At 65.6% G+C, this 56,934-nt stretch carries 53 protein-coding genes and 1 pseudogene (1 of these 54 only partly in view); 25 read left to right on the forward strand and 29 right to left on the reverse strand.

The window, feature by feature from the left end; all coding sequences use genetic code 11:
• From EDE08_RS27200 to EDE08_RS27230, 7 genes and pseudogenes are all read left to right on the forward strand, one after another.
• A protein-coding gene (locus tag EDE08_RS27200) for an amino acid ABC transporter ATP-binding protein (RefSeq protein WP_131871813.1) crosses the window boundary here: on the forward strand, positions 1-573 show its 3' portion. 234 nt of this gene lie to the left of the window's left edge; the window shows 573 of its 807 coding nt (coding positions 235-807); the start codon falls outside the window, past its left edge; it ends in the stop codon at positions 571-573.
• A complete protein-coding gene (locus tag EDE08_RS27205) occupies positions 573-1,328 on the forward strand; it encodes an SDR family NAD(P)-dependent oxidoreductase (protein ID WP_131871814.1) in 756 nt (251 codons plus the stop codon). Before EDE08_RS27200 ends, EDE08_RS27205 begins: the two co-directional genes overlap by 1 nt.
• Entirely contained in the window at positions 1,325-2,452 is a 1,128-nt protein-coding gene (locus EDE08_RS27210; RefSeq protein WP_131871815.1) for a muconate cycloisomerase family protein, read from the forward strand. The genes EDE08_RS27205 and EDE08_RS27210 overlap by 4 nt, the downstream gene beginning before the upstream one ends.
• 291 nt (positions 2,453-2,743) lie before the next feature.
• Entirely contained in the window at positions 2,744-3,163 is a 420-nt protein-coding gene (locus EDE08_RS27215) for an HIT domain-containing protein (protein ID WP_131871816.1), read from the forward strand.
• An 11-nt stretch (positions 3,164-3,174) separates the two neighbouring features.
• Positions 3,175-4,119 carry an NAD(+) diphosphatase gene (nudC, locus tag EDE08_RS27220; RefSeq protein ID WP_131871817.1) on the forward strand — a complete coding sequence of 315 codons (945 nt, stop codon included), beginning with the start codon at positions 3,175-3,177 and terminating at the stop codon, positions 4,117-4,119.
• 37 nt (positions 4,120-4,156) lie between these two features.
• Positions 4,157-4,320, forward strand: a pseudogene (locus EDE08_RS39170) (sugar kinase); the annotation flags it as partial.
• A gap of 97 nt (positions 4,321-4,417) precedes the next feature.
• Complete coding sequence (locus tag EDE08_RS27230) at positions 4,418-4,927, forward strand: Lrp/AsnC family transcriptional regulator (protein WP_131871818.1); 510 nt, start codon at positions 4,418-4,420, stop codon at positions 4,925-4,927.
• A 167-nt stretch (positions 4,928-5,094) separates the two neighbouring features.
• On the opposite strand, the gene EDE08_RS27235 is transcribed toward EDE08_RS27230, so the two are convergent.
• Entirely contained in the window at positions 5,095-6,444 is a 1,350-nt protein-coding gene (locus tag EDE08_RS27235; RefSeq protein ID WP_131871819.1) for a sensor histidine kinase, read from the reverse strand.
• Entirely contained in the window at positions 6,444-7,166 is a 723-nt protein-coding gene (locus EDE08_RS27240) for a response regulator (RefSeq protein WP_131871820.1), read from the reverse strand. The genes EDE08_RS27235 and EDE08_RS27240 overlap by 1 nt, the downstream gene beginning before the upstream one ends.
• Positions 7,167-7,351: 185 nt before the next feature.
• Here EDE08_RS27240 and EDE08_RS27245 point away from each other — a divergent pair, with 185 nt between their 5' ends.
• The 3 genes from EDE08_RS27245 (at position 7,352) to EDE08_RS27255 (ending at position 8,808) form a co-directional block, all read left to right on the forward strand.
• Positions 7,352-7,573 (forward strand): hypothetical protein, encoded by a 222-nt coding sequence (locus tag EDE08_RS27245; protein ID WP_131871821.1) that lies wholly within the window; start codon positions 7,352-7,354, stop codon positions 7,571-7,573.
• 74 nt (positions 7,574-7,647) lie between these two features.
• Positions 7,648-7,959: a cysteine rich repeat-containing protein gene (locus EDE08_RS27250; protein ID WP_245524900.1), complete on the forward strand. Its 312-nt coding sequence runs from the start codon at positions 7,648-7,650 to the stop codon at positions 7,957-7,959.
• 9 nt (positions 7,960-7,968) lie between these two features.
• Positions 7,969-8,808: a sterol desaturase family protein gene (locus EDE08_RS27255; protein WP_131871822.1), complete on the forward strand. Its 840-nt coding sequence runs from the start codon at positions 7,969-7,971 to the stop codon at positions 8,806-8,808.
• Between the two features lie 210 nt (positions 8,809-9,018).
• On the opposite strand, the gene EDE08_RS27260 is transcribed toward EDE08_RS27255, so the two are convergent.
• From EDE08_RS27260 to EDE08_RS27275, 4 genes are all read right to left on the reverse strand, one after another.
• Positions 9,019-10,518, reverse strand: a complete 1,500-nt coding sequence (locus EDE08_RS27260; protein WP_131871823.1) for a phosphomannomutase/phosphoglucomutase — start codon at positions 10,516-10,518, stop codon at positions 9,019-9,021.
• Between the two features lie 192 nt (positions 10,519-10,710).
• Positions 10,711-11,223: a TIGR02281 family clan AA aspartic protease gene (locus EDE08_RS27265; RefSeq protein ID WP_082822055.1), complete on the reverse strand. Its 513-nt coding sequence runs from the start codon at positions 11,221-11,223 to the stop codon at positions 10,711-10,713.
• Between the two features lie 127 nt (positions 11,224-11,350).
• Positions 11,351-13,825, reverse strand: a complete 2,475-nt coding sequence (gene hrpB, locus EDE08_RS27270) for an ATP-dependent helicase HrpB (protein ID WP_165936208.1) — start codon at positions 13,823-13,825, stop codon at positions 11,351-11,353.
• Between the two features lie 128 nt (positions 13,826-13,953).
• The gene (locus EDE08_RS27275) at positions 13,954-15,270 is read right to left on the reverse strand and encodes a UDP-glucose dehydrogenase family protein (protein ID WP_131871825.1); all 1,317 of its coding nucleotides are present in this window, start codon (positions 15,268-15,270) and stop codon (positions 13,954-13,956) included.
• A 193-nt stretch (positions 15,271-15,463) separates the two neighbouring features.
• On the opposite strand from EDE08_RS27275, the gene EDE08_RS27280 reads away from it, so the two are divergent.
• Positions 15,464-16,531 (forward strand): acyltransferase family protein, encoded by a 1,068-nt coding sequence (locus EDE08_RS27280; RefSeq protein WP_131871826.1) that lies wholly within the window; start codon positions 15,464-15,466, stop codon positions 16,529-16,531.
• Positions 16,532-16,536: 5 nt separating this feature from the next.
• On the opposite strand, the gene EDE08_RS27285 is transcribed toward EDE08_RS27280, so the two are convergent.
• Complete coding sequence (locus EDE08_RS27285; RefSeq protein WP_131871827.1) at positions 16,537-17,508, reverse strand: quinone oxidoreductase family protein; 972 nt, start codon at positions 17,506-17,508, stop codon at positions 16,537-16,539.
• 96 nt (positions 17,509-17,604) lie between these two features.
• On the opposite strand from EDE08_RS27285, the gene EDE08_RS27290 reads away from it, so the two are divergent.
• From EDE08_RS27290 to EDE08_RS27300, 3 genes are all read left to right on the forward strand, one after another.
• Complete coding sequence (locus tag EDE08_RS27290; protein ID WP_131871828.1) at positions 17,605-18,447, forward strand: LysR family transcriptional regulator; 843 nt, start codon at positions 17,605-17,607, stop codon at positions 18,445-18,447.
• 119 nt (positions 18,448-18,566) lie between these two features.
• A complete protein-coding gene (gene polA / locus EDE08_RS27295; RefSeq protein WP_131871829.1) occupies positions 18,567-21,614 on the forward strand; it encodes a DNA polymerase I in 3,048 nt (1,015 codons plus the stop codon).
• 253 nt (positions 21,615-21,867) lie between these two features.
• Positions 21,868-22,503 carry a LysE family translocator gene (locus EDE08_RS27300; RefSeq protein ID WP_131871830.1) on the forward strand — a complete coding sequence of 212 codons (636 nt, stop codon included), beginning with the start codon at positions 21,868-21,870 and terminating at the stop codon, positions 22,501-22,503.
• A 151-nt stretch (positions 22,504-22,654) separates the two neighbouring features.
• Here EDE08_RS27300 and EDE08_RS27305 read toward each other — a convergent pair whose 3' ends face one another.
• The gene (locus EDE08_RS27305; protein ID WP_131871831.1) at positions 22,655-23,281 is read right to left on the reverse strand and encodes a glutathione S-transferase family protein; all 627 of its coding nucleotides are present in this window, start codon (positions 23,279-23,281) and stop codon (positions 22,655-22,657) included.
• A gap of 183 nt (positions 23,282-23,464) precedes the next feature.
• On the opposite strand from EDE08_RS27305, the gene pyrE reads away from it, so the two are divergent.
• Together pyrE and EDE08_RS27315 are read left to right on the forward strand one after the other, a co-directional pair.
• On the forward strand, positions 23,465-24,028 hold the full coding sequence (gene pyrE, locus EDE08_RS27310) for an orotate phosphoribosyltransferase (protein ID WP_028176382.1): 564 nt from the start codon (positions 23,465-23,467) through the stop codon (positions 24,026-24,028).
• 247 nt (positions 24,029-24,275) lie between these two features.
• The gene (locus EDE08_RS27315) at positions 24,276-25,031 is read left to right on the forward strand and encodes a DUF2865 domain-containing protein (RefSeq protein WP_165936209.1); all 756 of its coding nucleotides are present in this window, start codon (positions 24,276-24,278) and stop codon (positions 25,029-25,031) included.
• Between the two features lie 102 nt (positions 25,032-25,133).
• On the opposite strand, the gene EDE08_RS27320 is transcribed toward EDE08_RS27315, so the two are convergent.
• From EDE08_RS27320 to EDE08_RS27355, 7 genes are all read right to left on the reverse strand, one after another.
• Positions 25,134-25,565 (reverse strand): hypothetical protein, encoded by a 432-nt coding sequence (locus tag EDE08_RS27320; protein WP_131871832.1) that lies wholly within the window; start codon positions 25,563-25,565, stop codon positions 25,134-25,136.
• A 117-nt stretch (positions 25,566-25,682) separates the two neighbouring features.
• Positions 25,683-26,381 carry a ligase-associated DNA damage response endonuclease PdeM gene (pdeM, locus tag EDE08_RS27325; RefSeq protein ID WP_061879719.1) on the reverse strand — a complete coding sequence of 233 codons (699 nt, stop codon included), beginning with the start codon at positions 26,379-26,381 and terminating at the stop codon, positions 25,683-25,685.
• Positions 26,382-26,500: 119 nt separating this feature from the next.
• Entirely contained in the window at positions 26,501-29,089 is a 2,589-nt protein-coding gene (locus tag EDE08_RS27335) for a ligase-associated DNA damage response DEXH box helicase (protein ID WP_131871834.1), read from the reverse strand.
• 255 nt (positions 29,090-29,344) lie between these two features.
• Positions 29,345-29,710 (reverse strand): nuclear transport factor 2 family protein, encoded by a 366-nt coding sequence (locus EDE08_RS27340; RefSeq protein ID WP_131871835.1) that lies wholly within the window; start codon positions 29,708-29,710, stop codon positions 29,345-29,347.
• Between the two features lie 151 nt (positions 29,711-29,861).
• Entirely contained in the window at positions 29,862-30,212 is a 351-nt protein-coding gene (locus tag EDE08_RS27345; protein ID WP_027575148.1) for a RidA family protein, read from the reverse strand.
• Positions 30,213-30,337: 125 nt separating this feature from the next.
• Entirely contained in the window at positions 30,338-31,255 is a 918-nt protein-coding gene (locus EDE08_RS27350) for a CE1 family esterase (RefSeq protein ID WP_131871836.1), read from the reverse strand.
• Positions 31,256-31,258: 3 nt separating this feature from the next.
• Positions 31,259-32,917 carry an FAD-binding dehydrogenase gene (locus EDE08_RS27355; protein ID WP_131871837.1) on the reverse strand — a complete coding sequence of 553 codons (1,659 nt, stop codon included), beginning with the start codon at positions 32,915-32,917 and terminating at the stop codon, positions 31,259-31,261.
• Between the two features lie 263 nt (positions 32,918-33,180).
• Here EDE08_RS27355 and EDE08_RS27360 point away from each other — a divergent pair, with 263 nt between their 5' ends.
• From EDE08_RS27360 to EDE08_RS27390, 5 genes are all read left to right on the forward strand, one after another.
• Positions 33,181-33,702 (forward strand): Clp protease/crotonase-like domain-containing protein, encoded by a 522-nt coding sequence (locus EDE08_RS27360; protein WP_131871838.1) that lies wholly within the window; start codon positions 33,181-33,183, stop codon positions 33,700-33,702.
• Positions 33,703-33,812: 110 nt separating this feature from the next.
• Positions 33,813-34,007, forward strand: a complete 195-nt coding sequence (locus EDE08_RS27365; protein ID WP_131871839.1) for a hypothetical protein — start codon at positions 33,813-33,815, stop codon at positions 34,005-34,007.
• Between the two features lie 24 nt (positions 34,008-34,031).
• The gene (locus EDE08_RS27370) at positions 34,032-34,622 is read left to right on the forward strand and encodes an SCO family protein (RefSeq protein ID WP_131871840.1); all 591 of its coding nucleotides are present in this window, start codon (positions 34,032-34,034) and stop codon (positions 34,620-34,622) included.
• 216 nt (positions 34,623-34,838) lie between these two features.
• Positions 34,839-35,774 (forward strand): transporter substrate-binding domain-containing protein, encoded by a 936-nt coding sequence (locus tag EDE08_RS27380; protein ID WP_131871842.1) that lies wholly within the window; start codon positions 34,839-34,841, stop codon positions 35,772-35,774.
• Between the two features lie 229 nt (positions 35,775-36,003).
• Positions 36,004-37,644: a lysine--tRNA ligase gene (locus tag EDE08_RS27390; protein WP_131871843.1), complete on the forward strand. Its 1,641-nt coding sequence runs from the start codon at positions 36,004-36,006 to the stop codon at positions 37,642-37,644.
• A gap of 176 nt (positions 37,645-37,820) precedes the next feature.
• Here EDE08_RS27390 and EDE08_RS27395 read toward each other — a convergent pair whose 3' ends face one another.
• Entirely contained in the window at positions 37,821-38,573 is a 753-nt protein-coding gene (locus tag EDE08_RS27395) for a carbonic anhydrase (RefSeq protein ID WP_131871844.1), read from the reverse strand.
• Between the two features lie 138 nt (positions 38,574-38,711).
• Positions 38,712-39,368: a S24 family peptidase gene (locus tag EDE08_RS27400; protein WP_131871845.1), complete on the reverse strand. Its 657-nt coding sequence runs from the start codon at positions 39,366-39,368 to the stop codon at positions 38,712-38,714.
• A gap of 273 nt (positions 39,369-39,641) precedes the next feature.
• Between EDE08_RS27400 and EDE08_RS27405 the strand changes: the two genes are divergently transcribed.
• Entirely contained in the window at positions 39,642-39,986 is a 345-nt protein-coding gene (locus tag EDE08_RS27405; RefSeq protein ID WP_061879635.1) for a DUF952 domain-containing protein, read from the forward strand.
• Complete coding sequence (locus tag EDE08_RS27410) at positions 39,983-41,080, forward strand: quinone-dependent dihydroorotate dehydrogenase (RefSeq protein ID WP_131871846.1); 1,098 nt, start codon at positions 39,983-39,985, stop codon at positions 41,078-41,080. The genes EDE08_RS27405 and EDE08_RS27410 overlap by 4 nt, the downstream gene beginning before the upstream one ends.
• Positions 41,081-41,165: 85 nt before the next feature.
• Here the strand turns inward: EDE08_RS27410 and EDE08_RS27415 are convergent, their stop codons facing one another.
• The 5 genes from EDE08_RS27415 to EDE08_RS27440 all read right to left on the reverse strand — a co-directional run bounded on the left by EDE08_RS27415 (position 41,166) and on the right by EDE08_RS27440 (position 46,810).
• The gene (locus EDE08_RS27415; protein WP_131871847.1) at positions 41,166-42,545 is read right to left on the reverse strand and encodes an MATE family efflux transporter; all 1,380 of its coding nucleotides are present in this window, start codon (positions 42,543-42,545) and stop codon (positions 41,166-41,168) included.
• A 1-nt stretch (position 42,546) separates the two neighbouring features.
• Positions 42,547-43,281, reverse strand: a complete 735-nt coding sequence (locus tag EDE08_RS27420; RefSeq protein WP_131871848.1) for an MBL fold metallo-hydrolase — start codon at positions 43,279-43,281, stop codon at positions 42,547-42,549.
• Positions 43,282-43,302: 21 nt separating this feature from the next.
• Complete coding sequence (locus tag EDE08_RS27425) at positions 43,303-43,608, reverse strand: DUF6460 domain-containing protein (RefSeq protein ID WP_131871849.1); 306 nt, start codon at positions 43,606-43,608, stop codon at positions 43,303-43,305.
• A 290-nt stretch (positions 43,609-43,898) separates the two neighbouring features.
• Positions 43,899-45,776, reverse strand: a complete 1,878-nt coding sequence (locus tag EDE08_RS27435) for an ATP-dependent DNA ligase (RefSeq protein WP_131871850.1) — start codon at positions 45,774-45,776, stop codon at positions 43,899-43,901.
• On the reverse strand, positions 45,773-46,810 hold the full coding sequence (locus tag EDE08_RS27440) for a ligase-associated DNA damage response exonuclease (RefSeq protein WP_131871885.1): 1,038 nt from the start codon (positions 46,808-46,810) through the stop codon (positions 45,773-45,775). Before EDE08_RS27440 ends, EDE08_RS27435 begins: the two co-directional genes overlap by 4 nt.
• Positions 46,811-46,869: 59 nt before the next feature.
• On the opposite strand from EDE08_RS27440, the gene EDE08_RS27445 reads away from it, so the two are divergent.
• Both EDE08_RS27445 and EDE08_RS27450 read left to right on the forward strand, forming a co-directional pair.
• A complete protein-coding gene (locus EDE08_RS27445; protein ID WP_131871851.1) occupies positions 46,870-47,796 on the forward strand; it encodes a class I SAM-dependent DNA methyltransferase in 927 nt (308 codons plus the stop codon).
• A gap of 115 nt (positions 47,797-47,911) precedes the next feature.
• Positions 47,912-49,141, forward strand: a complete 1,230-nt coding sequence (locus EDE08_RS27450; RefSeq protein WP_131871852.1) for an ABC transporter substrate-binding protein — start codon at positions 47,912-47,914, stop codon at positions 49,139-49,141.
• Positions 49,142-49,319: 178 nt separating this feature from the next.
• Here EDE08_RS27450 and EDE08_RS27455 read toward each other — a convergent pair whose 3' ends face one another.
• The 7 genes from EDE08_RS27455 to xylB all read right to left on the reverse strand — a co-directional run bounded on the left by EDE08_RS27455 (position 49,320) and on the right by xylB (position 56,906).
• On the reverse strand, positions 49,320-50,171 hold the full coding sequence (locus EDE08_RS27455; RefSeq protein WP_131871853.1) for an amidohydrolase family protein: 852 nt from the start codon (positions 50,169-50,171) through the stop codon (positions 49,320-49,322).
• Positions 50,172-50,175: 4 nt separating this feature from the next.
• A complete protein-coding gene (locus EDE08_RS27460) occupies positions 50,176-51,153 on the reverse strand; it encodes an aldo/keto reductase (protein WP_131871854.1) in 978 nt (325 codons plus the stop codon).
• A 99-nt stretch (positions 51,154-51,252) separates the two neighbouring features.
• Positions 51,253-52,185: a sugar-binding protein gene (locus EDE08_RS27465; RefSeq protein WP_165936211.1), complete on the reverse strand. Its 933-nt coding sequence runs from the start codon at positions 52,183-52,185 to the stop codon at positions 51,253-51,255.
• Positions 52,186-52,279: 94 nt separating this feature from the next.
• Positions 52,280-53,362 (reverse strand): ABC transporter permease, encoded by a 1,083-nt coding sequence (locus tag EDE08_RS27470; RefSeq protein WP_165936220.1) that lies wholly within the window; start codon positions 53,360-53,362, stop codon positions 52,280-52,282.
• Positions 53,362-54,120: an ATP-binding cassette domain-containing protein gene (locus tag EDE08_RS27475; protein ID WP_131871857.1), complete on the reverse strand. Its 759-nt coding sequence runs from the start codon at positions 54,118-54,120 to the stop codon at positions 53,362-53,364. Before EDE08_RS27475 ends, EDE08_RS27470 begins: the two co-directional genes overlap by 1 nt.
• Before the next feature lie 12 nt (positions 54,121-54,132).
• Positions 54,133-55,452: a xylose isomerase gene (xylA, locus tag EDE08_RS27480; protein ID WP_131871858.1), complete on the reverse strand. Its 1,320-nt coding sequence runs from the start codon at positions 55,450-55,452 to the stop codon at positions 54,133-54,135.
• Entirely contained in the window at positions 55,449-56,906 is a 1,458-nt protein-coding gene (gene xylB, locus EDE08_RS27485; protein ID WP_131871859.1) for a xylulokinase, read from the reverse strand. Before xylB ends, xylA begins: the two co-directional genes overlap by 4 nt.
• Between the last annotated feature and the right edge of the window lie 28 nt (positions 56,907-56,934).

Raw genomic sequence — 56,934 nt, forward strand, 5'->3', positions numbered from 1 at the left:
GGTACGAGGCTTCCTGACACGAAGACTCTGGCAAAATTTCGCACCACCACCGGAATGGTGTTCCAGCATTTCAACCTGTTCCCGCACATGACGACGCTGCAGAACGTGATGGAGGGGCCGGTCACGGTACGGCGCATGGCCAAGGCCGACGCCGAGAAGCTCGCGCGGGCGCAGCTGGCCAAGGTCGGCCTTGCCGAAAAGGCCGATCAATATCCGGCGACGCTCTCCGGCGGCCAGAAGCAGCGCGTCGCCATCGCGCGGGCGCTCGCCATGGAGCCTGATGTCATGCTGTTCGACGAGGCGACCTCGGCGCTCGACCCTGAATTGGTCGGCGAGGTGCTCAACGTGATCCAGCAACTGGCGTCGGAGGGCATGACCATGGTGATCGTGACCCACGAGATCGCCTTTGCCCGCGAGGTCGCCGACCGCCTGATCTTCATGCGCGACGGCGTCGTGGTCGAAGAGGGCCCGGCGCGGCAGGTGATCGACAATCCCAGGGAAGCCGCCACGCGCGCTTTCCTCAGCCATTTCCACCGCACCGGCGCGCTGCCGCCGGCCAACGCGACATCGTGATGCCTGATATCAACCGCGTCTATCTCGTCACCGGTGCCGCCAGTGGCATCGGCCGCGCCACGGCAAAACTTCTCGCCGCGCCCGGTACCGGGCTTGTGCTGCACACGCGCTCCAACGCAGAAGGCCTGGACGCCACCGCGGCGGAAGCCGGAGCGAACGGCGCTGTGGTCGTCAAATGTCTCGGCGATCTCGCCGAGGAAGCGGCCGTCACCGACGCCATCGCCGCCGCGCAAACAGCCTTCGGCCGCCTCGACGGATTGGTCCTCGTCGGTGGCCATGCCCGCCGCGGCAGCGCGATCGGCACGCCGGCGGACCAGTTTCGCCAAGCAATGGATGAATCGGCGCTGGCGTTCACGCGGATGGTCGAGGCCGCGCTTCAGCTGCTGCGCGCGGGACGTGACGCGCGGATCGTTGCAGTCTCCTCCTTCGTGGCACATGCGATCCGACCCGAATTCGCGCCGTTTGCGGCCACCGCTGCGAGCCGAGCCGCGCTGGAGGCGCTGGTGCGCCTCACCGCGATCGAGCTTGCGAAAGACGGCATCACCGTCAACGCGGTCGCGCCGGGCCTGATCGTCAAGGACAAGCCCAGCGAGAGCCGTCTTTCACCCGAGCAGATCGCTGCCACCGAGGCGTTGATTCCGATGCGCCGGCGCGGGCAGCCGGAAGAAGTGGCCGAGATCATCGCGTTCCTTGCATCCCCCAAAGCATCCTACGTCACCGGCCAGATCTGGCACGTCAATGGAGGCCTGACATGACCGAAGCGACCGTCGAACGCCTCAGGCTGTTCCTGATCGAAAGTCCAATCAAGATGACGCGCCTGCAGGGCGTCGGCAACGTCAAGGGCACGGTCAAGCGCGTGCTGATCGAGCTGACGTCGAACGAAGGCGTGATCGGCTGGGGCGAAGCGGCGCCGTGGGAGGTCTTCACGGGAACGCCGGAGGCGGCGTTCTCTGCGCTCGACATCTATCTGCGGCCGATCCTGCTCGGCAAGCCGGTCCGCCGCATCCGCGCGCTGATGGCCGAGCTCGACCGCGCACTGGTCGGATATGCCGAGGCCAAGGTCGGAATCGAGATGGCGTTGCTCGACATCGTCGGCAAGTCGTCAGGACTTTCGGTTGCCGACCTGCTCGGCGGCCGGGTGCGCGACACGATCCCGCTGTCCTTCTCGATCGCCGATCCGGATTTTGCCGCCGATCTCGACCGCATGCGAAAGATGGTTCCGGACGGCAATGTCATCTACAAGGTCAAGACCGGCGTGAAGCCGCATCGCGAGGATCTCCACCATCTGGAGGCGATCCGCAATGAGTTCGGCGACAAGGTCGACCTGCGCGTCGACTACAACCAGGCGCTGGCGCCGTTCGGCGCGATCAAAATATTGCGCGACATCGAGCGGTTCGCACCGACCTTCATCGAGCAGCCGGTGCCACGCAAATATCTGGACGTGATGGCGCAGCTCACCGCGGCGCTGGAAACGCCCGTGCTCGCCGACGAAAGCTGCTTCGACCGCCGCGACATGATGGAGGTGGTACGCCGCGAGGCGGCCGATGCGGTCTCGATCAAGCTGATGAAGGCGGGCGGCCTGTTCGAAGCACAGGCGATCATGGCCATTGCCGACATCGCCGGCCTGCCCGGCTATGGTGGCACGCTGTGGGAGGGCGGCATCGGGCTTGCCGCCGGCACGCAGCTGATCGCGGCGACGCCCGGCATCTCGCTCGGCTGCGAATTCTACATGCCGCATCACGTGCTGACCGAGGACGTGCTGGAAGAGCGCGTTGCGAATCGCAACGGCCAAGTCGTGGTGCCGGATGGGCCGGGCCTCGGCATCCGCGTCAGCGAAGCCTCGGTCCGCGCCAATGCAAAGGTGCTGGCGGAGGCGTAAGTCAGCCGTCAGCGCCACCACAAACTTGGTCGTCGTCCCGGGCAAGCGTCAGCGCAGACCCGGGACCCATAACCACAGGATCGAGTTTGGCGAAGACTCGGAGTTGCCGGCGCGCGCAACAACCACACCCTGTGGTTATGGGTCCCGGATCTGCGCGCGCCGAGGGCGCGCTTGTCCAGGACGACGATCGAGTATGCATAAGCAGCGGAGCCCTAACCTTCCCCTTGCTAACTCCCTATCGTATGCTCGCGACCAACAAGCCCGCTCCCATCGGGCCATCCGGAAACGCATATGCCCGAACCCGCCTGGTCGCTGCACTCCCGCCTGAAAGAGGACACCATCGACATCGGCGATCTGCCGCTGTCGAAAGTGCTGGTCATCAAGGACGCGCACTACCCATGGCTCCTGCTGGTGCCGCGCCGGGTGGACGCGGTCGAGATCATCGATCTCGACGAGGTGCAGCAGGCGCAGCTGATGACCGAGATCTCCCGTGTCTCGCGCGCGCTGAAGGAGATCACCAGATGCGACAAGCTCAACATCGCCGCGCTCGGCAACCTCGTGCCGCAGCTTCACGTCCACATCATCGCGCGCCGGACCAGTGACGCGGCCTGGCCACGGCCCGTGTGGGGCGTGATGCAGCCGCTGGCGCACGACGCCACCGAGGTGCAGAATTTCATCAGCGCGCTCCGCCGCAAGATCTGGTTGGGTTGAAAGAACGAGAAATGTCAGCATTCGACGCGTTTCCGCTGGGACAGCCGGCCTTTGTCACCAACATCCTCGACCGCGCCGCGCATCTGCGCCGCGACGACGAGAAGCTGTTCGCGCTGGAGCAGAAGCCGTCATCGCGCGCCTATGTGGTCTATCGCGACTCGCTGCTGGTGAAGCGCGAGGGCGAGACGGTGCGCGCGCTGCTCGGAATCGACGAGGCGCTGAAATGCGGCGCCAATCCCGGTACGATCTTCTTGGGCCTGCGCGATGGCGCTGCCGTGTTCGGGATGGGACTCTCGCAGGCCGCCGCCGAGAAGCTGGTCGGCCGGGAGGACTACACCATAACCGAGTTGCGCGGCATGGCGATGCAGGGGGCGCTTCCGCCACAGGAGCTGTCGGCGATCGCGATGGCGAAGTCGATGGTGAGCTGGCATCAGCGCCACGGCTATTGCGCCAATTGCGGCACGCGGAGCGCGATGAAGGAAGGCGGCTGGAAGCGCGACTGCCCGGCCTGCAAGGCCGAGCACTTTCCGCGCACCGACCCGGTCGTGATCATGCTGGTCGCCTCCGGCGACAAGTGCCTGCTCGGCCGCCAGAAGCAGTTTCCGCCCGGCATGTATTCCTGCCTCGCCGGCTTCGTCGAGGCGGCCGAGACCATCGAGGACGCGGTGCGCCGCGAAATCCTGGAAGAATCGGGCATTCGCTGCACCGACGTGCAATATTACATGACCCAGCCCTGGCCCTATCCGTCATCGCTGATGATCGGCTGCAGCGCACGGGCGCTGAACGAGGACATCGTCGTCGATCGCATGGAGCTGGAAGACGCGCGCTGGTTCAAGCGCGAGGAGGCGGCCCTGATGCTGACGCGGACGCATCCCGACGGGCTCGCCGGCCCGCATCCCTTCGCGATCGCTCATCATCTGCTCGGCCGCTGGGTACACGACAAGAGCAGCACCTGAGCTGGGACCATCGATAGCCGGCATCGCGCCGCGCATCCTTCTCCATGGCGCCTTCACGCTCCGGCTTGCCGAGGGCGAGGGGACGCGCGAGGTGGTGCAATTCGCTGCGGCCGCCGCAGCACTGAAATGCACCCGGCACGACGGCGCCTTGCCGCCCCACAACGCATTGAAGTTGAGGACTTTTTACGGCACCGCCCTTAGAGCAGCTCCACGGCTCCGCGAAGATTATAGGCTTGCCGTGGAAAGATTTTCTCTATATCAGGGAAATCAACCCATTAAATGAAACAAAGTTCTTCAAATGACTGATGTCGCCGCTCAGGTTCCCGAGACCAGCCGCCGCCTCGATGCCATCGACCGCAAGATCCTGATGGTTCTTCAGGAGGATGCCTCCCTCTCGGTGGCCGAGATCGGCGACCGCGTCGGCCTGTCCTCGACCCCCTGCTGGAAGCGCATCCAGCGCCTGGAGGCCGACGGCGTGATCATCAAGCGCGTGGCGCTGGTCGACCAGAACAAGATCGGGCTCGGCATTTCCGTGTTCGTGTCGGTCGAGAGCGCCGATCACTCGGACGCCTGGCTCAAGCGGTTCGCCGAAGCCGTCAGCGCCATGCCGGAGGTGATGGAATTCTATCGCATGGCCGGCGACGTCGACTACATGCTCCGCGTCGTGGTCGCGGACATGCAGGCCTATGACGTGTTCTACAAGAAGCTGATCAGCGCCGTGCCGCTGAAAAACGTCACCTCGCGCTTCGCGATGGAGAAGATCAAGTCGGTGACCGCGTTGCCGATTCCCGCGGTGGTAACGGCCTGACGCCGATTCTCATTTTGACGCGTTTTCTTCACGCGAACCGGGTATCCACTTCGCTCGAAAACGCTTTAAAGCGCGATGAGATCGGGATGGCCTCATCATCGCGCTTTAGGTTGTTGTTTGGGCATGATCTTCTCGGAAAACCGCTTCACACTTTTCCGGATCATGCTTTAGACCGGCTGAAACACCGGAAGGGTGACGCTGACCCGCGTGCCCCCGCCCGGGGCCGCGCCGATCTCGATCGTCCCGCCATGGGCCTCGACCAGGCTGCGGACAACGGCGAGACCAAGACCGGCGCCGCCGGTTGCGCGATTACGCGACTTCTCCAGCCGGTGGAACGGCTCGAGCACGGTCTGACGCTGATCGGCGGGAATCCCGGGTCCCTCGTCGCCGATCGACACGACGACGGCACCGTCCTTCAGGGCCGTGCGCACATGCGCGGCATGGCCATAGGCGAGTGCGTTGTCGATGATGTTGGCGAAGACCCGCCGCAGGGCGAGCCGATCGCCGAGGACGACGACGTCGCGCGCACGCTCGTCCGTGACCAGATCGACCGCCGCGCCCTGAGCATGCCGGTCGTTCACCTCGACGGCCACCAGAGCGGCGAGCTCGACCATCTCCTGTGACAGACCGCCCGCACCCGCCCGCGTCGACAGCAGCGCGTCATCGAGCAGGCGGATCATGTCGTCGATATCGGCGACCGCCCGCTGCCGCTCGGCATCGTCCGGAATGTGCTCGACGCGCAGCCGCAACCGTGTCGCAAAAGTCCTGACATCGTGGGCGATGCCGCCAACCAGCGTCATGCGCGCACGCAGCATCTCGGCAAGCCGCCCCTGCAAGCGGTTGAACGCGGCGATGACGGCGCGGATCTCCGGCGCGCTGCGCCTTGCATCCGGCAGCGGCGGCGGATCGGCCGACAGGTCGACACGATCGACGGCGGCGGCGAGCCGCGCCAGCGGCCGCGTCTCGCGCTGCATGACCAAAAGCGCCAGCAGCGCCACGATCGAGCCGAACAGGCCCGCGCCAAAACCCACGGGCAGCCCGAACTGGGTCACCGGCAGGCGGGTATAGGCGTCGATGACCAGCAGATCGCCGCTGCGCAGGCCGATTCGGAATTCGATCGCATTGGCCATCAGCCGCGCGAGGCGGGGAAACAATCGACTGGCGCGGTGATCGGGCGGCGACACAATCTCCACGGGGCGGCCCGCAAGGCCGGCCGCATAAGTCTCGCGCAATTGTCGCTGCCGCTCCGGCGTCTCGCCGTCGACCGGCGCCCCCGACGGCACGATCCGCGCCATGAATTGCGGCGACGACACTGCGTCGAGGACGGCCTGCCGTGCGTCGCCGACCGTGCCCTCGAGCAACGTTGCAAGCGCATCGAGGCGCGCAGGCGATGGCCGCGTGAGCTCGTTCTCCTGCAGCGTCGTGCGGTAGAAGATCCCCATGAGCACGGTAACCACCACGATGAAGCCGACCAGTCCGATCAGCGCCAGCCGCGCGGCAAGCGTCACGCGCAGCATCACGACACCTGCTTGACGGTCGCGGTGAACAGATAGCCGCCGTTGCGCACCGTCGTGATCAGGTTGGAGCCGGGACTTGCACCGTCGAGCTTGCGGCGCAGCCGCGAGATCAGCATGTCGACGGTGCGGTCGAACGGCTCGGCCGAACGTCCGCGGGTCCAGTCGAGGATCTGGTCGCGCGTGAGCACCCTTCGCGGCCGCTGCACGAAGCAACCGAGCAGGTCGAACTCGGCGCTGGTCAATTGCAGCTCCGGCGTCTCGGCCCCGGTCGTCTCGACACTGCGCGCATCGAGATCGATCACGAAGCGGTCGAACGCGAAGCGCCGGACCAGCGGCTTGGGCGGAGTCCCGCTGGCACGGCGCAGGATGGCGCGAACCCGCGCCAGCAGCTCGCGCGGACCGAACGGCTTCGTCAGGTAATCGTCGGCGCCCATCTCGAGGCCGACCACGCGATCGATCTCGTCGCTCTTGGCGGTCAGCATCAGGATCGGGATGGCATCGTCGGCGCGCAGGCGGCGGCAGATCGACAGCCCGTCCTCGCCCGGCAGCATCAGATCGAGGATGACGAGGTCGGGCCGCAGGCGCTGGAGCATCGAATCCATCGCCTTGCCGTCGGCGACACAGGCGACCTCGAACCCCTCGCGCCGCATGAAGTCGGCAACGAGGCGGCTGATTTCGGGATCGTCCTCCACCATGAGAATCGTGGCTGCTTGCGCGTTCATGGCTGCATTGTGGGCAACGGCTCGCGTCAGGCAAGGGCGCGGGCGCCGTTGTTACATAGTGTTACACGGGTCGGACAAAGCCATAACAATCGTTTCGTTCCGGCAATGCGCCGCAGACGCGGCACGACCAGTCTCCTCCGCACGGCTCCCGCTCACGGCAGCCCCCCAAGAAGGAGACGACGACCATGACCAAGCTTTTCCTCACCTCCCTCGTCATCGGCACTCTGTCGGTTGCCGCGGCGGCCGACGCCAATGCCTGGACGCGGTCGGCAACGGCGAGCGGGCCGCGCGGCACCTCCAGCGTCACCGCGACCGGCGGCTGCGCCAACGGAAGCTGCACGCGCAACGTCACCCGTACCGGCCCGGCTGGCAACACCTACACCCGCTCCGGCACGATCTCGCGCTGAGCGGGCCGGACCGTCGCCGCACCCGGCCCCGGGCGGCGACGGTCCATCACTTCAGACCAGAAAGGAACAGCATCGTGTCATCGATTTTGCGTGCCCTGCCGCGAACTGCGGCCATCGTCGCGCTCGGCGTTTCGACGTCCGCATTCGCCCAGAGCCAGTTGCAAACCCAGATCACGCCGCAGATGCGCAGCGAGGCACGAGCGACCATGCAGGCCTGCCGCGCCGATTATGAAAGCCTTTGCAGCAACGTCGCGCCGGGTGGTGGACGCATCCTCGCCTGCCTGCAATCTCACGCCGGCCAGCTCACCTCGGTCTGCGCACGAGCCCTGCCCCGTGCGCAGGCACTGAGGGACAGCGCCGTCACCACCGGCGCCGCCCCGAAATAGGAGGACACCGTGGCTTATGCTTCTCTCCTGCTCGACCCAGCGCTCCGGTACATGGTGCTGGCGACGGCGATCGGCCTGATGCTGCTCGAATACGGCATCGGTCGGCTTGCCCATCGCGAGACCCACGACTGGCGCGAGAGCGCTGCCTCTTTCGGCGTGGCCCTCGGACAGAACCTGCTGCGCGCGGTCGAGGCAGGCATGCTGGCGATACCGTTCGCGTTCCTGTACGAGCACCGCCTGTTCGACTTCGCACAGACCGGTCCGCTCGCGCTCGCAGGATTATTCCTGGGCAGCGAGTTCCTGTATTATTGGCAGCATCGCGCCTCGCATCGGATTCGCTGGATGTGGGCGACGCATGCAGTGCATCACTCGACGACGCGACTGAATTTGACTGCGGCGATCCGGCTCGGCTGGACCGGAAACGTCTCGGGCAACTTCCTGTTCTTCCTGCCACTGGCGCTGATCGGATTTCATCCGTTCGCGATCGTGGCAATGCTCGGCATCAACCTGCTCTATCAGTTCTTCATCCACAGCCAGTTCGGGCCGAAGCTCGGCGTCCTGGAATGGGTGCTCAACACGCCGAGCCACCATCGCGTGCACCATGCCTGCAATGAGCCGTGCCTCGACAAGAACTACGGCGGCATCCTGATCGTGTTCGACCGCCTGTTCGGGACCTTTGCCGAACATCCCTCCGACCAGCCGCTCCGGTTCGGCATCGTCGGCGGCGTGCAATCCTTCAACCCGATCCGGATTGCGCTCGGCGAATGGATCGCGATGCTGGGCGACGCTTGGAAGGCACGGGGTGCAGGCGCGAAGCTCCGCGCCCTGTTCGGCCCGCCCGGAGGCTGAGCGCACCGCGGCGATGGCCCTAACCTCGCCCCGCTTGCGGGGAGAGGTCGGATTGCTATGGCGCGCAATTGCGCGCCTGAGCAATCCGGGTGAGGGGGTACAGGTCCCACGGCGATCTCACGTGTGGAGAGAGGCCCCTCACCCCAACCCTCTCCCCGTAAGAACGGGGCGAGGGAGCGCACCGCCGATGACGCAGCGGATCGCCTCAAATCAAATCTTCTGATTGTACTCGCCGACCTCGGGATGCGTGCGCAGCACGCTGTTCACCATCTCGAACATGTCGTGCATGCGCTGCTCGGAGACCGGGCTCTCGACCACGACGACGAGCTCGGGCTTGTTGGAAGAGGCGCGCACCAGGCCCCAGCTGCCGTCCTCGACCGTGACGCGGACGCCGTTGACGGTGACGAGATCGCGGATCGGCTGGCCGCCGATCCTGGCGCCCTTCGCCTGCAAGCCCTCGAAGTGCTTCACGACCTTGTCGATGACGCCGTATTTGACCTCGTCGGCGCAGTGCGGCGACATGGTCGGCGACGACCAGGTCTTCGGCAGCGCGTTCTTCAGGTCGGCCATCGACTTGCCGGGCGCGCGGTCGAGCATGTCGCAGATCGCGATCGCCGAGACCAGGCCGTCGTCATAGCCGCGGCCATACGGCTTGTTGAAGAAGAAATGGCCGGACTTCTCGAAGCCCGCCAGCGCGCCCGTCTCGTTGGTGCGGCGCTTCATGTAGGAATGACCGGTCTTCCAATAGGCGGTCTTCGCGCCCTGCTTCTGCAGCACGGGGTCGGTGACGAAGAGGCCGGTCGATTTCACGTCGACAATGAACTGCGCGTCCTTGTGGATTGCCGACATGTCGCGCGCCAGCATGACGCCGACCTTGTCGGCGAAGATCTCCTCGCCGGTGTCGTCCACGACGCCGCAGCGGTCGCCGTCACCGTCGAAGCCGAGGCCGACATCGGCCTTGTGATGCAGCACCGCGTCGCGGATCGCGTGCAGCATCTCCATGTCCTCGGGGTTCGGGTTGTATTTCGGGAAGGTGTGATCGAGCTCGGTATCGAGCGGGATCACCTCGCAGCCGATCGCTTCCAGCACCTGCGGCGCGAACGCGCCGGCGGTGCCGTTGCCGCAGGCCGCGACGACCTTGAGCTTGCGCTTGAGCTTCGGACGATTGGTGAGGTCGGCGATGTAGCGCGCCGGATAGTTCTCGTGGAACTGGTAGGAGCCGCCCGCCTTGTTCTTGAACTCCGCGTTGAGAACGATCTCCTTCAGCCGCGTCATCTCGTCGGGGCCGAAGGTCAGCGGGCGGTTGGCGCCCATCTTGACGCCGGTCCAGCCATTGTCGTTGTGCGAGGCTGTGACCATGGCGACGCAGGGCACATCCAGGTCGAACTGCGCGAAATAGGCCATCGGCGTCACCGCGAGGCCGATATCGTGCACCTTGCATCCCGCGGCCATCAGGCCGGAGATCAGCGCGTATTTGATCGAGGCCGAATAGCCGCGGAAATCATGACCGGTGACGATCTCTTGCCTGACGCCGAGCTCGGCGATCAGCGCACCCAGCCCCATGCCGAGCGCCTGCACACCCATCAGGTTGATTTCCTTCTGAAACAACCAGCGCGCGTCGTACTCGCGAAAGCCCGTGGGCTTCACCATCGGCTCGGATTCGAAGGCGTAAGTGTTGGGCAACAAGACGGATTTCGGCTTCGGGAACATTGAGACGGTCTCGTGAAAAAGGGGCGGGATTTGCTGCAGCCTAAGCGAGTGCCCGGCCGCAGCGGAAGGCGGGATTGAAGGCTTATGGCCGATAATTGCGGCAGATTGGTAACGAAGAGACGTTACCGCGAGGGCGGCCAGAGCAAAGATATCTTCTCGAAATGGACGGTCGCGCGATCGTGCGGGCTGGCTCTACTGCTCCAGCACCATCTGGCCGTTGGAATATTCGAAGCGCTTCAGGCGCGACAGGAAGGAGAGACCAAGCAGGTTCTCCGACAAGGCCGCATCGGGCAGCACCATGGCATCGACGTCGCGCACGATGAGTCCGCCGACCTCTAACATGGCGATACGGGTGCGCGCGGCCTTGATGGTGCCGTTGGCCGTGGAGACGGTGGCGGTGTACTCGCCGCGCGAGGGACGCAGGCCGAAGCGGGCGGCCGAGGTCTCGTTCAGCGCAACGACGGAGGCGCCGGTATCGATCATGAAGCCGATGCGCTGGCCGTCGATGCGGCCCTCGGTCTGGAAATGACCGCGGCCGTCGCGCGAAATGCTGAGGCTGCGGCCGCCGGCCGGAGCGGTGGAGGCAACGGCCACCGTCGTGCGCGGGACCGAGGTGGCGGAGGCGGAGCTCATCTTGTCCGCCATCTGGGCCATGAAGGTGCCGAGGCCGATCATCACGGCCGCGAAGATCATAATGTTACGCATCACACCACTTCCGAGCCGGAAAGCTCGATTTCATCACGCAGCGTGCCCGGCGGCGAGCGAAGCCGCGGTCAGAGAGCTGCTATTTTGACGAAAAGCATGAGCGGATGGTTAATGCGCGATCGAACTTTCACGTCCCGCGCGGCTTTGCCCGCCGGGTCGGCAGCGCATTGGCAGGATCGTCCGGCCAGGGGTGGCGCGGGTAACGGCCGCGCAGGTCGGAGCGGACCGCGGCGTAGCTGCCGCGCCAGAAGCCTGGGAGATCGCGCGTCACCTGCACCGGGCGCTGTGCCGGCGATAGCAGCTCCAGCACCAGCGGTACCTTGCCGGCCGCGATCGAGGGATGGGTGTTGAGGCCGAACAGTTCCTGGAGCCGTACCGCGATGGTCGGCCCCTGCTCGGCCTCGTAATCGATCGCGAGCGCGCTTCCGGTCGGCGCTTCGAAATGGGTCGGCGCCTCGCGATCGAGCCGCGCGCGCATGTCCCAAGGCAGCAGCGCCATCAACGCGTCGGAGAGATCGCCCGCTGAGATGTCCTTGAGCGCGATCTTGTCGTAGAGCGCCGGCACCAGCCAATCCTCGCGCCGCGCGATCAATCCGTCATCGGAGAGATCGGGCCAGGCCTCGCCCTCGGCCTTGCGCAGGAACATCACGCGGTCGCGCCATTGTTTTGCGGTCTTCGACCAGGGCAGCCGGTCGAGGCCGGCGGCGATCAGCCCATCGGCAAGGATGCGCGCGGTGCCCTCCGAGGGCGACACGGCAAGTGTCGCCTCGGACAGCGTGATGGCATGCAGCACGCGTCTGCGCCGCGCGCGCAGCGCCATCGCGCCGCGATCGAACGAGATCTCATCGGCGGTCTCGATATGCTCGGCGAAATGTTGCTCGATCTCGTCCTCCGTGATCTGCGCGGCGAGCAGGATGCGTCCGCTCGCCGCCGTCCCCGTCATCTCGCCGATCGCGATGTAGGGCGCGCGGGCGAGCGAGGAGGTCTGCTCGACCGAAGCGCCGCGGCCGTTGGCGAGCACGAAACTGCCATTGCCGCGGTTGCGCGCGACGCGGTCCGGAAAGGCATAGGCGAGCATCAGGCCGGTCGAGATATCTCCCTGCGGCCCGGCTTTCTCCGACGCCGCGACCTGCGAGGCCCAGCGCCGCGCCAGATCGCGCGCGCTCGTCGCTCGCGGCGAGCGGTCACGACGGAACTGGTCGCGCCGGTGCTCGAGATCGACGCTGTCGCCCCCTAACCCGCGCTCGGTGATGATGGCGGCGATCTCGGCGGCGGCCTCGCCGCCGCCTGCACGATGCGAATCCACGATCATGCGCGCCAGCCGCGGCGGCAGCGCCAGCGAACGCAGGCTCTTGCCCTCCGCGGTGATCCGACCATCGCCGTCGAGCGCGTTGAGCTCAGTCAGCAGGCTCTTTGCCTCCTTCCAGGCGGGTTGCGGCGGCGGATCGAGGAACGACAGCGCTGCGGGATCGCTGACGCCCCATTGCGCGAGATCGAGCACCAGCGAGGACAGATCGGCGCTGAGGATTTCCGGCTGGGTGTAGGCTGCGAGCGAGGCGGTCTGCGGCTCGTCCCAGAGCCGGTAGCAGACACCGGGCTCGGTGCGGCCGGCGCGGCCGCGGCGCTGGTCCACCGCCGCGCGCGAGGCACGTACGGTCTCGAGCCGGGTCAAGCCGATGTCGGGCTCGTAACGCGGCACGCGGGCGAGACCGGAATCGACCACGATGCGCACGCCTTCGATCGTGAGCGAGGTCTCGGCGATCGACGTCGCCAGCACCACCTTGCGCGAGCCCCTGGGCGCCGGCGCGATGGCGCGGTCCTGCACGGCGGCATCGAGCGCGCCGAACAGCGGCACGATCTCGATGGAGGCGTCGTGCACGCGCTCGCCGAGAAAGTTCTGGGTGCGGCGGATCTCGGCGGCGCCCGGCAGGAACGCCAGCACCGAGCCGCTGTCGGCACGCAGCGCGGACGCAATCGCATCCGCCATCTGGCGCTCGATCTGCGCATCTGCCTTGCGGCCGAGATAGCGCGTCTCGACCGGAAAGGCGCGGCCCTCGCTTTCGACGACGGGCGCATCGCCGAGCAATTTGGCCACGCGCGCGCCGTCGAGCGTGGCCGACATCACGAGGATGCGGAGATCCTCGCGCAGGCCGGTTTGCGCATCACGCGCCAGCGCGAGGCCGAGATCGGCGTCGAGCGAGCGCTCGTGAAATTCGTCGAACAGGATCGCGGCAACGCCCGACAGTTCGGGGTCGTCGAGGATCTGGCGGGTGAAGATGCCTTCGGTCACCACCTCGATGCGCGTGGCGCGCGAGATCTTCGAGCCGAAGCGGACGCGATAGCCGACGGTCTCGCCGGCCCGCTCGCCGAGCGATTTGGCCATGCGATCGGCACTGGCCCGCGCCGCGATGCGCCGCGGCTCCAGCACGATGATCTTCTTGTCTTTCGTCCAGGGCGCATCGAGCAGCGCCAGCGGCACGCGCGTGGTCTTGCCGGCTCCGGGCGGCGCCACCAGCACGGCGGCGTTGTTGGCCTCCAGCGTGCGCGACAGATCGTCGAGCACGGCATCGATCGGGAGGGGTGTGTCGAAGCTGCGGGGCAAGGTCTATCCACTCGTCATGCCCGGCCTTCGTGCCGGGCATCCACGTTCTTTCAGGCGAGAGTGAACAAGACGTGGATGGCCGGGACAAGCCCGGCCATGACGGCTTCTTTCAACGAGAAATGCAGCTATCAGCCCTGCACAGGGGGCCGGCCGACGCTCTCGTAGGTGAAGCCGGCGGCTTCCATGTCTTCGGGGCGATAGATGTTGCGGAGATCGATGAGGACGGGCTGCGCCATGGTCTGCTTCAACCGATCGAGATCGAGCGCGCGGAACTGCACCCATTCGGTGACGATGACGAGCGCGTCCGCACCTTCCGCGCAGGAATAAGCGTCCTCGCAATAGGTGATGCTGGGCAGCTCGCTTTTTGCCTGCTCCATGCCGACGGGATCGAACGCCTTGACGGTCGCGCCCATGTCGATCAGGCCTGTCACCAGCGGGATCGACGGCGCGTCGCGCATGTCGTCGGTATCGGGCTTGAAGGTGAGGCCGAGCACGGCGATGGTCTTGCCGCGCAGCGAGCCGCCGAGCGCCTGGCTCACTTTCCGCGCCATCGCACGCTTGCGGTTCTCGTTGACCGCCAGCACGGATTCGACGATGCGCAAGGACACGTCATAGTCCTGCGCGATCTTGATCAAGGCCTTGGTGTCCTTCGGGAAGCACGAGCCGCCGAAGCCTGGGCCTGCATGCAGGAATTTTGTGCCGATGCGGTTGTCCAGGCCGATGCCGCGCGCGACCTCCTGGACGTTGGCGCCGGCTTTTTCCGAGAGATCGGCGATCTCGTTGATGAAGGTGATCTTGGTCGCCAGGAACGCGTTGGCGGCGTATTTGATCATCTCGGCGGTGCGGCGCTCGGTGAACATCAGCGGCGCCTGGTTCAGCGACAGCGGACGGTAGATGTCGCCCATCACCTTGCGGCCGCGCTCGTCCGAGGTGCCGACCACGATGCGGTCGGGGAACTTGAAATCGCGGATCGCCGCGCCCTCGCGCAGGAACTCGGGGTTCGAGGCGACGACGACGTCGGCCGCAGGGTTCGTCTCGCGGATGATGCGCTCGACCTCGTCGCCGGTGCCGACCGGCACGGTCGACTTGGTCACCACGACGGTGAAGTCGGTGAGCGCTTGCGCGATCTCGCGGGCGGCGGCGTAGACGTAGGACAGATCGGCGTGGCCATCGCCGCGGCGCGAGGGCGTGCCAACCGCGATGAACACGGCATCAGCATCCGCGACCGGCTTGGTGAGATCGGTGGTGAAGTCCAGCCGCTTGGCCTTGACGTTGGTCGCGACCAGTTCGTCGAGGCCGGGCTCGTAGATCGGGATCTCGCCGCGATGGAGCGCCGCGATCTTCTTCTCGTCCTTGTCGACGCAGGTGACGTCGTGGCCGAAATCCGCAAAGCAGGCTCCGGACACCAATCCCACATAACCCGTGCCGATCATCGCGATGCGCATGAAAAATCCTGTCCCAGCTTGGTTAACGGAAGCCCAATTCGCGGCGGTTTAGCATTTTCCCGAGGTCATGGAACAGTCCGGATGCAAAAACCGGCCCGCGATTTGAAAGGGTAAAGAAGTCGGAAACCACTGGGCTCCAAACTGCCCCGCACCCATACAGGGACGGGCGGAACACGCCTCGAAAGGGGACATCATGGCACGATCAGGCACAATCGCGGCGGCCGGGCTTTCTGAGGCCCCTTCTGCCGTGCGTGTCGACTGGGTCGACTACGCCAAGGGCATCTGCATCGTCATGGTCGTGATGATGCATTCGGTGCTGGGGGTCGAGCTCGCCGCCGGGCAGACCGGTTTCATGCATGTTGCCGTGGCCTTCGCAAAGCCGTTCCGGATGCCGGATTTCTTCCTGATTTCGGGCCTGTTCCTGTCTGTCGTGATCGATCGGGACTGGCGAACCTATCTCGACCGCAAGGTGGTGCATTTCGCTTATTTTTATGTCGTCTGGGTGACAATCCAGTTCGGCTTCAAGGCGCCCGCCTTCGCGGCGGAGACCAGCTGGCGCGAAGTCGGCTTCTTGTACCTCGAATCCTTCATCGAGCCGTTCGGCACGCTGTGGTTCATCTATCTGCTGCCGATCTTCTTCGTCGTCACAAAACTGACACGCAAGCTTCCGCCGCTCGCGATCTGGCTTCTCGCCGCCGCGCTGGAGACCGCACGGATCACGACCGGCTGGACCGTCATCGACGAATTCTGCTCGCGCTTCGTCTATTTCTATTCGGGCTACCTGTTCGCGCCTTACGTGTTCGCCGTTTCGGATCGTGCACGAAAGCATCCCGCGCTCGCGCTCGGAGCGCTCGCGGCCTGGGCATTGATCAATGCCGGCCTGGTCGCGCATGGAGCCAGCGAATGGAAGATCGTCTCGCTCGTGCTCGGCTTTGCCGGCGCCTGCGCCATCATCACGACGGGCACGCTGCTCGCGCGCGCGCAGTGGCTCAATTTCCTCCGCTTCTGCGGCGAGCATTCGATCGTGATCTACCTCGCCTTCTTCCTGCCGATGGCGGCGACGCGGACGCTGCTGCTGCGCACGGGCGTCATCCCCGACATCGGCACCGTGTCGCTGATCGTCACCATCGCCGGCGTGCTCGGCGCGCTGGCGATCTGGCAGGTGGCGCTGCGGCTCAATGCGCGCTTCCTGTTCGAGCGGCCGGATGCGTTCTGGATCGCGCCGAGGAAGGCGGCAGCCACGCTACAGCCCGCGGAATAGGCCACTCAGGGACGCAGATACAAAGCTCCCGTCGTCAGACCGGCCTCGAGTTCGGCCTGAGCCAACGCTGCATCCCGCAGACTGTAGGCTTTCCCGCTCACCTGCAGCACGCCATCGGCCATCGCAGCCAGCACACGCTCGGCGGAACGGCGATACGCATCGACATCGTTCATGTGGGCCATGACACTCGGCCGCGCCAGCATCAAGCTGCGTCGCGGCCCGAGATCGTGGACATCGACCAGCGGGATCGGCCCGGCCGACTGGCCAATGCTCGCGACCACGCCGAATGGCCGCACGCAAGCGAGCGTCTTCTGCAACGTCGTCCCCCCAACACCGTCATAGGCGACATCGACGCCGCGCCCTGCAGTGAGATCGGCAACGGCTGCGGCGAAATCGGCGTCGCGCCCGACGATCACGTGAGACGCACCAGCAGCACGAGCCGCCTCGACCTTCGCCGGTGAACCCACGGTCCCGATCACGACCGCCCCGAACGCGCTGGCCCAGCGCGTCAGCAACTGCCCCAGCCCTCCGGCTGCGCTATGCACGAGAATCGTCGTCCCACGGACGACAGGGAAAACGCGGCTGAGCAGCATGTCAGCCGTGACACCCTTGACGAACGCCGTCGCGACCGTCTCGTCCGGCAAGCCCGCCGGAAGCTTCACGCCGCGCCAGGCCGGCAGATTGCGCTCGGACGCGTAAGCGCCGATGGGCGCACCCGCATAGGCGACACGGTCGCCGACCTCGAGGCAGGTCACCTCCGCACCCAGCGCCGCAACGACCCCGACCGCCTCGACGCCCGGAATTCGCTCGGACGGAAGGGCGTACAGACCCATGCGCTGATAGATGTCGATGGAATTGACGCCGATCGCGGTCTGCCGCAGCCGGATTTCGCCGCGGCCTGGCGGCGGCAGATCGGCGCTCAAGAGTTCGAGTTGGTCTACGCCGCCGGGCGCCTTCAACCTCACGATCACGGCCATGTCGCATTCTCCTGTCGTTGACAGAAGAACTATGGAATGACTTGGAAATCTGCGAAACTGCTCAAAAGTGAGATCTAGTTGTGAGAATTCGCACAGATGGACTGGACGGACCTGCAGCATTTCCTGGCGCTCGCGCGTGAGGGCACCCTGTCCGCCGCAGCAAGGAGCCTCGGCGTCGACCACGTCACCGTGGCCCGCCGTGTCGCCGCCCTGGAAGCGGCCATGTCGCTCAAGCTCGTGGACCGGCGACCACGCAGCTACGAACTCACCGAGGACGGCAAGCGCATCGCCAAGATCGGCGCGCCGATGGCAGAGACGGCGTTTGCACTGGAGCGCGCCGCGCAAGCCTCGAAATCGGAAGTTAGCGGCGAGATCACTATCAGCGCGCCGCCGTCGCTGGCCAACCTCCTGATCGCGCCAAAACTGGTTCTGCTGCGGCAACAGCATCCCGGCATCACGATCAAGCTGATCGGCGAGAAACGCACGGCCTCGCTCAATCGCCGCGAAGCCGACCTGGCGCTTCGCCTGTCGCGCCCGACCGAGCCGGGGCTGATCGCCCGCAAGATCGGCTATTTCGAGTTCGCTCTCTACGGCTCGCCCGGCTATCTGCAGGCGACAGCCCCGCATGCCTTCGCGTTCGTCGCTTATGATTCCAGCATGGACGAGGTACCCCAGCAGCGATGGCTGATGCGCTTCGCCGGCACGCGCGAGATCGTGCTTCGCACCAACGACCTTGAGAACCAGGCGGCAGCCGCCAGGACCGGAATTGGGCTGGCGGCCCTCCCAAAATTCCTGGGCGAGGCCGACCCGCGGCTGCAGCGCCTTGACATCGGTGGCCGTCCGGTCGGGCGCGAGGTCTGGCTGGTGCTGCATCGCGACCTGCGCCGCACACCGGCGGTGCGCGCGGTGGCGAGCTTTCTCGAAGATTGCCTGGCCTGATCCCACGCCTTTGCGAGGCCATGAATTGCCTTTGCGAGGCCATGAATTGCCTGTGCGAGTCGGCAAAATTGCCGTCTGTCGAGGCTGTCTTTTACCGCAAAAATTCATACATTGCGGCCATGCCAAAAACCTCCCCGAAGAATTCCGCCAAAGCCGATACCGAACAAGCTGCGACAGCTGCTGCCAAACCGGTTGCTGCGAAGGCGGCCGGCAAGGGCGATCATGTGTTCCTGGTCGACGGTTCCTCCTACATCTTCCGCGCCTATCACGCGCTGCCACCATTGAACCGCAAGTCCGACGGGCTGCAGGTCAATGCCGTGCTCGGCTTCTGCAACATGCTGTGGAAGCTCCTGCGCGAGATGCCGGAGGACAACCGCCCGACGCATCTGGCGATCATCTTCGACACGTCGGAGATCACCTTCCGCAACAAGATCTATCCGGACTACAAGGCGCACCGGCCGCCCGCCCCCGACGATCTCATTCCGCAATTCGCGCTGATCCGCGAGGCCGTGCGTGCCTTTGACCTTCCGTGCCTGGAACAGACCGGCTTCGAGGCCGACGATCTCATTGCGACCTATGTGCGGCAGGCCTGCGAGCGCGGCGCCAGCGCCACCATAGTGTCGTCCGACAAGGACCTGATGCAGCTCGTGACCGACTGCGTCACCATGTACGACACCATGAAGGATCGCCGCATCGGCATCCCGGAGGTGATCGAGAAGTTCGGCGTGCCGCCGAACAAGGTGGTCGAGGTGCAGGCTTTGGCCGGCGATTCCACCGACAACGTGCCCGGCGTGCCCGGCATCGGCATCAAGACCGCCGCACAGCTGATCACCGAATATGGCGATCTCGACCAATTGTTGTTCCGCGCCGGCGAGATCAAGCAGCCCAAGCGGCGCGAGGCGCTGCTCGAGAACGCCGAGAAGGCGCGCATCTCGCGGCAGCTCGTGCTGCTCGACGACAAGGTCGACCTGGATGTGCCGCTGGACGACCTCGCCGTCCACGAGCCGGACGCGCGCAAACTGATCGCCTTCCTGAAGGCGATGGAGTTCACGACGCTGACGCGGCGCGTCGCCGAATATTCGCAGATCGATCCCGCCAATGTCGATGCCGACCCGGGCTATGCCAGCGGCGCCAGCGTATTCACGACGTTGCCGCCCTCGGACGTCGTGCCCACACCGGGAACCGGCGCGCCGGCGCAAGCCGCGCCGGGCAAACCCAACAAGTCGGCCGGCAAGGAGGACAAGGCTGCGAGCCCGAAGGGTGCGCCTATCTCGCTCGTCGCCGCGCGCGAAGAGGCGCTGCGCAAGCTTCCGGTCGATCGCAGCAAATACCAGACGATCAAGACGCTCAAAGAGCTCAACGCCTTCATCGCGCGGATCCATGATGCCGGCCATGTCGCGATCGAGACGAGAGCAAACTCGATCGATCCGATGCAGGCCGATCTCTGCGGCATCGCGCTGGCACTGGCGCCGAACGAGGCCTGCTACGTGCCGCTGGCGCACAAGCAGTCCGGCGGCGGCGCCGGCCTGTTCGACGCGGGCCTCGCGCCGGATCAGGTCAAGCATGCGGAAGCGATCGAGGCGCTACGGCCGGTGCTGGAATCGTCAGGCATCCTCAAGATCGGCTTCGACGTCAAATTCACCGCCGTGATGCTGGCGCAGCACGGCATCACCCTGCGCAACATCGACGATGCGCTCCTGATCTCCTACGTGCTCGACGCCGGCCGCGGCTCGCAGGCGCTGGAATCGTTGTCCGAGCGCTGGTTCGGCCATGCCATGCTGAAGGAAAGCGAGCTGCTCGGCAGCGGCAAGGGCAAGATCACCTTCGACCAAGTGCCGATCGACAAGGCCGCGCCACTGTCGGCCGAAGGCGCCGACGTCGCGCTGCGCGTCTGGCGCGTGCTGAAGCCGCGCCTGGTCGCCGAGCACATGAGCGCCGTCTACGAGACCCTGGAGCGGCCGCTGGTCTCCGTGCTCGCCCGCATGGAGCGGCGCGGCATCTCGATCGACCGCCAGGTCCTGTCACGGCTCTCCGGCGACTTTGCCCAGACCGCGGCGCGCGTCGAGGCAGAAATCCAGGAGATCGCCGGCGAGCCGGTCAATGTCGGCAGCCCCAAGCAGATCGGCGACATCCTGTTCGGCAAGATGGGACTGCCCGGCGGCACCAAGACGAAGACCGGCGCGTGGTCGACCACCGCGCAGGTGCTGGACGAGCTCGCCGAGCAGGGTCACGACTTCCCGAAGAAGATCCTGGAGTGGCGCCAGGTCTCCAAGCTGAAATCGACCTACACCGACGCGCTGCCGACCTATGTCAACCCGCAGACCCATCGGGTGCACACGACCTATGCCCTGGCCGCGACGACGACGGGGCGGCTATCGTCCAACGAGCCGAACCTTCAGAACATTCCGGTGCGCACCGAGGATGGCCGCAAGATCCGCCGTGCCTTCATCGCCGCGCCGGGACACAAGCTGGTTTCGGCCGACTATTCGCAGATCGAGCTGCGGCTGCTCGCCGAGATCGCCGACATTCCCGTGCTGAAGCAGGCGTTCCGCGACGGCCTCGACATTCACGCCATGACGGCGTCGGAGATGTTCGGCGTGCCGATCAAGGGCATGCCGAGCGAGATCCGCCGCCGCGCCAAGGCGATCAATTTCGGCATCATCTACGGCATCTCGGCGTTCGGCCTCGCCAACCAGCTCGGCATCGCGCGCGAAGAGGCCTCGGCCTACATCAAGAAGTATTTCGAGCGCTTCCCCGGCATCCGCGCCTATATGGACGAGACGCGCGACTTCTGCCGGAATCACGGCTACGTCACCACGCTGTTCGGCCGCAAGTGCCACTACCCCGACATCAAGGCCTCCAACGCCTCGGTGCGCGCCTTCAACGAGCGCGCCGCGATCAACGCGCGGCTCCAGGGCACCGCCGCCGACATCATCCGCCGCGCCATGACGCGCGTGGAGGATGCGCTGGCCGAAAAGAAGCTGTCGGCGCAGATGCTGCTCCAGGTGCATGACGAATTGATCTTCGAGGTGCCGGACGCCGAGGTCGAGGCGACGCTTCCCGTCGTGCAGCACGTGATGCAGGACGCGCCGTTCCCGGCCGTGCTGCTCTCGGTGCCGCTCCACGTCGATGCGCGCGCGGCAAACAATTGGGACGAGGCGCATTGATCTCTTCTTCACCTCTCCCCGCTTGCGGGGAGAGGTCGGATCGCTCTTGCGATCCGGGTGAGGGGGTACAGATCTCGCGGCTATCTCACGTGGGGAGAGAGGCCCCTCACCCCAACCCTCTCCCCGTAAGAACGGGGCGAGGGAGCGTACCGAATGCGCGGCGAGATACTCAATTGCCCTCCGAGCAATTGCGTGATGGCGTCGGGACCGCTGCGCATACTACAACCGTTGCGTCCTCCGCACCGGTTCATCCATGCCCCATACCTCCGCCCTGCTCGGCTTTGCCCTGGTCAGCCTTGGCCTCGTGCTCACGCCGGGACCGAACATGATCTATCTGATCTCGCGCTCGATCACGCAGGGGCCGGCGGCCGGCATCGTCTCGCTCGGCGGCGTGGCGCTCGGCTTCGTGTTCTACATGTTGTGCGCGGCGTTCGGCATCACGGCGCTGCTGCTCGCCATTCCATTCGCTTATGACGCGCTTCGCTTTGCCGGCGCCGGATATCTGCTGTGGCTCGCCTGGCAGGCGGTGAAGCCGGGCGGGCGCTCGCCGTTCCAAGTGAGGAAGCTTGCGGTCGACAGCCCACGCAAATTGTTCGCGATGGGCTTCGTCACCAATCTGCTCAACCCGAAAATCGCGATGCTGTATCTGGCGCTGCTGCCGCAGTTCATCGATCCCGCCGCCGGCAGCGTGCTGGCGCAGTCGTTGGCGTTAGGAGCGATCCAGATCGCGATCAGCGTCAGCGTGAATGCGATGATCGCGCTCGCGGCGGGATCGATCGCACTGTTCCTGGCCAACCGGCCGAGCTGGATGCTGGTGCAGCGCTGGCTGATGGGTACGGTGCTGGCCGGGCTCGCGGTGCGGATGGCGGTGGAAGCGAAGAAGGTGTGATTTTCACCTCTCCCCGCTTGCGGGGAGAGGTCGGATCGCTCCTGCGACCCGGGTGAGGGGGTACAGGTCTCACATCGATCTCACACGCCGAGAGATGCCCCTCACCCCAACCCTCTCCCCGTAAGAACGGGGAGAGGGAGAAAAAGAAACCTCAATCCAGCTTCGCTTCCATCCCGCGCTTCACCGCCGGGCGCGCCATCAGCGCCTCGTACCAGCGCTTGACGTTGGGGAAGTCGGTCAGATCAACCTTGTGGCGAGGGTGGCGCCAGGCCCAGCCCAGGATAGCAAAATCGGCAATCGAGAACTCGCCGGCGACGAAGTCGCGTCCCTCGAGCCGACGGTCCAGCACGCCGTAGAGCCGGCGCGTCTCCGCCATGAAGCGCTTCAGGCCGTAAGCGCGCTCCTGCTCATTCTCCAGCGCGATGAAATGGTGCACCTGACCCGGCATCGGCCCGAATCCGCCCATCTGCCACATCAGCCATTCGTAGACGGGGACCCGCTCGCTCAGCGATTTCGGCAGGAATTTGCCGGTCTTTTCGCCGAGATACAGCAGGATCGCGCCTGATTCGAAGATGCTGACGGGCTTGCCATCGGGCCCCTCGGGATCGACGATCGCGGGAATCTTGTTATTGGGGGAGAGCTTGAGGAACTCGGGGGCCATCTGCTCGCCCTTGGTGATGTTCACCGGGATCACCTTGTAGGGCAGCCCCATCTCCTCCAGCGCGACCGAGATCTTGCGGCCGTTCGGCGTGTTCCAGGTGTACAGCTCGATGGTCATTCCGTGTCCTTCCCCAAGAGGCTTACCCCAGGCTTGCCCCCTCACCTACTCCAGAAGGTTGCGCCCCCACAACCGGCGGTCCGGGATGGCCGATCCCTGTTGACGGGAGACGCCCCCTCTGGAATGTCGCGACTGTGCCGGATAAATTCCGCCTCCACCAAAGACGCTGTTCGAGGGACCGCCGTGTCGAAATCTGCCTCCCGCGCCCGCCTGTTCGAAATCATCCGCCGGCGCTCATTCGGCCGCGGCGAGGTGACGCTCGCGTCGGGCCGCAAGAGCGATTTCTATTTCAACCTCAAGCCGACCATGCTCGACCCTGAAGGCGCGACGCTGCTCGCCGAGCTGACCTATGAGGCGCTCAAGGACGATCAGCTCGACTTCATCGGTGGGCTCGAGATGGGCGCCGTGCCGCTCGCCGGCGCGCTGGCGCAGATCTCCTGGATCAAGGGCCATCCGATCGCGGCCTTCTTCGTGCGCAAGAAGCCGAAAGAGCACGGCGCCAAGCTCGCGATCGAAGGCCTACCCAAGGGCGAGACGCTGGCGGGCAAGCGCGTCGTGATCGTCGAGGACGTCACCACCACGGGCGGTTCGGCGATGAAGGCGGTGGAATCGGTGCGCGAGGCCGGCGCCAATGTAGTGCTGGTGCTCACCATGGTCGACCGCGAGGAAGGCGCCACCGACACCTTCGGTGCGGCCGGCCTGCCGTTCCGCTCCCTGTACAAGGCGTCGGAGTTCCTGAAGGCGTAGGAGAGGACGATTGCTTCTCCGTCGGCATGCCCGAGCATGCCCCGGGAGCAACGCCATCCGTGAAAGCTGCGCGCGGCCATAAAGAGATCACCGCCTCGTCTTGAAACCGCCGCCACGCAACCGCTCATTTACCATCGCGCACTACGGTGAATCGTGTGCCGGAGACCTCGAACGGTCCTGACCGGTTCCGTAGCGTCGGGTGGAGTGAGCTGTGCGTACAGAGTTGTCCCATACACAGCGTCGCGCGATGCTCGCAGCCGTCATGGTTGCGGTTCCCGTGCTTGCGGCCCCGGCCCCGGTTTCGGCCGAAGGCCTGTTCGACTTCCTGTTCGGCGGAATGCAGCGGCCGCAGTCACAGCAGCCGAACTCCTACTCCGATCCCTTCACAGGCCAGCAGAATCCGCAATATGTGCCGCCGACACGCTCGGCCGCAGCCGGTGGCTCAGGCCCGGCTTTCTGCGTGCGCAGCTGCGATGGCAAGTATTTCCCGCTGATGCGAGGCATGGTCTCACCGGCGCAGATGTGTCAGGCCTTCTGTCCCGCCACCGCCACAAAGATCTATTTTGGATCCAGCATCGACGGTGCCTATTCGCAGACCGGCGAGCGCTACGCCGACAGCGAGAACGCGTACGCCTATCGCAAGGCGCTGCGTGCCGACTGTACCTGCAACGGCCGTGATCCGGTCGGCCTCGCCCCGGTCGATCTTGCGCTGGATTCGTCGCTGAAGGCCGGTGACGTGATTGCCACCACCGACGGCCTCGTCGCCTATACCGGCATCCGCGTCGGCAACGACCAGACCGCGGACTTCACCCCGGTTGCCTCCTATCCCGGCCTCACCGCCCAGGTCCGCGCGCGCCTCGGCGAGATGAAAGTGGCGCCGGTGCGGGCAGAGACGGTGTCGACGGACGCCCCGGCCCCCGCCGAGATCGTGCGCGAGGTGCTGCCTGACGTGACGGTACCGAAAACGGCCGCGAAGCCGGCGAAGCGCGCGGGGCTGGATTAGCTACTTCCGTCATTCCGGGGCATCGCGCAGCGATGAACCCGGAATCTCGAGATTCCGGGTTCGATGCTGACGCATCGCCCCGGAATGACGGCGAACGAGCCGTCACCTCCCAATAATCACCCCGATCACATTCGGCGCTGCCAGATATTTCTCCTCGATCGCCGCGCGCGCGGCCGCGCGGTTTTCCGGCGTCAAGAGGCCGCGCTTCTCGGCCAAAATCATCCAGCAAAAGCCCCACCAATCGGTCAGCATGCCCGCTTCGTCGACAAGGTCGTAACCCTGCTCGGCCGCGAAGATGCGCGCATGGGCCTCGTCCAGCGTGTCGAGAAACTGATGATCCTCGGTCGAGAACAGATCGTCGCTGATGTCGTCGATGGTGTAGCCCCAGATCGACTGGCACACCGCGTTGAACTCGCGATTGAACTGGTCGTCATCGACGGCATAGCGCCGGGCCGCCTGGTGCAGCCGTGACAGCGAGCGCGCGAAATCGGCGATCCGGGTAAGGGCGAATTGGTCGAAGGCAACGGTGGACATGTAGTCCTCGCAAAGTCGGACAGACGCTAGATATTGTGTCGGCGATGCGCCGAATCACAATGATATATCAAAGACTTGCTAAAGTGTTCTTAATTTGTTCTGAGTCGCAATGACGTCTCAATAGCAGCGCGACGCCGCGATCGCATGGACCCGACGGTCGCCGAGCAGATGGGCGACGAAGCCGTTCTTCGGAAAGATCCTGGCGAAGGCAGCGTCGCGGATGCTGAGGCCGCCGGCATAGGCGCCGAAGGCGGGCATCACGGCACGCATCCCGTCACTGGCGAAACAGCGGCGCTCCATCGAGCGACCGCGCGCGGAGACGCGCGCCTTCGGATGCAGATGGCCGGCGATCTCGCCGCTTGCGCCGGTCGGCTCGTGGCGGAAGGTGATCGGGCCGATCGTGACCTCGTCCGCGACGGTGCCGCCGAGATCGCGCGGCAGCATGGGATCGTGATTGCCCGAGATCCAGATCCAGTCGCGGCCGCCCTGGAGCGCCGCGACGGCATTGCGATCGTCGGGCGACAGGCGCTCATGCGCGGTGCGATCGTGAAAGCTGTCACCGAGCGCGACGACGATTCGCGGATCATGGCGGGCGATCACGGCGGCGAGCCGGCCGAGCGTCGCGAAGGTATCGTAAGGCGGCAGCAGCACGCCGCGCATAGCGAAGCTCGAACCCTTTTCCAGATGCAGGTCGGAGACGACGAGCAGGCGTTGCTCTTCCCAGAACAACGCGCCGGAGAGATCGGCGTGCAGCGCGATGCCTGCGACGTCAACGTGCCGCGTCGAAGTTATCGATACCGCCACATTCTCCGTCATGGCCGGGCTTGTCCCGGCCATCCACGTTCTTGCCGCAGAGACAAGGACGTGGATGCCCGGGACAAGCCCGGGCATGACGTGGAGAGAATTGAGCCCCCAAAAAACATTGCTGCAGCAGTCTAAGACATCGCCTCTTTGACGAGTTCGTCGGCCGCTTCGGCCAACAGTTCGTCTGCAGCTTCGCCATAGACTGACTCGCGGCCGATTTCCAGCATCACGGGAACGGCCAGCGGGGAGACGCGGTCGAGTTCCCGGTGCATGATGCGGCCGTGGATTCGGGCCAGCATGTCGCCGAGACGGCGCAAATCGAGCAGGCCGGTGGCGGCATCGGCACGCGCGGCGCGCAGCAGCACGTGGTCGGCCTGGTGCTTGCGCAGCACGTCGTAGACGAGGTCGGTCGAGAACAGCACCTGACGGCGGCTCTTCTCTTCGCCGGTGTGGCGGCGCGCGATCAGGCCGGAGATGATAGCACAGTTGCGGAACGTGCGCTTCATCAGCGCGGATTCGGCGAGCCAGGCCTCGAGGTCGTCGCCGAGCATATCGGGATCGAACAGCGCGTCGAGGTCGATCCGGCCGTCCCGGATCATGAAGGAGAGATCGCCGAGCGCCCAGATCGCCACGGCATATTCGTTGGCGACGAAGCCGAGCGGCCGCGCACGTGCGCGCTCGAGACGGCGTGTCAGCAGCATGCCGAGGGTCTGATGCGCGAGACGTCCCTCGAAGGGATAGCAGACCAGATAATGCTTGTTGGCGCGCGGAAAGCTCTCGACCAGGAGCTCCCGCACCGCCGGCACGCGCGAGACGTCCTTCTGCAGCGACAGCCAGTCGCGCACCTGCTCCGGCAAGCCGCCCCACGCGCGGCCGTCGTCGAGCAGGCGGCGCACGCGCTCGGCGAGATAGGTCGAGAGCGGAAACTTGCCGCCCATATAGGACGGCACCTTCGGGTCCTTGTCGTGCGCGCGCGAGACATAGACCTGGTCCTCGACCAGGGCCTCGTAGCGCACCACCTCGCCTGAGAACACGAAGGTATCGCCGGGGCTGAGGCCCTCGATGAAGGCTTCCTCGATCTCGCCGAGCAGCCGGCCACCGCGCGCGATCACCCCGGTCGAGCCGACCGCCTTTCCCTGGCCGCCGCCGCGCGAGCGCACCAGCCGCACCTTCAGCATGTCGTCCTCGACGATGGTGCCGACATTCATGCGGTAGCTCTGCCGCACCTTTGGATTGGCGACGCGCCAGCGGCCCTCCTTGTCCTGCTTGATGCGGGCGAAGCGCTCATAGGTCTTCAGTGCGTAGCCACCGGAAGCGACGAAATCGACGACGTCGTCGAAATCCTGCCGCGACAGCTCGGCGTAGGGCGCGGCGGTGCGCACCTCGGCATAGAGATCATCGGAGAGGAACGGCTCCCCGCAGGCACAGCCGAGCACATGCTGAGCCAGCACGTCGAGGGCGCCGGTGCGCAAGGGCGGCGTGTCCTGCGCGTTCTCGGCAATGGCGTCGATCGCGACGCGGCACTCCAGCACCTCGAAACGGTTAGCCGGCACCAGCACCGCCCGCGAGGCTTCGTCGAGGCGGTGATTGGCACGACCGATGCGCTGCATCAGGCGCGAGGAGCCCTTGGGCGCCCCGATATTGACGACGAGATCGACATCGCCCCAGTCGACCCCGAGGTCGAGCGAGGAGGTGCAGACCACGCCGCGCAGCCTGCCCGCCGACATGGCGTCCTCGACCTTGCGGCGCTGGGCCACGTCGAGCGAACCGTGATGCAGCGCGATGGCAAGGCCGTCGTCGTTCATGCTCCAGAGATTCTGGAACAGCATCTCGGCCTGGCTGCGGGTGTTGACGAAGACCAACGTGGTCCTGTTCGCCTTGATCAGCTCGTAGATTTCAGGGAGCGCGTGGCGCGCGCTGTGGCCGGCCCAGGGCAGCCGCTCGCGCGTATCGAGCATCTCGACCACGGGCGGCGCGGCACCGCCGGCGACGACGATGTCGGCGGCGGCTTCCTTGCCGTCGGGCTGCGGCACCAGGACGCGCGCGAGCTGATCCGGCTCGGCCACGGTCGCCGACAGGCCGATCGCGCGCATCTGCGGCGCAAGGCGCCAGAGCCGCGCGAGCCCGAGCGAGAGCAGATCGCCGCGCTTGGACGTCACCAGCGCATGCAGCTCGTCGAGCACGATGCGCTTCAGGGAGGAAAACAGGAACGGTGCGTCGTCGGAGGAGAGCAGCAGTGCGAGCTGCTCGGGCGTCGTCAGCAACACGTCCGGCGGATAGCGCCGCTGCCGCTGCCGCCGCGACACCGGCGTGTCGCCGGTGCGGGTCTCGACCTTGATCGGCAGCGCCATCTCCGCGATCGGCCGCTCCAGATTGCGCGCGATGTCGACGGCAAGCGCCTTGAGCGGCGAGATGTAGAGGGTGTGCAGGCCGCCGGCGCGCTGCACGCTGCGGCCGGTGGAGACGAGGTTGTTTTTCGGGCCCGCGTCTCGTTTGACCGACGGCGCCGACAGCTCCACCAGCGTCGGCAGAAATCCGGCGAGGGTCTTGCCGGCGCCGGTCGGCGCAATCAGGAGCGCCGAGCGGTCCTCGCGCGCCTTCTCCAGCAGCGCCAGCTGATGCGCACGCGGCGACCAGCCGCGGGCTGCGAACCACGCCTGGAAGCGATCCGGCAGCAGCGCGGCCGGCTCGGCCGATGTTTGGAGGATACGGGGCGGCACGGCATGACAGGTAAGCCGCAGGACCGGATTCGTCGAGGGGTAGCCCTTCCCGCCCGCGGCAGGGCAATCGTAGATGCGCTGTCCATTTGAGGCACGATAGTCTCCACATCGTCATGGCCGGGCTTGTCCCGGCCATCCACGCCTTGCACACAGCACGAAGAACGTGGATGCCCGGGACAAGCCCGGGCATGACGACCTCCTGTGAAAGTCCGAATGCAATTCCCCATCCGCCTGTGGCGAGAAGGACGCGAGGTCTCACGCCCCGGTCGGCACCTGGTCCAGAAATCCGGTCACGCTTCTGATGCGCCCGTCCTTCAGCATGGCAAAATCGGTGCCCTTGATCGGGCAGTCGGCGCCATCAGGACCAAGTCCCCACGAAAAGCGGATGTGATCGCCATAGCCGTCGGGCTGGCCGATCAGCTTGAATTTGAAATCGGGAAAGCGCTGCTGCACGCCCGCGATCAGCGCCTCGATGCCGTCCCGGCCGTCGCCCTTCATCAAGGGATCGACATAGCTCGCATCCGTCGTCCAGCTTGCGCTGAGCAGTTCGCGACGTCGGCCGGCCGTGCGCTCGTTCCAGAGCTCGATGTAGCGGTGGGCGATGGTGATGGGATCGGTCATGCTGCTCTCCTTCGATGGCGCCGTGTTCGGCCGACCGTCACTCTCGAAGATTCACGCGCGCCGATCGATTACCTCGGAGATCATGCGCACCAAAAAAAGAAGCGCGATGATCTTCTCATCGCGCTCCTGCCGCATCCTGATGCCGTGAAGACTACTTCGCCGCCGTCACCATGATCTCGACGGTGTATTGGGGGGCCGCCAGCTTGGCTTCGACGGTGGCGCGCGCCGGGGTGTTGCCGGGCGACACCCAGGCGTCCCACACCGCGTTCATCTCGCCGAAGGTCTTCATGTCGGTGATGTAGATCGTTGCCGACAGCAGCTTCGACTTGTCGGTGCCGGCCTTGGCGAGGTGGCCGTCGATGGTCGCCAGGATGTCCTGGGTTTGCTTCGTCACGCTTTCGCCGGCCGCCTTGTTCGCGACGACGCCGGCGAGATAGACGGTGTTGCCGTGCACGACGACCTGGCTCATGCGCGGACCGGTTTCAAAACGCTGAATGCTCATTGGGGATCTCCTCACTTGAATGGCGGCCCTGTCTAGCCCAGCACCTCGCGCTCTGCCACCCCGGGCACGCATGCGTGGCCGGGCACGCATGCGGCGGATGCGTCGCCGCCGATGCAAGCGTCGCTTTACGGAAACCGGCTGAAGAACGTCCAGATCGTCTCGGCAGCATCGATGTCAGCGTTCTGCGGCCCCAGCAGGCCGGCGGCGACCTTCGGGAAGCGGGCATCCGGCGAAAATCCGGGCACGCGATGGCCGCCATGGTTGACACGATAGAGCACGACGTCGTGCCCCCGGGGACAACGTGAGGAGATCCGCGTGACCGTGGAATGGTCTGCGGGCGCCCTGTCCGGCAAATCAGTCGTCTCGGCGTCGTCGGTCTCGCAGCCATTGAGCCTGCGCCAGAACGCCAGCGTCTCGTCGGTCGACCAGAATCCGTCTGCGGCAAAATAGCTCGTTCCGTGTCCACCGCCGTAGGGGACCAGCAGGTCGGCGGTGCCGTTCATGAGCAGCATCGGGAGTGGCCGCGACGGATGGCACGTGACGGCGGCCTCGTCGGTGAGATTCATGATCACACTCGCAGCTGCCGCAAACAAATCGGCGCGCGCACAGGCCATGGTCATTGCCATGGCGCCGCCATTGGAGATGCCCGCGACGAAGACGCGCCTTGCATCGGCCGTGCCGTCGGCCACCAGCTTCTCGACGAGCTTTGCGATGAAGGCGACGTCATCGGTCCCCGCCGGCGGTCCACGCAGGGCGGGCCCGGCCTTCGTTCGCGCGTCCGCCCATGCATTGTTGAGCCCGTCCGGAAAGACCACGGCCAGGCCCTCGCGCTTTGCCACCTGTGGCCAGGCGGTCCGCGTGATCATGTCGGCACCGCGCTGGGTCTTGCCATGCAGCACGATCACGAGCGGTGCAGGCCTCTTGGTCGGCAGTTGCGCGGTGTAGGAGCGCTTCACACCGTTGACGTCGATCGTAACGGCGGACGCAGCTGAAGCTGCCGCCAATGAAGCGGCCAGCGCCGCGATGCGCATCCATCGCAGCATGATCTAACCCATCGCCTTGGCGGCGGCACGGCCCGCATTGCGGCCCGAGAACAGGCAGCCGCCAAGAAAAGTGCCCTCCAGCGAGCGGTAGCCATGCATGCCGCCACCGCCGAAGCCGGCGGCCTCGCCGACGGCGTAGAGGCCGGGAATGACGCGGCCCTCCTCCCCGAACACGCGGGAGTCGAGATCGGTTTCGAAGCCGCCCAGCGTCTTGCGGGTGAGGATGTTGAGCTTCACCGCGATCAGAGGCCCATGCGCGGGATCGAGGATGCGGTGCGGGGAGGCGGTGCGGATCAACTTGTCGCCGATGTAGCGGCGCGCATTGTGGATGTTCATGACCTGCGCATCCTTGACGTAAGGATTGGCGATCTCGCGGTCGCGCGCCTCGATCTGCATCTTGATGTGCTCGAGCCTCAGGAGATCGCTGCCGGCGAGCTTGTTCATGGCCGCAACGAGCTCATCGAGCTTGTCGCGGACGATGAAGTCGATACCATGGCTCTTGAACGCCTCCACCGGCGCCGGCGCGCCCTTGTTGGTGGCCCGGCGCAAGGTCATGCGCCAGCTCTTGCCGGTCAGGTCGGGGTTCTGCTCCGAGCCCGACAGCGCGAACTCCTTCTTGATGATGCTCTGGGTCAGGATGAACCAGGAATAATCATAGCCCGTGGACATGATGTATTTGAGCTGGCCGAGCGTGTCGGAGCCCGGGAACAGCGGCACCGGCAGCCGCGTGCCCGTGGCGTCGAACCACATTGAGGAGGGACCGGGCAGGATGCGGATACCGTGGCGCGGCCAGATCGGATTCCAATTCTGGATGCCCTCGACATAGTGCCACATCCGGTCGCGATTGATCAGCCGCGCGCCGGTCGTTTCCGTGATGCCGATCATGCGGCCGTCGACATGCTCGGGCACGCCGGAGATCATGAATTTCGGCGGCTCACCCAACCGGTTCGGCCAGTTCTGCCGCACCAGCTCATGATTGCCGCCGATGCCGCCTGAGGCGACGATCACGGCCTGCGCCTTCAGTGCAAACTCGCCGACGACGTTGCGGGAGGAGCTCTTGCCGCGCTCGATCGTGTCGGGCGCAAGGACGGCGCCGCTGACGCCATCCACGGTGCCATTGGTGATCGAGAGCGCATCGACACGATGGCGGAACCTGAAGCTCAGCCGGCCGCCCTTGGCAGCCTCGCGCGCGCGGCGCTCGAACGGCTCGACGATGCCGGGGCCGGTGCCCCAGGTGACATGGAATCGCGGCACCGAATTGCCGTGGCCCATCGCGTCATAGCCGCCGCGTTCGGCCCAGCCGACCACGGGGAAGATGCGATGGCCCATCGCGCGCAGCCAGCCCCGCTTCTCGCCGGCCGCGAACGCCACATAGGCCTCGGCCCATTTTCGCGGCCAGAAATCCTCGTCGCGGTCGAAACCAGCGGTGCCGAGCCAGTCCTGCATGGCCAAGTCGAAGGAGTCCTTGATGCCGAGCCGGCGCTGCTCCGGCGAATCGACCAGGAACAATCCGCCGAACGACCAGAACGCCTGCCCACCGAGCGATTGCTCGCCTTCCTGGTCCACGACGATCACGCGCTTGCCCGCTTCAACGATCTCGGTGGCGGCAACGAGGCCCGACAGTCCCGCGCCGACGACGATGACGTCCGTTTCCTCAGCCATGCATGTCCCCTCCATGAGTTCCCCCCTGTAGTTGCCCGGGATTGAAGCCAGCGGTTGCAACTGAGATCAAGGGTGCGGCGCGTAAGTCCTCATTAACTTGTTCCGCTTTGGGATAGAGACCGGCCGAGTGCAGCGCGGACGCAACACTGGATTTGAATTTGTTTTGATCGAGCCGGGCTGCCTAGACAAAACCTTGGTTACGACAGACGCTAGCTGTGCATCACCACCTGACACGCAGATTCGAATTCGCTGGGGCGGGGACAATGAAGTTTCTGACGGGATTGCTTGCGGCGGTTGTCCTGATCGTGGGCATGGGGGCTTCTCACGCGGTGGTTCGGATCGCGGATGACCGCGGCGGCCGGATTGGAACCTACGTCGACAAATACCAGGACCTCAGGCAATCGGGCGAGACGGTCATCATCGATGGCCTCTGCGCCTCCGCCTGCACCATCGTCCTCGGTGCAATTCCGCACGACCGGATCTGCGTGACCTCGCATGCGACGCTCGGCTTCCACGCCGCCTGGGATTTCGGCTCCAACGGCCGCGCCATCACCAATCCCGAAGCAACCCAGATGCTCTATGCGATGTATCCCTCGCAGGTGAAGCGCTGGATCGGCCAGCGCGGCGGGCTTACGCCACGCATGCTCTTCCTGAGGGGCAAGCAGCTCGAGGCCATGTACAAGCCCTGCTACCTGGACGCGCAGGCCTCGACGGCCAGGCCGTCGCGCCGGTCGCTCCCAAAAACCGAGCAGCTCGAATCCGCTCGGGGTCAGATCCTTCACTGATATTCGCAGCCTGACGGGACCCTTTTGCACCGCCGGCGGCGGCTTGCCCGCAGGCGGCACAACGCCTATCTGAAAGCCTGGGAACCGGGACCGTCGTCCCGATCGTTGTCATGGCTCAACCACTGCATCCAGCGCATCGGCTATCGGACAATTCGCCCACTGCCGGCCGGATGCCATCCGTGCTGCTGTGGGCTGGCGCGGCAATCGGCAGTCTCGTCATGATCGGCGCGCTGGCGCTCTGGTTCCACTATGGCAGCCAAGTGTTCTTCGAAATGATCCGGACCGGCTTTGCCGCCTGCTTCTGACCTGCGACAGGAAGTTTTCCGCCCATGAGTTCCGCCACCCGTCCGCTGGTGATCGCGACCGCCTTCGCCGCAAGCCTCATTGTCGGGCTCCTGATCATGTTCTGGGCCATGGGCGGGGTCAGCAAGGTGGCGCAGCCGGCCGCGATCGGCGGCCCGTTCCAGCTGACCGACCAGAACGGCAAAGCCGTCACCGACAAGAGCCTGAAGGGCAAGCCGACCCTGATCTTCTTCGGCTACACCCATTGCCCCGACGTCTGCCCGACCTCGCTGTTCGAGATGTCGGAAGTGCTGCGCGTGATGGGCAAGGATGCCGACAAGGTCAATGCCGTCTTCATCTCGGTCGATCCCGAGCGCGACACGCCGGCGACGATGAAGGATTACCTGTCGAGCTTCGATCCGCACCTCGAGGGCCTATCCGGCGATCCCGCCGAGACCGCCAAGGTCATCAGCGCCTACCGCGTCTATGCCAAGAAGGTCCCGACCAAGGACGGCGACTACACCATGGACCACACCGCGCTGATCTATCTGATGGACCGCGACGGCCGCTTCGTCTCGCCGTTCAATTTGAAGCGGACGCCGGAAGAGGCGGCGGCTGATTTGAGGAAGTATCTTTGAAGGCTGCGTTCGGGCCCAACTGCTTCCACATCGTCATGGCCGGGCTTGACCCGGCCATCCACGTTCTTGGGCGGGACAGCAAAGTACGTGGATGCCCGGGACAAGCCCGGGCATGACGGCTGAGGGACCCTCACCCAGCCACATTCCGGGCTCGCGTTCCGGCCCGGATGGTCTATAAGGCCCTCGATCCCAACGAAATTCGTTCATCTCCGGCCGATGGCTCCATCGCAACAGGCGAAATCGTCTAGATCTGCCCGTAGCTTGCTGTCGGGGCTGGCCGTCGGCGCGTGCCTGCTCATCGGCCTACCGGCCGCGAATGCCCAGGCGCCCGCCAAGCGGCCCCCGGCGGCCCCTCAGGCCACGCCGCAGGTCGTGCCTCAGGCAGCCCCGCAGGCCGTGCCCGGCTTCTGGGACCCGCGCCGGCGCCCCGAACGGCCGGACCTGTCGCGCCTGACCGTGATCCGCTTCCTGACCGAGACCGATTATCCGCCGTTCAACTACACCGGCGCAGACGGCAACCCGGCCGGCTTCAACGTCGATTTCGCCCGTGCGCTTTGCGAGGAGATCAAGGTCACCTGCACGGTGCAGATGCGCCGTTTCGAGACGCTGGTGGACGCGCTCACCTCCAACCGGGGCGATGCCATCATCGCCTCGATGGCGGTGAGCCCGCAGCTGCGCGCCCGCGTCGACTTCACCGATCCCTATTACCGCGTGCCGGCGCGCTTCGCCTCGCGCAAGGACGCGGTGATGCCGGAGATCCGGCCCGAATATCTAGAGGGCAAGAAGGTCGGCGTCATCGACGGCTCCGCGCATGAGGCCTACCTCAAGGCGATGTTCACCGACGCCGAGCTGCATGCCTATCCCAGTGACGATGCGATGCGCGCCGCTTTACGCAGGGGTGAGGTCGATTTCATCTTCGGCGACGCCATCTCGCTGGCATTCTGGATCAACGGCACGGATTCCGGCGATTGCTGCGCCTTTTCCGGCGGCCCCTTCGTCGAGAGCCGTTTCTTCGGCGAAGGCATCGGCATCGCCGTGCGCAAGGGCAACGACGTGCTGCGCCAGGCCCTGAACTGGGCGATGTTCCGCGTCTGGGAAAAAGGCCGCTATACCGACCTGTGGCTGCGGTATTTCTCGGTGAGCCCGTTTTGATTTCTTCGCCTCTCCCCGCCTGCGGGGAGAGGCCGGAATTTGCGAGAGCAAATTCCGGGTGAGGGGGACTCTCCGCGAGTCCAACTCTCACCGTGATTGCGGAAGCAGCCCCTCACCCCAACCCTCTCCCCGTAAGAACGGGGAGAGGGAGTAAGCGCGGCGACGGCCGCACCAACTTTTGCATTCTGCCGGGAAATCGCTATTTTCCGCGGCCCGGAGGCCCTTCTTGATGTCCGTTATCGATCCCAGCCTGAGCCCGAGCGATCTGCGTGCGCTCGCCGAACAATCCAACGCCTGGCCGTTCGAGCAGGCGAGGGCCATCGTCGCGCGGCTGAAGAAGAGCCCGAAGGACGAGGTGCTGTTCGAGACCGGCTACGGGCCGTCGGGCCTGCCGCATATCGGCACGTTCGGCGAGGTCGCGCGCACCTCGATGGTGCGCCATGCCTTCCGCGTGCTCACCGAGGACAAGATCAAGACCCGCCTGCTCGCCTTCTCCGACGATATGGACGGCCTGCGCAAGGTGCCCGACAACGTGCAGAACAGAGCGCCGCTGGAAGCCAATCTCGGCAAGCCGCTGACGCGCGTTCCTGATCCTTTCGGCACGCATGACAGCTTCGGCGCGCACAACAATGCGCGGCTTCGCGCCTTTCTCGACCATTTCGGCTTCGACTACGAGTTCGCGAGCTCGACCGACTACTACACGTCCGGCCGCTTCGACGCGACGCTGTTGAAGATGCTCGCCGCCTACGACAAGGTCATGGCGATCATCCTGCCGACGCTGGGTCCCGACCGCCGCGCCACCTATTCGCCGTTCCTTCCGATCAGCAGGACAACCGGTGTCGTGCTGCAGGTACCGATGATCCGCCGCGACGTCGCGGCCGGTACGGTGACCTATGTCGATCCTGATACGAACCAGGAAGTCGAAACGCCCGTCACCGGCGGCAACGTCAAGTGCCAGTGGAAGGCCGACTGGGCGATGCGCTGGGTCGCGCTCGGCGTCGATTACGAGATGGCCGGCAAGGACCTGATCGATTCCGTGAAGCTCTCCGGCGCCATCGCCAGGGCGCTCGGCGCCACGCCGCCGGAGGGTTTCAACTACGAGCTCTTCCTCGACGAGAAGGGCCAGAAGATCTCGAAGTCGAAGGGTAACGGCCTCACCATCGACGAATGGCTGCGCTACGCCTCGCCGGAATCGCTGTCGCTGTTCATGTATCGCGAGCCGAAGGCGGCCAAGCGGCTGTATTTCGACGTCATCCCGCGCAACGTCGACGACTACCAGCAGTTCCTCGACGGCTTTGCCAAGCAGGACGGCAAGCAGCAGCTCGGCAATCCGGTCTGGCACATCCACAACGGCAAGCCGCCGAAGGGTGACATGCCCGTCACCTTCCAGCTGCTCTTGTCGCTGGTCTCGTCGTCGAACGCGGAGAATGCCGAGACGCTGTGGGGCTTCATCGGTCGCTATCGTCCCGGCGTGAGCCCGCAGACGCATCCGAAGCTCGACGCGATGGTGGGCTACGCCATCAACTACTATCGCGACTTCGTCGCGCCGACGAAGCAGTTCCGGGTGCCGACAGACAGCGAGCGCGCCGCGCTCCAGGATCTGCGCGATGCGCTGTCGCAGTTGGCGCCGGACGCTTCGGCCGAGGACATCCAGAACGTCGTCTACGAGGTCGGCCGCCGCGAGCCGTTCCTCGATCAAGTCAAGAAGGGCAAGGACGGCCGCCCCGGCGTCACGCTCGACTGGTTCAACATGCTCTACCAGGTTCTGCTCGGCCAGGAGAAAGGCCCGCGTTTCGGCTCGTTCGTCGCCGTGTACGGCGTGCAGAATGCCGTCAACATGATCGACGGCGCGCTGGCGCGGAGCGCGTGAGGCTACGACATTCTCCCTGGTCGTCCCGGCGAACGCCGGGACCCATAACCTCAGGGAGAAGTCAGGCGAAGATTCGTAGTTGCGCTTAAGTCGGGACGAAGACCGCCACTCTTCGATAGATCACGCGGTAAGGCTCCCGGCGTTCGCCGGGACGACACCGTTGATTGGACGGCCCCTCAGGTCGACCTCAGCACGTAGCGCCGGTTGTCCTTCTGCACCGGGCGCGCGTTCATCGGATAGAGCTTTGCGAACGCGGCGACATCGGCGCTGGCAACCTGGATCGGGTCGGTCAGCAGCAACCATTCCACCACTTCCGAGCAGGGCGGTGTCGTCAGCGAGCCGGGATAGCGGAAATAGCCGAGCCGCTGCGGCAGCATGGCGCGAGGATCGATGGCGGCGTCGGCTTTCACGGCAGGCCCTTCCGCCGCCGGCATGGTCTTGACGATCTTGCCGAAGGCTGCGTTCGGCCTGCCCTCGGCCATCAGCACGCCGACCACCGCGAGCCCGCCGGCCTCGTTGCGGTGGACGAAATGCGCCTCCATCGGAAAATTCTTGCCGCCGATCATGTGCTCGCTCGGCCGGTGGAAGTGCACCTGAAGCAATTTGTACTTGACGTTGCCGAGCATCAAGCTGCTGCCTTCGGCGAAGTTGAGCTGGATCGTGTGCCCGTTGTTGACGATGGTGTCGGCGCTCTTGCCCCAGTTCAGCTTCAGAACGGGCAATTGCGACTTGATCGTCGCCTCGATGTCGATCGGCGACTGTTGCAGGCCGACCGCGCAGGCCTTGTTGGCCGCATCGAGATCGCCCCATTTGGCCGGACCGCCGACGCCCTCATAACTCCAATGCGTGCCTTCGGCGGCGAAAGCCGGCTTGCAGAGCGGACATAGCGCAAGACCCGCCAGGGCCTTCAATGCGTGACGGCGATTCATCTTTATCCCCCAAAGACAAACTGGATCGACAATATCGGCTGCAGCCTATGCAAGAGGAGCGGTGAGTCGCAAGGTCGCTCGCTGCGGGCCGCGGCGCGGTGGTGTCACCGCACCTGGCACCATGCCGACGGAAGGCAATTACTGGCTCGCCCACAGGATCCGCGCAATCCACGCCACATCGCTCGCCGCCAGCGCGCGTTCGGCCTGCGTCCCATCGAGCGCCTGAAGCTCCAGCGCCTTTGCAGTGCGGCGCTTCAGCGTCGCGACCGTCACCTCGCCCGCCTTGCTCCTCACCACCACGCGATCGCCTTTGCGGATCTGCGCACCGGGCGAGACCAGGACGATGTCGCCGTTGCGATAGACGGGTGCAAGCGCATTGCCGGAAATCTCCAGCGCAAAGGTGTGGCCATCCTCGGTGGCGGGAAGCGCGATCTCGGTCCAGCCCCTGCCGGATGGAAGGCCGGCCTCGTCGAAGACGCCGCTCATCCCGGCCTGCGCGAAGCCGAGCAGCGGCACCGAGCGCCCGTCGCCTGCGCCGTCATGGTCGATCAACTTCGCAAAGCTGTCGATCGAGGCGCCGGCCGCGGCCAGCGCCTTTGCGATCGATTCGGTCGAAGGCCAGCGCTCGCGGCCGTCGGCGGTGATGCGCTTGGACCTGTTGAAGGTGGTGGGGTCGAGCCCGGCACGCTTGGCAAGCCCGGACGGCGACAACCCGGCGCGCGCCGCCAGCCGATCCAGCGCGGCCCAGATCTGGTCGTGAGTCAGCATCCTCTGCGCTTTGGCCTGTCTGACCATGGAAGGTCCAGCCCGTCGCAACTCAGGAAAACTATCCTCAAATCAACCGGTTTTCCGGTTTTCGCGCAAGAGGTGGCGAAGTAGTACCGGTTCGCGTCACGAAAGCGCGTCAAAACGAGAATCCAGAGTCCCGGACCGATTTCATCGGACCGGAAAAGACTCTGGGTCTTGAGTTCGGAAGGGACGGCCTTTACGGTCGCGCCGGGGTTTTGCGGACCCGCGTGAGACGAAAAAACCCAAAGAACTCAAAGAACAAACAAGGCTGCGAAAGCGGTGGTCAAGATCTACAAAATCTGTCCGGCCTCGGCCTGGCGCGAGGCGGAACGGCAGGGTGTCTACCGGGGCAGCGCGGACGACGCGCGCGACGGGTTCATCCATTTCTCGACCGCTGCCCAGGTTCCCGAGACCCTGCGCAAGCACTATTTCGGACAGCGTGCGCTGTTCCTGGTCGAGGTTGACGGCGACGTGCTCGGCAGCGAGCTGCGTTGGGAGCGCTCGCGCAACGACGAGCTGTTTCCGCATCTCTATGGCGAGCTCGATGTCGGCGCGGTGATCGCGGTGATCAACCTCAACATACGCTCCGACGGCGGTCACGACGTCCCGGAGCTGCTACCGTGATCCGCGCGTTCGACGCCTTTTCGCTGCCGGTGCTGCGCTGGCTCGATCCCGAGGATGCGCATCGCCTCGCGATCCAGGGCCTGCGCTTCCTGCCGCCGGCCAAGCCGCGTGCCGATGATCCCAAGCTCGCGGTGCGCGCCTTCGGGCTGAACTTTCCCAATCCGATCGGCATGGCCGCGGGCTTCGACAAGAGCGCCGAGGTTCCGGACGCGCTGTTGCGACTCGGCTTCGGCTTCGTCGAGATCGGCTCGGTGACGCCGAAGCCGCAAGAAGGCAATCCGCGGCCGCGGCTGTTCCGGCTCGAGCGCGACGAGGCGATCATCAACCGCATGGGCTTCAACAATGACGGTGCGGAGGCGGCTCTGCGCCGGCTTGCAGCGCGTGCGCAGCACGGCGGCATCGTCGGCGTCAATGTCGGCGCCAACAAGGATTCGCCGGACCGTGTCGCCGACTACGTCAAGCTGATCGAGACCTTTGCGCCGGTGGCGAGCTATTTCACCGTCAACGTCTCCTCGCCGAACACGCCGGGCCTGCGCAACCTTCAGGAAGGCGCGCTGCTCGACGATCTCCTCGCGCACGTGATCGACGCCCGCGAGCGGGTGCGCCAGAAGGCGGGCGACACGCCGGTGCTGCTCAAGATCGCGCCGGATTTGAGCCTTGCCCAGCTCGACGACATCGTACAGGTCGCGCGTTCGCGCCGGGTCGACGGCATGATCGTGTCGAACACCACGATCGCGCGGCCGAGCACGTTGCGTGAGCAGGTGCGGGCGAAGGAGCAAGGCGGCCTGTCCGGCCGGCCGCTGTTCCGTCTGTCGACGCGCATGGTCGCGGAAACCTATGTGCGCGTCGAGGGTGCGTTCCCGCTGATCGGCGTCGGCGGCGTGGACTCGGGCGGCGCCGCGCTGACGAAGATCCGCGCCGGCGCCAGCCTGATCCAGCTCTATTCGTCGCTGGTCTACAAGGGTCTCGGCCTCGTCGACGAGATCAAGCGCGACCTGACCTCAACGCTGCTCCGCACGGGGAGGGATTCGCTGGCCGAGATCGTCGGCGCCGACGCGGCGACGCTGACGGCGGAAGACTGGCCGAGGATGTAGCTCTTCGCCTCTCCCCGCTTGCGGGGAGAGGCCGGAATTTGCGAAGCAAATTCCGGGTGAGGGGGACTCTCCGCGCGTCCAACTCTCACCGTCCTTGCGGAGACTCCCCCTCATCCCAACCTTCTCCCCGCAAACGGGGAGAAGGAGAAGAAAACGTCGCCCGATAAAGCGCCGGATAGCGCGCACCCTGCAAGCCGCCGCGGGCGACGTAGAACGCAATCAGCGCGCACCACAATCCGGCATTGCCGAACGATTGCAGCGCCAGCCAGACGCCGAAAAAGATCGCGAGCGAAGCCAGCATCAGATTGCGCATCTCGCGCGCCCAGGTCGCGCCGACATAGATGCCGTCGAAGCCGAAGGCGAACACGCCGGGGATCGGCGCAAGCACGATGAACGGCAGGAACTCGCGCGCGGCGCGGCGAACATCCTCACTGGCCGTCATGACATTGATCAGATCGGGGCCGAACAGCGCGAACAGCACGGCGACGACCAGCGCGAAGCCGAGGCCCCAGAGCAGCACCAGCCTGGTCGAATCCGCAAATCCCTTGGCGTCGCGCGCGCCAAAACTGCGGCCGCAGAGCTGCTGGGCTGCGTTAGCGAGGCCGTCGAGGAAGAAGGCGCTGACCAGGAGGAAATTGTTGAGCACGGAGTTTGCTGCCAGCGTGACGTCGCCGGCGCGCGCGCCCTTGGCGGTGAAGAACAGGAACACGGCGATCAGCGCCGCCGTGCGGATCATGATGTCGGAGTTCACTGCCAGCAGACGCATCAGTTTTGTGCGATTGAACAGCGTAGCCCTGGGCACCCTGAAGCCACCGTCCGCATAGCGCCGGCAGACGACCACGCCGAGCACGAAGCCGATCGTCTCCGAGAGCAGCGCGGCGATCGCCGCGCCGGCAATGCCGGTGTCGTAGACGAGCACCAGCAGGATCGTCGCCACCATGTTGATGACGTTGATGACGACCTGGAGCGCGAGGGCGGGATTGGCGCGGGCCTGCCCGACCAGCCAGCCGAGCACGACGTAATTGGCGAAGGCGAATGGCGATGACCAGATCCGGATCATGAAATAGGTTTTCGCCGCGCGCGTCACGCCTTCGCTGCCGCCCATCAGGTCGAACAGCACCGAGGTCAGCGGCAGTTGCAGCGCGATCAGGCCGGTGCCGATCAGGCCCGCAACGATGAAGCCGCGCACCAGGATCGCGGTCTGCTCGCGCGTCTCGCTGGCGCCCAGCGCCTGCGCGGTGAAGGCGAGCGTACTCATGCGCAGGAAGCCGAACAGCCAGAACAGGCAGTCGAAGATGACGGAGGCCATCGCGACGCCGCCGAGCAGCGCGGCATCGTCGAGCCGTCCGATCGCGGTGGTCGAGACCACGCCGATCAGCGGCGTGGTCAGGTTCGCGACCATCGCCGGGCCCGCGATGGAGAACACCTGTCGGGAGCTGATCCTGGGATGAACCGGTGCGTGCATGTCAGAACACGAGCACCATGCCGTCCTCTGCAGCGAGATGCGGCACTTCGCCCAGACGCGACAGCATGTCCTCGCTCATATGGGTGAGGACGAGCCGCTTGGCGCCGATCGCGGGCAGATGCTGTTCCAAGGTCTTCAGGCTGAGATGGTTCTTGACCACCTTCTCGTACATGTAGGCTTCCGCAATGAAAAGGTCCACGCCATGCGCCAGCGGAATGAGCGTCTCCGTCCATTCGGTATCGGCGCTATAGGCGAGCGTGCGGCCCTCGGCCTCGACGCGATAAGCCAGGAAGGGCCCGCCGGATTCGCCGTGCACGACCGGATAGGGCGTCACCGTCACCGCGCCGAAGCTTTGGCCTTGCCCGGGGGCGAGCTCGATCACGTTCAGCTCGAACCGCTGTTGGGTCTTCGAGGAATGCTCGAACAGCGCATCCATCACCTGGGCCAGCCGCGGCGCGATGCCTTGCGGACCCGCGATCGTCAACGGCCGCGTCCGCCGCGAGAATTGCGCGTCGAGCAGGACAAACGGTAGCCCGCCAAAATGGTCGCCGTGGAAATGCGTGATCAGGATCAGATCGATCTCGTTGCAGTCGATCTCGAGCCGCTTCAGCGCCGGCAGAGCCGACGCGCCGCAATCGATCAGGAAATTGGCCTCGCGCCCCGAGACATGAAAGCAGGTGTTGAGCCTGCCGCCGGAGCCGAAAGCATCGCCGCAGCCGACAAAGCGCAATTGCATCGGCAGCGAGCCCTCAAAATCTCACCGGCCGCGCGGCGCGCCGAAGACACGCGAGAGCAGCCAGATCGGGATCACGATGACGGCGCCGAGCAGGAAGTAACGCCACAGCCAGTTCACGGCATCGAAGCCGAGATCCCAGAGACGCTGGAACAGGAGACGAATGCTGGTGATGATGTTCCAGGGGTCGAAGCCGATCGCGGCCAGCACGACGCCGACCAGGATCGAGAGCAGAACCAGGCGAAACGCGACCGCCAGCGGGGAGCCGCCGAGAAAGCGGTGCAGGCCGTCGCTGCGGCCGGCCGGAAAATCTCTGACGTCTTGGACCATCGCGAACTCCTCAGGGGGATTCGATCCCATTATAGGGCACGGCGAGGCACATGGGGAACCCGCAAGCGGCGTCAATCGAGTTACGGGAGTTTAATTCGGGCAAACGTGTGCCGCGAGCTCCCTGTAACCTCTCCCGCTTGCGGGAGAGGTCGCGCCGAAGGCGCGGGTGAGGGTTCTCGCCTCTGGGGGAATCCCACTGCGGAGACAGCCCTCTCCCCACCCCTCTCCCGCAAGCGGGAGAGGGAGCGGACTGCGTTCGCAGCGGCGATCGAACCTGACCTCAGAACGCCTCACATTTCGATCTCCGCCGCTTCCGCTTTCAGCATCTTCTCCAGCGTTTCCAGCCGGTCGGCCTCGCGCGGCGGCTTGTCCCAGCGCAAGCGGCTGATGCGGGGAAAGCGCATGGCGACGCCGGACTTGTGTCGTGGCGAACGTTGCAGCCCCTCGAACGCGACCTCCAACACCAGCCCCTTGTCGCCCTCGTGCACGACATGACGCACGGGGCCGAACTTTTCCGTGGTGTTGCGGCGGACGAAGCGGTCGATCTGGAGCAGTTCCTCGTCCGTGAAGCCGAAATAGGCCTTGCCGACCGGCACCAGTTCGTCACCGCCATCGCCCTCGGTCCAGACGCCAAAAGTGTAGTCGGAATAATAGGACGAGCGCTTGCCGTGGCCGCGCTGGGCATACATCAGCACGGCGTCGATGATGTGCGGGTCGCGCTTCCACTTCCACCATTGGCCCTTCGGCCGCCCGGGCAGATAAGGCGCATCGCGCCGCTTCAGCATCACGCCTTCGACGGCGTCCGCATCCTCGCCGGCACCTGCGCTCGCCGGATCGGCGCGCGCGGCGGTCAGCGCGTCCCAGCTTGCGAAAGGGACCGTGGGCGACAGGTCGATCCGGGGATCGTCGAGCTTCCCAACGAATCTCTCCAGCCGTTCGCGTCTCTCGGCAAAAGGCAGCTCGCGCAGATCATTCTCGTCGTCGCCAAGCAGATCGTAGGCGCGAAGGTGGATCGGAAACTCCTTGATCAGCTTCGGCGAGACGACCTTGCGGTTGAGGCGCTGCTGCAGGACGTTGAAACTCTGCACGCGGCCCTCGCGCAGGATCAGGAGCTCGCCATCGATGGCGCCGGGCAGGTGCAGCGACGGCACGAGGTCGGGGAAGCTCCCCGTGATGTCCTCGCCGGTGCGCGAATAGAGCCGCGCCGTGATTCGGCCGCGATCGTCCCGCCCCGCCACCGCCTGCACGCGGATGCCGTCCCACTTCCATTCGGCGATGTAGTCGGCGGGATCGAGCGCGGCGAAATCCGTGTCCTCGATCGCATGCGCCAGCATCACGGGCCGGAACGGCGCGGGATCGCGATTGACGGGCTTTTCGGCGCGTCCCTCCAGCCAGGCGAACAGGTCGAGATAGGGCGGGATGAGGCCCGGCCAGATCAGCTCGACCTCATGCGGGTCCTTGTCGCCGAGTGCGGCGGCCGCGGTCTTGGCGAGGCGCGCGGAGATGCCAATCCGAAGCGCGCCGGTGACGAGCTTCAGCAGCGCCCAGCGGCCGGTCTCATCCAGTTCGTCAAGCCAGCGCTCGAGCTGCTTCGGCAACTCGGTCTTTCCGAGCGTGCGCAGCGTGGTGACGACTTCGGTGAGGGATGGCGGCGGTGGGTTGTTGTGGTTGCTTGGATGGAGCACATCGCGGGCATCTCGCCCGCGGTACCCCCCTCCCTGCCCCTCCCCCACAAGGGGGGAGGGAACGGTGAGAGCAGCGCGTCCATCACCCGCTACATCATCCGCGGCCTTCGAGCCCGTCTGCCGCGGCGCCCGCGGCTGCGCTCCCTCCCCCCTTGTGGGGGAGGGCTGGGGAGAGGGGTAGCCCGGAAAAGATTCGCTGTTGTTTGCGTCGCGCCGAGGCCACATCAGCGCCACCGTCTCCGAGAGATCGCCGACATAATCATAGGAGAGCCCGAACAGCACCTCGTCCGTGCGCGATGCAATGAGATCGCGGATCAGCGCGGGCTTGGCATGCTTGAAGCTGAACGCGCCGGTCAGCGCGGCCAGCGCATAGCCGCGGTCGGGATCACCGACCTCGCGGAAATAGCCGGTGATCAGCCGCAGCTTGTTGTTGCGGCCGGGCTCGTAAGCGAGGCGGTCGAGCAGTTCGGCGAAGCGGTTCATGCTTCGGCCTCGTCTGGAATCGGCGTCTCGCTCTCCTCCTCGTCGCCGTAGCCGACGAGATCGAGCGGCCGCGCTTTCAGGCCTTTGCTTCGGCACCAATGCACCAGCGCATCTTCCTGGCCGTGAGTGACCCAGATCTCGCCCGCGCCGGTCGCGGCGATCGTAGAGGTAAGGCCGTCCCAATCGGCGTGGTCGGAGATCACCAGCGGCAATTCCACGCCGCGCTGGCGCGCCCGGGCGCGCACGCGCATCCACCCGGACGCGAAGGCGGTGACGGGATCGGGAAAACGCCGCGTCCAGAGATCGGAAGTCGCCGAGGGCGGCGCCAGCGTGATGGTGCCGGCAAGGGCCGACTTCTTCACGCCCTTCACCGGCCTCAGCTCGCCGAGCGCGATCCCGCGGCTCTGGTAATAGTGCGTGATCTTCTCCATGGCGCCATGCAGGTAGATCGGCGCGTCATAGCCGGCCTGCCGCAGCAGCGCGATCACGCGCTGCGCCTTGCCGAGCGAATAGGCGCCGACCAGATGCGCGCGCTCCGGAAACAGCGCGACGGAGGCCAGCAGCTTCTTCACTTCGTCGGCGGCATCGCCATGGCGGAATACCGGCAAGCCAAAAGTGGCCTCGGTGATGAAGACGTCGCAGGGCACCAGCTCGAACCGGGTGCAGGTCGGATCGGCCGCGTCCTTGTAGTCGCCGGAGGCGACGATGCAGGTGTCCTGGCACGTCACCGCGACCTGCGCCGAGCCCAGCACATGGCCGGCCGGGTGAAATCTGACGCGGACGTCGCCAAGCCGAATCTCCTCGCCATAGCGGATGGCTTGCGTCGAGCCGGCAAAATTCTCGCCGTAGCGCAGCCGCATCATGTCGAGCGTTTCCTGTGTCGCCAGCACCGCGCCATGGCCGGCGCGGGCATGGTCGGAATGGCCGTGGGTGATCACGGCGCGCTCGACCGGCCGGACAGGATCGATATGAAAGCCGCCGGGCTTGCAGCACAGGCCGGCAGCAGTTGGCAGCAGGATGTCTTGGGGACGCATATCTGTCATATAGGTTGCGCCGCATTTTCTTCGAGTCTTTCGCTTTTCATGGTTCCCCGATGCCGCTCCGCCTGTTCCAATCCTCCGGCGACCTCATGGCCGACCGCCGCTTCGAGTTCGCGCGCGACCTTCAGCTCAAGGGCGACCTGGCCGCGGCGGCCGATCTGATCGAGCAGGCGATCGAACTCGCTCCGAACTTCACCTCGGCCTGGTTCACGCTCGGCGAGATCCGTCGGCAGCTCGGCGAGCGCGACAAGGCCATCGAAGCCTTCCGGAAAGCGCGCGAGTCCGATCCCGAGGATCAGCACGGCGCCGGCCTGCACCTGATGCGGCTCGGCGACGTACAGATGGCGGAGATGCCCAAGGCCTATGTGCAAACGCTGTTCGATCAATACGCGCCGCGCTTCGAGCACACGCTGATCAACGATCTCGGCTATCGCGGCCCGAGCCTGATCTTCAAGGCGGTGCTGGCCGCGCGCGGCGCCGCCAAGAAGCCGGCCTACTTCAAGCGCACGATCGATCTCGGCTGCGGCACCGGGCTTGCGGCCGCCGCCTTCGCCAAGCAGGTCGACCACTTCATCGGCGTCGACCTGTCACCGGGCATGATCAAGGAGGCTCGCGCGACCAACCTCTATGCCGAGCTCGAGATCGCCGACATGATCGAAGGCTTGCGCACCAAGGCGGACGCGAGCGCAAATCTCGTCGTCGCTGCGGACGCCTTCGTGTATCTCTCCGATCTCGCACCGGTGCTGACCGAAGCCAGGCGCGTGCTCGCGTCCAGCGGCGTGCTCGCCTTCACGCTGGAGACTCATGACGGCGGCGGCATCGTGCTCGGCGAAGGCCTGCGCTATGCCCACTCCGCGGAATATGTCCGCGACGCGATTGCCAAGGCCGGCCTCGAGCTGCTGACACTGGAGCTGGCCTCGCCGCGCATCGAGAACAACGAGCCGGTGCGCGGCCTCGTCGTCGTCGCCGAGAAAACTTGAGTCTAGGCGCTAGCACCGCGCAATATGAGCGTCATTGCGTCGCAAAGTTGCGACTCCCCACTTGCGAGCCGAGCTGCGTTGTCAGCACAATGCCCTCGCTAGGGAGAAACAAATAATGACGAAGAATCCATCGCGGCGCGATTTCAGCGCCGGCGCGCTCGCCACCATCGCTGCATCCAGCTTGCCTGCGCCTCATGTCTGGGCCGCGGAGAAGAAATACGACGCGGGCGCCAGCGACACCGAGATCAAGATTGGGCAGACCGTGCCGCATTCCGGCCCCGGCTCGCTCTATGGCGTGCTCGGGCGCATCGGCGAAGCCTACTTCCAGATGCTGAACGAGAAGGGCGGCATCAACGGACGCAAGGTCAAGTTCCTCACCATGGACGACGCCTACAGCGCGCCGAAATGCGTCGAGGCGACGCGGCGCCTGGTCGAGCAAGAGGAAGTGCTGGCGCTCTATGGCTCGCTCGGCACCGCGCCGCAGACCGCCGTGCACAAATACCTGAACTCCAAGGGCGTGCCGCAGCTCCTGCTCAACACCGGCGCATCGAAGTGGAACAACCCAAAAGAGTTCAAATGGACGATGGCGGGGCTGCCGCTCTATCCGACCGAGGCGCGCATCCTGGCCCGGCACGTCGTCAGCGTGAAGCCGAACGCGAAGATCGGCATCCTCTATCAGAACGATGATTTCGGCCGCGACTTCCTGGGCCCGTTCAAGAAGGTGCTGGCCGATGCCGGCGGTACCGCCCAGGTGATCATGGAGCAGACCTACGATCTCACCGAGCCGACCGTCGATTCCCAGCTCATCAACCTCTCGAAGTCGGGCGCCGACGTCTTCTACAACATCTCGACCGGCAAGGCGTCGTCGCAGTCGATTCGTAAAGTGGCCGAGCTCGGCTGGAAGCCGCTGCAATTGCTGTCGGCGGGCTCGACCGGCCGCTCCATCCTGAGCGCCGCAGGCCTCGAGAACGCCGCCGGCATCGTCGCCATCCGCTACAACAAGGAGGTCGGCCTGCCCAAATGGGAGAAGGACCCCGACGTGATGGCGTTCGAGGAGCTGCGCAAGAAGTACACGCCGGCGATCGACCCCGACAACACCATCGCCTTTGCCGGCTACGGCCAGGCCGTGACCATGGGCGAGATCCTGCGCCGCTGCGGCGACGAGCTCACCCGCGCCAACGTGCTGAAGCAGGCATCGACGCTCGCGGGCTTCCACTCGCCCTACTTCCTCGACGGCGTCACCTACAGCTACACGCCCGAGAACTACACGCCGATGAAGACGCTGTTCATCTCCACCTTCACCGGCAAGGACTGGGACATCTCCGACAAGCCGATGTCGGAGTAGGACCTGGCGCGTTGCTTCCCCTCTCCTGCTCCGCCAGGAGAGGAAGGCGCCGACGCTTCGAGCTAGAGCGGAATGACTTTAGGTCCAATCGATTGCCGCGGCTCGTTCACCTCTCCCGCAAGCGGGAGAGGGAGCGCACCTCCGTCTTTGTAGCGATCGAGCCTCATTTCATCGCGCTCTAAGCGGCGATAGCCAGCCGATAAGCCTGCGTCGCATTCACACCAAAAGCCTTGTCGCGCACGCGCGGGCCAAGCCTCGCCAGGCAGGCCTCCAGCGCGGTCTTGATCTCGCCGTAACTTCCCGCAAGCAGGCATACCGGCCAGTCCGAGCCGTAGATCAGCCTGTCCTCCCCGAAGCATTTCGCGGCGTGCTCGACGAACGGAAACAGGCGCTCCGCATCCCAGTCATTCCAGACCGCCTCGGTCGCCAGGCCTGAGATCTTGCACCAGACATTGCCGCAAGCCGCCAGCGCTGCGATGCCGTCGGTCCATTCGGCGCTGCCGCCGTCGGCGATCGGCGGCTTGGCAGCGTGGTCCAGCACGAAGCGCGCTTGCGGAAAGGCCTGCGCCGTTGCGATCGCGGCCGGCAGCTCGCGGGTGCGGACGAGAAGATCGTAGGCGAGATCGCGGGTGAAAACAGCCGTGAGGCCGCGCTGCACATCCTCGCGGAGCAGCCAATCCGGATCAGCCTCGTCGTGGACCTGATGACGAATTCCCACCAGCCTGCCGCCGCCGGGCAAGGCGCGCAGGCGATCAAGCGTTTCGTCGAGGGCGCCATCGGTCAGATCGGCCCAGCCGACCACGCCGACGACGAAGGGATTTTCGTGCGCGATGTGCAGGAACTGCTCGGTCTCCTCCAGCGCGGAGCGGCATTGCACCAGGATGCTTGCGTCGATGCCATTGGCCTTCATGAGCGGCACGAAATCGGCGGGACCGAAGGCGCGGCGGATCGGGCCGAGTTCGTCCGCCTCCATCCAGGGATAGTCGGCGCGTGCCGGGTCCCAGAAATGCTGGTGGCCGTCGATGATCATGCCCTTACGCCCCGCCCGGCAGCGGCGCCCGCGCATCGACGAACTTTCTCGCACGCAGTTCCTGCCAGAACGCGGCCGGCACCGCTTTCTCCGACATTGCGATATTGTCGGCGACCTCCGCTTCATTGCGCACGCCCATCACGGCGACCGTCACCGCCGGATGCGCCATGCAGAACTGGAGCGCGGCGGCTTTCAGCTCGGTGCCGTGCCTGCGGCAGAGCGCGTCGAGCTCGAGCGCACGCGCGACGAGCGCCGGATCGGCGTCCTGATAGTTGAATTTCGCGCTCGTGTGGGGATCGGCCAGGATGCCGCTGTTGTAGATGCCGCCGAGCAGAATGCCGATACCCTTCGCCTGACAGACCGGAAACAGCGCATCCAGCGCGCCCTGATCGAGCAGCGTGTAACGCCCGGCGAGCAGGAAGCAGTCGACCGGCACGGCCTCGGCGAAGCGGACCAGCATCTCCGACTGGTTCATGCCGGCGCCGATCGCCTTGACCGTGCAGTCCTCGCGCAGGCGCTGCAGCGCGCGGAAGGCGCCGCTGACGGCGTCGTCATAATGGTCGTCAGGATCATGCACGAGCAGGATGTCGACGCGGTCGAGCCCAAGGCGCGCCAGGCTCTCCTCGACCGATCGCATCACCCCGTCATGGCTGAAATCGAACACCGGCCGCTCCCGCGGCGTGCCCTTGTAGTGCTCGTCCTCGGCGGCAGCGCCATCCGGTGCGCGCAGCAGACGGCCGACCTTGGTCGAGATGACGTAGGAGTCGCGCGGCTGCTGCCGCAGGAATGCGCCCAGCCGCCGCTCGGCAAGGCCAAAGCCATAGAGCGGCGCGGTGTCGAAGAAGCGGATGCCGAGAGACCAGGCCCTTTCAATCGTTGCTTGCGCATCGACATCGCTGACGGGGGAGAACAATCCGCCGAGCGGGGCGGAACCGAGGCCGAGTGAGGTGACGTCGAGAGCGCCGAGCCGTGACCTTTTCATTCCCATTGCCTTCCAGCAGTCTTCTTCCAGACAGTCCAAATCATCTCTCCCGCTTGCGCAAATCGCAAGCGGGAGAGGAGCGCGGGGCTGGCGGCGCGCCTACTTCAACATCTGTGCGACGTTGTCCTTGGTGACGAGATCGAGGCCGGTGTAGACGATCTCCGGTACTTTCTCGCCCTTCTTGATGGCGAGCAGCGTGTCCATCGCCTTCTCGCCCATCTCGAACGGGCGCTGGCCGACCAGCGCATTGACATAACCGTCGCGCAGCAGCTCGAGCTGCATCTTCAGCGTATCGGCCACGACCAGCGTGAACTTGCCGGAATCGATGTCCTTCTTGTTCCTGGATGCGAAGGCCTTGAAACCCTCGGGAGCAAACATCGGCCAGCCGCCGATGGGAACGATGGCGGCGAGGTCGGGCGTTGCGGTGCGCATGTCCGTCATCTGCTGGACCGCGAGCGCGGGATCGTCGTTGCAGAAGGTCGGGGAGCCCGCGACCTCGGTCCACTTCGAGCCCTTCAGCGCCTCGCGCACGCCATCGACGCGCTCGGCGAGGTTCTTGGCGCCGGGACCGCCCGAGACCATGGCGTATTTGCCGCCATCGGGCCGCATCTTCAGGAGCTGCTTGCCGAGAGCCAGGCCGAACTCCTTGTTGTTGGTGCCGATATAGGCGATGCGCTTGGAGCCCGGCGCATCGGCATCGAAGGTGATGACGGGGATGCCGGCGGCGGTTGCCGCCTCGATCGACTTGGTCATAGCCGCGACGTCGGCGACCGAGATGGCGAGACCGTCGACCTTCTGGGTGACGAAGTCCTGGATGATCTGGGCCTGCGTCGCCGGCTCATGCTCCACCGGCCCCTTGTAGATGCACTCGATGTTGCCGAGCTCCTTGGCGCGCTTGAGGCAGCCATCGCGCGCGAAGTCGAAGAACGGGTTGTTCATCGCCTTGGGGACGATCACGAAGCGGTAGTTCGCGGCGAACGCCGGCGTAGCCATCATCGCAACGGCGATGCCGGCAAGAAGAAGTTTCCTCATTATCTCCTCCACCCTTCTCTAGCGCCCATCCTGTCAGAAGCGTCCGGGAAGCGGACGGGCGGCATCTTGGTTGCCCTCCCGGAACGACGTCACGTCAATTCATCCGCGAGCGGATACGGTCGACCAGCACAGCAAGGATGATGATCACGCCCACCAGCGTCTGCTGCCAGTAGGAGCTGACCTGCGCCAGCACGAGACCGTTGCGGATCACTTCCAGCAGCACGCAGCCGACGATGGCCCCGAGCGGGCCGCCAATGCCGCCGGCGAGGTTGGCGCCGCCGATCACGGCCGCCGCGATCACGTTGAGCTCGTAAGATGTCGCCATATTGGCCGGCGCCGACCCGAGCCAACCGGAGATGATGATGCCCTGGAGCCCCGCAGCGAGCGCGCAGATCACGTAGACCTCGATCTTCACCCGCACCACCGGAATGCCGGTGAGCTCGGCCGCCTTCTCGTTGCCGCCGAGCGCGAAGACGTGGCGGCCGAACGAGGTGTGATGCAGCACCACGGCCATCGCCAGCGCGAGGATCACGAGATAAATGAAAGGCACGGGCACGCCGAGTACATCGCCCGAGGTCGCGGCGTAGAAATAGTCGGCGTCCGGGCCACCCGGAAAGCTGCCACGGCCGTTTGAGACGACGTAGCCGAGCCCGCGCACGATCGAGAGCATGCCGAGCGTGGTCACGAAGGGCGACAGCCCGAGCACGGCGATGCAGAAGCCGTTGACGAGGCCGGCGATCAGCGCCACGCCGAGGCCGGCGACGATCGAGACCAGCAGGATCAGCCCGGGCACATTGGCGAGCACGGTCTTGCCGTCGGCCGCCATGTGCACGAACAGCGCGCCCGCGGGCGAGCCGGGCGTCGACAGCTCGGTCATCACCATCGAGGTGATCATGGCGGAGAAGCACATCATCGAGCCGACCGAGAGGTCGATGCCGCCGGTGATGACCACGAAGGTGACGCCGAGCGTCGCAATGGCGATGAAGGAAAAATTCTTCGCCACATTCTGCATGTTGCCTTCGGTGAAGAAGTAGGGGCTGGCGAAATGCATGATCACCAGCAGCACGGCCAGCGCGAGCAGGACATAGCCGGTCTGGGAGGCGAAGATGCCGCGCTGCCACCACCTGATCTTGCCTACATTGGTGAAGGTGATCGGGGATTCCATGGGCATGGCCATCATGCCGCCTCCTTCGCGCCGGTGATGAGAGCGGTGACTTCCTCCGGTGAGGTCTCGTGGATCGGCTTGTCGGCCCGCTTCTCGCCGCGGCGCATGACGATGACGCGGTCGCACACCGCGAACACGTCGGGCATGCGATGCGAGATCAGCATCACGGCGACCCCCTGCTCCTTCAACCGGTGAATCAGGCCGAGCACCTGCTCGACCTGGCGCACCGAGATGGCGGCGGTCGGCTCGTCCATCATCACGAGCCTGGCGTTGGACAGCCGCGTCCGCGCGATCGCGACCGCCTGGCGCTGGCCGCCCGACATCTGCTTGACGAGATCGTCGGGGCGCGTCTCCGAGCGCAGCTCGCCGAACAGCTCCAGCGCGCGCGCCGCCATTGCCTTGTGATCAAGCAAGGCGATCGGTCCGAATTTGCGCTTCAGCTCGCGGCCGAGAAAGACGTTGGCTGCCGCCGTCAGATTGTCCGATAGTGCGAGGTCCTGATAGACCACCTCGATGCCGACAGCGCGGGCATCGACCGGGCGGTTGAAGTGGACCGTGCTGCCGGCAAAGCGGATCTCGCCGTGGGTGGGACGGAAATTGCCGGCAATGATCTTGACCAGCGTCGACTTGCCGGCGCCGTTGTCGCCCATCAGGCCGACCACTTCGCCGGGGAAGACCTGCATCTCGACATCGTGCAGCGCGCGGATCGCGCCGAACTCCTTGCCGATGCCGGTCAGCTCGAGGACCGGTGTTGCGTCGGTCTTTGCCATCAGCGATCCTCCTCAGACGTAGCGGTTGACGAGGGATTCCAGATATTCCTGCCGGCCCGAGCGCGGCTGCGGGTCGAAGCCGGGACTCATGGCGCGGTCGGCGAGATCGGCGAGCGAGCGCTGGCCGCCGAGAATGGCGCGCCCCTCGGGGCCGGCCCACCCGTCGTAACGCTTGGCAAGCGGCTCGGTGAGGACGGCGGCATCGATCATGTCGGCGGCGGCGAGGAAGGCACGCGCGCAGGCATCCATCGAGCCGACATGGGCATGGATCAGATCGTCGGCGTCGATGGACTGGCGGCGGATCTTGGCGTCGAAATTGAGACCGCCCGAGGTGAACCCGCCGCGGTTCAGGATCTCGTGGAACACCAGCGCGAGCTCGCCCACGTTCATTGCGAACTGGTCGGTGTCCCAGCCGAGCAGATCGTCGCCGCGGTTGATGTCGAGCGAGCCGAAGACACCGAGCGCCTCGGCGAGCGCGACCTCGTGATGGAAGGAGTGGCCGGCGAGGATGGCGTGGTTCTGCTCGATGTTGAGCTTGACGTCGTTCAGGAGATCGTAGCGCTCGAGGAAGCCGTAGCAGGTGGCGACGTCGAAATCATATTGATGCTTGGTCGGCTCCTTCGGCTTCGGCTCGATCAAGATCGGTCCCTTGAAGCCGATCCTGTGCTTGTGCTCGACGACGAGCGAGAGGAAGCGGCCGAGCTGGTCGAGCTCGCGCTTGAGATCGGTGTTCAGCAGCGTCTCGTAGCCCTCGCGCCCGCCCCACAGCACGTAGTTCTCGCCGCCGAGCCGGTGCGTCACCTCCAGCGCGGCGCGGACCTGGCCCGCGGCATAGGTGAAGATATCAGGGTCCGGATTGGTCGCGGCGCCCGCCATGTAGCGGCGGTGTGAGAACAGGTTTGCGGTGCCCCAGAGCAGGCGCACTTTTGCGGAAGCCATCCTCTGCTCGAACAGATCGGCGATCGCGTTGAGGTTGGCGACGGATTCCGCGAGCGTGGCGCCTTCCGGCGCCGCATCGACGTCGTGGAAGGTGAAGAACGGCACGTCGAGCAGGCGGAACAGCTCGAAGGCGACGTCAGCCTTGGCGCGCGCCATCGCCATCGCGTCGGTGCCGTGGTGCCAGGGCCGCAGGAACGTCTCCCCGCCGAAGGGATCGCCGCCCGGCCAGCATAGGGAATGCCAATAGCAGACTGCAAAGCGCAGATGATCCTCGAGCCTGCGGCCATGCACGAGCCGGTCCTTGTCGTACCAGCGGAAGGCGGCTTGTTCCGCATCCTTGCCGCCGAAGGCGACGGGTGCGCTTGCATCGAAGAACTTGGCTGACGCGTTCACTTAACGGCCTCCTTCAATGCTGGATAAAGCGCGCGCCACCGCCGATAGGCCTCGTCATAGGCCGAAGCGACGGATGCACGGGGCGTGAAGGTCGCGAGTCGCCGCGGACGGGTGCAGACCTCCGCTGCGGCTTCGCCGGTGGCCGCGATGCGGGCGAGCCGTGCAGCGCCGAGCGCGGCTCCGACCTCGCCTTCTTCGACGCGGTGAACGGGAATGCCGAGCACATCGGCGCAGATTTGCGCCCACAGCGCCGAGCGAGAACCGCCGCCGACGAGATCGACTTCGGCAATCGGCCCGCTCGCCGCGCTCAGCGCCGCCAGATTGTCGCGCGCGGCAAAGGCGACGCCCTCGAGCACGGCCTGGACGATCTGGCTCCGGCCGGTCGCACCGCGCAAGCCGACAAGGGCGCCGCTGGCTGCGGCATCGTTGTGCGGCGTGCGTTCGCCATCGAGATAGGGCAGGAATTTGATCGGGCTTGGTCCATCGACGCGCTCGCCGAGCGGCGCCAGCAGCGCTGCAGCCGGCGTTTCCATCACGCCTGCGAGCCACGCAAGTGAGGCCGCCGCCGACAGCATCACACCCATCTGATGCCAGAGGCCGGGCAGCGCGTGACAGAAGGCATGCACGACCGAAGCCGGCGCCGGGGCGAAGCGATCGGTGACACGGAACAGGACACCCGACGTGCCCAGCGACAAGAAGGCATCGCCCGGCACGATGGCACCGAGCCCGATCGCGCTGGCGGCATTGTCGCCGGCACCGCCCGCGACCACCACATCGTTCCGCATGCCCCAGCGCCGTGCGTAGTCCGGCGCGAGCACGGCGCTCACCTCGCTGCCCTCGACCAGGCGCGGCATGTGGTGCAGATCGAGTCCGGTGGCATGCAGCAGCAGGGCCGACCAACGACGCAGACCGACGTCCAGCCACAGCGTGCCTGATGCGTCCGACATGTCCTCGACCATCTCGCCGGTGAGGCGATAGCGGACATAGGCTTTCGGCAACAGCACCTTTGCCACGCGGTCGAAGATTTCGGGTTCATGCCGCGCGACCCATAGCAATTTCGGGGCAGTGAAGCCGGGCATCGCCAGATTGCCGGTGATCGTGTGCAGCGAGGGACAGCGCCGCTCCAGCGTGGCGCATTCGGCCTGCGAGCGACCATCGTTCCAGAGGATGGCCGGACGCAGCGGCCGGCCGTTCTCGCCGAGCAGCGTCGCGCCATGCATCTGGCCTGACAGCCCGATGCCACGAACCTGCGCAACCTCGCGCGGCTGGCGCGCGGCGAGATCGTCGATGGCGCCGATGGTCGCATCGACCCAGGCATCGGGATCCTGCTCGGACCACAGCGGTGCGGGATGCGACAGCGCAAGCTCGCGCGTTCCCGTCGCGACGACCGCGCCGGCTTCGCTCACCAGCACCGCTTTCACACCGGACGTGCCGATGTCGATCCCGAGATACACGCTATCCTCCCTTTTGCCTGCGGCGGTG

The sequence above is a fragment of the Bradyrhizobium sp. R2.2-H genome, assembly GCF_004346455.1.
Taxonomy (GTDB): domain Bacteria; phylum Pseudomonadota; class Alphaproteobacteria; order Rhizobiales; family Xanthobacteraceae; genus Bradyrhizobium; species Bradyrhizobium diversitatis.

Coding starts and splice junctions, on each gene's coding strand:
- EDE08_RS27205 (WP_131871814.1), top strand. CDS start 573: ATGCCTGATATCAACCGCGTCTATCTCGTCACCGGTGCCGCCAGTGGC.
- EDE08_RS27210 (WP_131871815.1), top strand. CDS start 1,325: ATGACCGAAGCGACCGTCGAACGCCTCAGGCTGTTCCTGATCGAAAGT.
- EDE08_RS27215 (WP_131871816.1), top strand. CDS start 2,744: ATGCCCGAACCCGCCTGGTCGCTGCACTCCCGCCTGAAAGAGGACACC.
- nudC (WP_131871817.1), top strand. CDS start 3,175: ATGTCAGCATTCGACGCGTTTCCGCTGGGACAGCCGGCCTTTGTCACC.
- EDE08_RS27230 (WP_131871818.1), top strand. CDS start 4,418: ATGACTGATGTCGCCGCTCAGGTTCCCGAGACCAGCCGCCGCCTCGAT.
- EDE08_RS27235 (WP_131871819.1), bottom strand. CDS start 6,444: ATGCTGCGCGTGACGCTTGCCGCGCGGCTGGCGCTGATCGGACTGGTC.
- EDE08_RS27240 (WP_131871820.1), bottom strand. CDS start 7,166: ATGAACGCGCAAGCAGCCACGATTCTCATGGTGGAGGACGATCCCGAA.
- EDE08_RS27245 (WP_131871821.1), top strand. CDS start 7,352: ATGACCAAGCTTTTCCTCACCTCCCTCGTCATCGGCACTCTGTCGGTT.
- EDE08_RS27260 (WP_131871823.1), bottom strand. CDS start 10,518: ATGTTCCCGAAGCCGAAATCCGTCTTGTTGCCCAACACTTACGCCTTC.
- EDE08_RS27265 (WP_082822055.1), bottom strand. CDS start 11,223: ATGCGTAACATTATGATCTTCGCGGCCGTGATGATCGGCCTCGGCACC.
- EDE08_RS27275 (WP_131871825.1), bottom strand. CDS start 15,270: ATGCGCATCGCGATGATCGGCACGGGTTATGTGGGATTGGTGTCCGGA.
- EDE08_RS27280 (WP_131871826.1), top strand. CDS start 15,464: ATGGCACGATCAGGCACAATCGCGGCGGCCGGGCTTTCTGAGGCCCCT.
- EDE08_RS27285 (WP_131871827.1), bottom strand. CDS start 17,508: ATGGCCGTGATCGTGAGGTTGAAGGCGCCCGGCGGCGTAGACCAACTC.
- EDE08_RS27290 (WP_131871828.1), top strand. CDS start 17,605: ATGGACTGGACGGACCTGCAGCATTTCCTGGCGCTCGCGCGTGAGGGC.
- polA (WP_131871829.1), top strand. CDS start 18,567: ATGCCAAAAACCTCCCCGAAGAATTCCGCCAAAGCCGATACCGAACAA.
- EDE08_RS27300 (WP_131871830.1), top strand. CDS start 21,868: ATGCCCCATACCTCCGCCCTGCTCGGCTTTGCCCTGGTCAGCCTTGGC.
- EDE08_RS27305 (WP_131871831.1), bottom strand. CDS start 23,281: ATGACCATCGAGCTGTACACCTGGAACACGCCGAACGGCCGCAAGATC.
- EDE08_RS27315 (WP_165936209.1), top strand. CDS start 24,276: ATGCTCGCAGCCGTCATGGTTGCGGTTCCCGTGCTTGCGGCCCCGGCC.
- EDE08_RS27320 (WP_131871832.1), bottom strand. CDS start 25,565: ATGTCCACCGTTGCCTTCGACCAATTCGCCCTTACCCGGATCGCCGAT.
- pdeM (WP_061879719.1), bottom strand. CDS start 26,381: ATGACGGAGAATGTGGCGGTATCGATAACTTCGACGCGGCACGTTGAC.
- EDE08_RS27340 (WP_131871835.1), bottom strand. CDS start 29,710: ATGACCGATCCCATCACCATCGCCCACCGCTACATCGAGCTCTGGAAC.
- EDE08_RS27345 (WP_027575148.1), bottom strand. CDS start 30,212: ATGAGCATTCAGCGTTTTGAAACCGGTCCGCGCATGAGCCAGGTCGTC.
- EDE08_RS27350 (WP_131871836.1), bottom strand. CDS start 31,255: ATGCTGCGATGGATGCGCATCGCGGCGCTGGCCGCTTCATTGGCGGCA.
- EDE08_RS27355 (WP_131871837.1), bottom strand. CDS start 32,917: ATGGCTGAGGAAACGGACGTCATCGTCGTCGGCGCGGGACTGTCGGGC.
- EDE08_RS27360 (WP_131871838.1), top strand. CDS start 33,181: ATGAAGTTTCTGACGGGATTGCTTGCGGCGGTTGTCCTGATCGTGGGC.
- EDE08_RS27365 (WP_131871839.1), top strand. CDS start 33,813: ATGGCTCAACCACTGCATCCAGCGCATCGGCTATCGGACAATTCGCCC.
- EDE08_RS27370 (WP_131871840.1), top strand. CDS start 34,032: ATGAGTTCCGCCACCCGTCCGCTGGTGATCGCGACCGCCTTCGCCGCA.
- EDE08_RS27380 (WP_131871842.1), top strand. CDS start 34,839: ATGGCTCCATCGCAACAGGCGAAATCGTCTAGATCTGCCCGTAGCTTG.
- EDE08_RS27390 (WP_131871843.1), top strand. CDS start 36,004: ATGTCCGTTATCGATCCCAGCCTGAGCCCGAGCGATCTGCGTGCGCTC.
- EDE08_RS27395 (WP_131871844.1), bottom strand. CDS start 38,573: ATGAATCGCCGTCACGCATTGAAGGCCCTGGCGGGTCTTGCGCTATGT.
- EDE08_RS27400 (WP_131871845.1), bottom strand. CDS start 39,368: ATGGTCAGACAGGCCAAAGCGCAGAGGATGCTGACTCACGACCAGATC.
- EDE08_RS27415 (WP_131871847.1), bottom strand. CDS start 42,545: ATGCACGCACCGGTTCATCCCAGGATCAGCTCCCGACAGGTGTTCTCC.
- EDE08_RS27420 (WP_131871848.1), bottom strand. CDS start 43,281: ATGCAATTGCGCTTTGTCGGCTGCGGCGATGCTTTCGGCTCCGGCGGC.
- EDE08_RS27425 (WP_131871849.1), bottom strand. CDS start 43,608: ATGGTCCAAGACGTCAGAGATTTTCCGGCCGGCCGCAGCGACGGCCTG.
- EDE08_RS27435 (WP_131871850.1), bottom strand. CDS start 45,776: ATGAACCGCTTCGCCGAACTGCTCGACCGCCTCGCTTACGAGCCCGGC.
- EDE08_RS27440 (WP_131871885.1), bottom strand. CDS start 46,810: ATGCGTCCCCAAGACATCCTGCTGCCAACTGCTGCCGGCCTGTGCTGC.
- EDE08_RS27445 (WP_131871851.1), top strand. CDS start 46,870: ATGCCGCTCCGCCTGTTCCAATCCTCCGGCGACCTCATGGCCGACCGC.
- EDE08_RS27450 (WP_131871852.1), top strand. CDS start 47,912: ATGACGAAGAATCCATCGCGGCGCGATTTCAGCGCCGGCGCGCTCGCC.
- EDE08_RS27455 (WP_131871853.1), bottom strand. CDS start 50,171: ATGATCATCGACGGCCACCAGCATTTCTGGGACCCGGCACGCGCCGAC.
- EDE08_RS27460 (WP_131871854.1), bottom strand. CDS start 51,153: ATGAAAAGGTCACGGCTCGGCGCTCTCGACGTCACCTCACTCGGCCTC.
- EDE08_RS27465 (WP_165936211.1), bottom strand. CDS start 52,185: ATGAGGAAACTTCTTCTTGCCGGCATCGCCGTTGCGATGATGGCTACG.
- EDE08_RS27470 (WP_165936220.1), bottom strand. CDS start 53,362: ATGGCCATGCCCATGGAATCCCCGATCACCTTCACCAATGTAGGCAAG.
- EDE08_RS27475 (WP_131871857.1), bottom strand. CDS start 54,120: ATGGCAAAGACCGACGCAACACCGGTCCTCGAGCTGACCGGCATCGGC.